The organism is Telluria sp. ZB4P36, assembly GCF_059685865.1.
Genome location: NZ_JCASIE010000008.1, coordinates 57243 through 114913, shown reverse-complemented (window position 1 = coordinate 114913; position 57671 = coordinate 57243). Strand labels below are relative to the sequence as shown.

General features: G+C 65.7%; 48 protein-coding genes (2 of these 48 cut by a window edge). 28 read left to right on the top strand and 20 right to left on the bottom strand.

Going from position 1 to position 57671, the window contains the following annotated elements; translation table 11 throughout:
- From bioF to AC56LK_RS12960, 7 genes are all read right to left on the bottom strand, one after another.
- On the bottom strand, nucleotides 1-668 hold the 5' portion of the coding sequence (bioF, locus tag AC56LK_RS12990; protein WP_497184999.1) for an 8-amino-7-oxononanoate synthase. Its footprint begins 520 nt before the window's first position; only the first 668 of its 1188 coding nucleotides appear in the window; it begins with the start codon at nucleotides 666-668; its stop codon lies beyond the left edge, outside the window.
- A 5-nt stretch (nucleotides 669-673) separates the two neighbouring features.
- The gene (gene bioA, locus AC56LK_RS12985) at nucleotides 674-2014 is read right to left on the bottom strand and encodes an adenosylmethionine--8-amino-7-oxononanoate transaminase (RefSeq protein ID WP_497184920.1); all 1341 of its coding nucleotides are present in this window, start codon (nucleotides 2012-2014) and stop codon (nucleotides 674-676) included.
- A gap of 25 nt (nucleotides 2015-2039) precedes the next feature.
- Entirely contained in the window at nucleotides 2040-2825 is a 786-nt protein-coding gene (locus AC56LK_RS12980; protein ID WP_497184919.1) for an enoyl-CoA hydratase/isomerase family protein, read from the bottom strand.
- Between the two features lie 12 nt (nucleotides 2826-2837).
- A complete protein-coding gene (locus AC56LK_RS12975; protein ID WP_497184918.1) occupies nucleotides 2838-4445 on the bottom strand; it encodes a carboxyl transferase domain-containing protein in 1608 nt (535 codons plus the stop codon).
- A gap of 32 nt (nucleotides 4446-4477) precedes the next feature.
- Nucleotides 4478-4918, bottom strand: a complete 441-nt coding sequence (locus AC56LK_RS12970; RefSeq protein ID WP_497184917.1) for a YchJ family protein — start codon at nucleotides 4916-4918, stop codon at nucleotides 4478-4480.
- A 307-nt stretch (nucleotides 4919-5225) separates the two neighbouring features.
- Nucleotides 5226-6494 carry a D-amino acid dehydrogenase gene (locus tag AC56LK_RS12965; protein ID WP_497184916.1) on the bottom strand — a complete coding sequence of 423 codons (1269 nt, stop codon included), beginning with the start codon at nucleotides 6492-6494 and terminating at the stop codon, nucleotides 5226-5228.
- Nucleotides 6495-6603: 109 nt separating this feature from the next.
- Entirely contained in the window at nucleotides 6604-7947 is a 1344-nt protein-coding gene (locus AC56LK_RS12960) for a serine hydrolase domain-containing protein (RefSeq protein WP_497184915.1), read from the bottom strand.
- Between the two features lie 213 nt (nucleotides 7948-8160).
- Between AC56LK_RS12960 and AC56LK_RS12955 the strand changes: the two genes are divergently transcribed.
- The 10 genes from AC56LK_RS12955 (at nucleotide 8161) to AC56LK_RS12910 (ending at nucleotide 18409) form a co-directional block, all read left to right on the top strand.
- A complete protein-coding gene (locus AC56LK_RS12955; protein ID WP_497184914.1) occupies nucleotides 8161-8901 on the top strand; it encodes a GntR family transcriptional regulator in 741 nt (246 codons plus the stop codon).
- A gap of 98 nt (nucleotides 8902-8999) precedes the next feature.
- A complete protein-coding gene (gene murQ / locus AC56LK_RS12950) occupies nucleotides 9000-9878 on the top strand; it encodes an N-acetylmuramic acid 6-phosphate etherase (protein ID WP_497184913.1) in 879 nt (292 codons plus the stop codon).
- A gap of 52 nt (nucleotides 9879-9930) precedes the next feature.
- Nucleotides 9931-11211 (top strand): MFS transporter, encoded by a 1281-nt coding sequence (locus AC56LK_RS12945; RefSeq protein ID WP_497184912.1) that lies wholly within the window; start codon nucleotides 9931-9933, stop codon nucleotides 11209-11211.
- 5 nt (nucleotides 11212-11216) lie between these two features.
- Complete coding sequence (locus AC56LK_RS12940) at nucleotides 11217-12359, top strand: acyltransferase family protein (protein WP_497184911.1); 1143 nt, start codon at nucleotides 11217-11219, stop codon at nucleotides 12357-12359.
- Nucleotides 12360-12417: 58 nt separating this feature from the next.
- A complete protein-coding gene (locus AC56LK_RS12935; protein WP_497184998.1) occupies nucleotides 12418-13971 on the top strand; it encodes a glycoside hydrolase family 10-like protein in 1554 nt (517 codons plus the stop codon).
- Nucleotides 13971-14903, top strand: coding sequence for an N-acetylglucosamine kinase (locus AC56LK_RS12930; RefSeq protein ID WP_497184910.1), 933 nt, complete (start codon nucleotides 13971-13973; stop codon nucleotides 14901-14903). Before AC56LK_RS12935 ends, AC56LK_RS12930 begins: the two co-directional genes overlap by 1 nt.
- A gap of 18 nt (nucleotides 14904-14921) precedes the next feature.
- On the top strand, nucleotides 14922-15866 hold the full coding sequence (locus AC56LK_RS12925; RefSeq protein WP_497184909.1) for a peptidoglycan recognition protein family protein: 945 nt from the start codon (nucleotides 14922-14924) through the stop codon (nucleotides 15864-15866).
- A gap of 82 nt (nucleotides 15867-15948) precedes the next feature.
- Nucleotides 15949-16854 (top strand): LysR family transcriptional regulator, encoded by a 906-nt coding sequence (locus AC56LK_RS12920; RefSeq protein WP_436103748.1) that lies wholly within the window; start codon nucleotides 15949-15951, stop codon nucleotides 16852-16854.
- A complete protein-coding gene (locus AC56LK_RS12915) occupies nucleotides 16851-17462 on the top strand; it encodes a M15 family metallopeptidase (protein ID WP_497184908.1) in 612 nt (203 codons plus the stop codon). Before AC56LK_RS12920 ends, AC56LK_RS12915 begins: the two co-directional genes overlap by 4 nt.
- 8 nt (nucleotides 17463-17470) lie before the next feature.
- A complete protein-coding gene (locus AC56LK_RS12910; protein ID WP_497184907.1) occupies nucleotides 17471-18409 on the top strand; it encodes a polysaccharide deacetylase family protein in 939 nt (312 codons plus the stop codon).
- 10 nt (nucleotides 18410-18419) lie between these two features.
- Here AC56LK_RS12910 and dacB read toward each other — a convergent pair whose 3' ends face one another.
- The gene (dacB, locus tag AC56LK_RS12905) at nucleotides 18420-19916 is read right to left on the bottom strand and encodes a D-alanyl-D-alanine carboxypeptidase/D-alanyl-D-alanine endopeptidase (protein ID WP_497184906.1); all 1497 of its coding nucleotides are present in this window, start codon (nucleotides 19914-19916) and stop codon (nucleotides 18420-18422) included.
- A 10-nt stretch (nucleotides 19917-19926) separates the two neighbouring features.
- Complete coding sequence (locus tag AC56LK_RS12900; RefSeq protein ID WP_497184905.1) at nucleotides 19927-21165, bottom strand: nucleoside recognition domain-containing protein; 1239 nt, start codon at nucleotides 21163-21165, stop codon at nucleotides 19927-19929.
- A gap of 178 nt (nucleotides 21166-21343) precedes the next feature.
- Between AC56LK_RS12900 and AC56LK_RS12895 the strand changes: the two genes are divergently transcribed.
- From AC56LK_RS12895 to AC56LK_RS12880, 4 genes are all read left to right on the top strand, one after another.
- Nucleotides 21344-22879, top strand: coding sequence for a serine hydrolase domain-containing protein (locus tag AC56LK_RS12895; RefSeq protein ID WP_497184904.1), 1536 nt, complete (start codon nucleotides 21344-21346; stop codon nucleotides 22877-22879).
- A 4-nt stretch (nucleotides 22880-22883) separates the two neighbouring features.
- Nucleotides 22884-24629, top strand: a complete 1746-nt coding sequence (locus tag AC56LK_RS12890; RefSeq protein WP_497184903.1) for an ABC transporter substrate-binding protein — start codon at nucleotides 22884-22886, stop codon at nucleotides 24627-24629.
- Between the two features lie 186 nt (nucleotides 24630-24815).
- The gene (locus AC56LK_RS12885) at nucleotides 24816-27665 is read left to right on the top strand and encodes a TonB-dependent receptor domain-containing protein (RefSeq protein WP_497184902.1); all 2850 of its coding nucleotides are present in this window, start codon (nucleotides 24816-24818) and stop codon (nucleotides 27663-27665) included.
- An 83-nt stretch (nucleotides 27666-27748) separates the two neighbouring features.
- The gene (locus tag AC56LK_RS12880) at nucleotides 27749-28792 is read left to right on the top strand and encodes a S66 peptidase family protein (protein WP_497184901.1); all 1044 of its coding nucleotides are present in this window, start codon (nucleotides 27749-27751) and stop codon (nucleotides 28790-28792) included.
- 7 nt (nucleotides 28793-28799) lie between these two features.
- Here AC56LK_RS12880 and AC56LK_RS12875 read toward each other — a convergent pair whose 3' ends face one another.
- The 7 genes from AC56LK_RS12875 to AC56LK_RS12845 form a co-directional block, all read right to left on the bottom strand.
- Entirely contained in the window at nucleotides 28800-29330 is a 531-nt protein-coding gene (locus AC56LK_RS12875; RefSeq protein WP_497184900.1) for a GNAT family N-acetyltransferase, read from the bottom strand.
- Complete coding sequence (locus AC56LK_RS12870; protein WP_497184899.1) at nucleotides 29327-30454, bottom strand: acyl-CoA dehydrogenase family protein; 1128 nt, start codon at nucleotides 30452-30454, stop codon at nucleotides 29327-29329. The genes AC56LK_RS12875 and AC56LK_RS12870 overlap by 4 nt, the downstream gene beginning before the upstream one ends.
- A 30-nt stretch (nucleotides 30455-30484) precedes the next feature.
- On the bottom strand, nucleotides 30485-31153 hold the full coding sequence (locus tag AC56LK_RS12865; protein WP_497184898.1) for an SDR family oxidoreductase: 669 nt from the start codon (nucleotides 31151-31153) through the stop codon (nucleotides 30485-30487).
- Nucleotides 31154-31181: 28 nt separating this feature from the next.
- A complete protein-coding gene (locus AC56LK_RS12860; protein ID WP_497184897.1) occupies nucleotides 31182-32381 on the bottom strand; it encodes an acetyl-CoA C-acyltransferase in 1200 nt (399 codons plus the stop codon).
- The gene (gene aceK, locus AC56LK_RS12855; RefSeq protein WP_497184896.1) at nucleotides 32374-34176 is read right to left on the bottom strand and encodes a bifunctional isocitrate dehydrogenase kinase/phosphatase; all 1803 of its coding nucleotides are present in this window, start codon (nucleotides 34174-34176) and stop codon (nucleotides 32374-32376) included. Before aceK ends, AC56LK_RS12860 begins: the two co-directional genes overlap by 8 nt.
- A 79-nt stretch (nucleotides 34177-34255) precedes the next feature.
- Nucleotides 34256-35440 (bottom strand): isovaleryl-CoA dehydrogenase, encoded by a 1185-nt coding sequence (locus AC56LK_RS12850; RefSeq protein ID WP_497184895.1) that lies wholly within the window; start codon nucleotides 35438-35440, stop codon nucleotides 34256-34258.
- A gap of 123 nt (nucleotides 35441-35563) precedes the next feature.
- On the bottom strand, nucleotides 35564-35965 hold the full coding sequence (locus AC56LK_RS12845; protein ID WP_497184894.1) for a MerR family transcriptional regulator: 402 nt from the start codon (nucleotides 35963-35965) through the stop codon (nucleotides 35564-35566).
- Nucleotides 35966-36105: 140 nt separating this feature from the next.
- Between AC56LK_RS12845 and AC56LK_RS12840 the strand changes: the two genes are divergently transcribed.
- From AC56LK_RS12840 to AC56LK_RS12830, 3 genes are all read left to right on the top strand, one after another.
- A complete protein-coding gene (locus AC56LK_RS12840; RefSeq protein ID WP_497184893.1) occupies nucleotides 36106-37158 on the top strand; it encodes an MBL fold metallo-hydrolase in 1053 nt (350 codons plus the stop codon).
- Between the two features lie 269 nt (nucleotides 37159-37427).
- A complete protein-coding gene (locus AC56LK_RS12835; RefSeq protein ID WP_497184892.1) occupies nucleotides 37428-37847 on the top strand; it encodes a hypothetical protein in 420 nt (139 codons plus the stop codon).
- A 118-nt stretch (nucleotides 37848-37965) separates the two neighbouring features.
- Nucleotides 37966-38139, top strand: a complete 174-nt coding sequence (locus tag AC56LK_RS12830; protein ID WP_497184891.1) for a hypothetical protein — start codon at nucleotides 37966-37968, stop codon at nucleotides 38137-38139.
- Nucleotides 38140-38169: 30 nt separating this feature from the next.
- Here AC56LK_RS12830 and AC56LK_RS12825 read toward each other — a convergent pair whose 3' ends face one another.
- Nucleotides 38170-38763 (bottom strand): UbiX family flavin prenyltransferase, encoded by a 594-nt coding sequence (locus AC56LK_RS12825; protein ID WP_497184890.1) that lies wholly within the window; start codon nucleotides 38761-38763, stop codon nucleotides 38170-38172.
- A gap of 2 nt (nucleotides 38764-38765) precedes the next feature.
- Nucleotides 38766-39080, bottom strand: a complete 315-nt coding sequence (gene grxD, locus AC56LK_RS12820) for a Grx4 family monothiol glutaredoxin (protein ID WP_497184889.1) — start codon at nucleotides 39078-39080, stop codon at nucleotides 38766-38768.
- 147 nt (nucleotides 39081-39227) lie between these two features.
- Between grxD and AC56LK_RS12815 the strand changes: the two genes are divergently transcribed.
- Nucleotides 39228-39539: a hypothetical protein gene (locus AC56LK_RS12815; protein ID WP_497184888.1), complete on the top strand. Its 312-nt coding sequence runs from the start codon at nucleotides 39228-39230 to the stop codon at nucleotides 39537-39539.
- A 59-nt stretch (nucleotides 39540-39598) separates the two neighbouring features.
- Nucleotides 39599-39886 carry a hypothetical protein gene (locus tag AC56LK_RS12810; protein WP_497184887.1) on the top strand — a complete coding sequence of 96 codons (288 nt, stop codon included), beginning with the start codon at nucleotides 39599-39601 and terminating at the stop codon, nucleotides 39884-39886.
- A 7-nt stretch (nucleotides 39887-39893) separates the two neighbouring features.
- On the opposite strand, the gene AC56LK_RS12805 is transcribed toward AC56LK_RS12810, so the two are convergent.
- The gene (locus tag AC56LK_RS12805) at nucleotides 39894-42245 is read right to left on the bottom strand and encodes a Tex family protein (RefSeq protein WP_497184997.1); all 2352 of its coding nucleotides are present in this window, start codon (nucleotides 42243-42245) and stop codon (nucleotides 39894-39896) included.
- Between the two features lie 255 nt (nucleotides 42246-42500).
- On the opposite strand from AC56LK_RS12805, the gene AC56LK_RS12800 reads away from it, so the two are divergent.
- Entirely contained in the window at nucleotides 42501-45626 is a 3126-nt protein-coding gene (locus AC56LK_RS12800) for a DEAD/DEAH box helicase (protein ID WP_497184886.1), read from the top strand.
- A gap of 70 nt (nucleotides 45627-45696) precedes the next feature.
- Here AC56LK_RS12800 and AC56LK_RS12795 read toward each other — a convergent pair whose 3' ends face one another.
- Nucleotides 45697-45945, bottom strand: coding sequence for a DUF3297 family protein (locus AC56LK_RS12795; protein ID WP_027866436.1), 249 nt, complete (start codon nucleotides 45943-45945; stop codon nucleotides 45697-45699).
- A 158-nt stretch (nucleotides 45946-46103) separates the two neighbouring features.
- Between AC56LK_RS12795 and AC56LK_RS12790 the strand changes: the two genes are divergently transcribed.
- The 8 genes from AC56LK_RS12790 to mlaD form a co-directional block, all read left to right on the top strand.
- The gene (locus AC56LK_RS12790; RefSeq protein ID WP_497184885.1) at nucleotides 46104-47255 is read left to right on the top strand and encodes a PAS domain-containing sensor histidine kinase; all 1152 of its coding nucleotides are present in this window, start codon (nucleotides 46104-46106) and stop codon (nucleotides 47253-47255) included.
- Between the two features lie 12 nt (nucleotides 47256-47267).
- Nucleotides 47268-47948 (top strand): response regulator transcription factor, encoded by a 681-nt coding sequence (locus AC56LK_RS12785; protein ID WP_436103775.1) that lies wholly within the window; start codon nucleotides 47268-47270, stop codon nucleotides 47946-47948.
- A 311-nt stretch (nucleotides 47949-48259) separates the two neighbouring features.
- Nucleotides 48260-48970, top strand: a complete 711-nt coding sequence (locus tag AC56LK_RS12780; RefSeq protein ID WP_497184884.1) for a transposase — start codon at nucleotides 48260-48262, stop codon at nucleotides 48968-48970.
- 323 nt (nucleotides 48971-49293) lie between these two features.
- Complete coding sequence (locus AC56LK_RS12775) at nucleotides 49294-54021, top strand: glutamate synthase-related protein (RefSeq protein WP_497184883.1); 4728 nt, start codon at nucleotides 49294-49296, stop codon at nucleotides 54019-54021.
- A 20-nt stretch (nucleotides 54022-54041) separates the two neighbouring features.
- Nucleotides 54042-55505, top strand: coding sequence for a glutamate synthase subunit beta (locus tag AC56LK_RS12770; RefSeq protein WP_497184882.1), 1464 nt, complete (start codon nucleotides 54042-54044; stop codon nucleotides 55503-55505).
- Nucleotides 55506-55953: 448 nt separating this feature from the next.
- Nucleotides 55954-56757, top strand: a complete 804-nt coding sequence (locus tag AC56LK_RS12765; RefSeq protein ID WP_436103779.1) for an ABC transporter ATP-binding protein — start codon at nucleotides 55954-55956, stop codon at nucleotides 56755-56757.
- The gene (gene mlaE, locus AC56LK_RS12760) at nucleotides 56754-57536 is read left to right on the top strand and encodes a lipid asymmetry maintenance ABC transporter permease subunit MlaE (RefSeq protein WP_497184881.1); all 783 of its coding nucleotides are present in this window, start codon (nucleotides 56754-56756) and stop codon (nucleotides 57534-57536) included. The genes AC56LK_RS12765 and mlaE overlap by 4 nt, the downstream gene beginning before the upstream one ends.
- A gap of 31 nt (nucleotides 57537-57567) precedes the next feature.
- Nucleotides 57568-57671: the beginning of an outer membrane lipid asymmetry maintenance protein MlaD gene (gene mlaD / locus AC56LK_RS12755; RefSeq protein WP_497184880.1), read on the top strand. It continues 370 nt past the right edge of the window; only the first 104 of its 474 coding nucleotides appear in the window; its start codon is at nucleotides 57568-57570; its stop codon lies beyond the right edge, outside the window.

The following is a 57671-nucleotide window of genomic DNA, read 5'->3' as shown; positions in this document are numbered from 1 at the left end:
CCGCGGCCGGTGTCGCCCAGCACGCCGAAGCCGTGGGCGTCGTCCACCACCAGCCAGGCGCCGTGGCGCTCACACAGTTCAAGAAGTTGCGGCAGGGGGGCGAGGTTGCCGTCCATGCTGAAGACGCTGTCGGTCACGACGATGTTCGTGCCGGCGGTGCTGGCCCGCAGCAGCAGCTCCAGCGTCTCGGCGTCGCCGTGCGGGTAGACCGTCACGCCGGCCTTGGCCAGGCGCGCGCCGTCGATCAGGGACGCATGGTTCAGCGCTTCCGAGAAGATCATCGCATCGGCATCGGCGCCCAGCGCGGTCAGCACCGCGAGGTTGGCCATGTAGCCGGTGCACAGGTACAAGGCACGCGCCTGCTCGATGTACGGGGACAGCCACTCGCCGAAGCGTTCTTCCAGCAGCGCATGCGCGCGGCTGTGGCCACTGACCAGGTGCGAGGCGCCGCTGCCGGCGCCGTAGCGCGCCGCGCCTTCCTGCAGGGCGGCGATGACGGCCGGGTGCGAGGCCAGGCCGAGGTAGTCGTTGCTGCAGAAGGCCAGCATCGGACGGCCATCCACCACCTGGCGCGGTGCGCAGGGGCTGTCGGCCACGCGCAGGCGGCGCGTCAGGCTTTGCGCCGCGATGGCGTCGAGCTTGCGGTCGATTCCCTTGATCAGGTCCATGGTATTCACGCCGAGATCACCGATTCGAAGACCTTCTGCGTGCGCGCGGCGATGCCGGCGACCTCCTCGTCGTCCAGCACGTAGGGCGGCATCAGGTAGACCGTGCGGCCGATCGGGCGCAGCAGCAGTTCGTTCTCCACCGCGGTGGTGAAGAAGCGGCGTGCGAAGGTCGAGGCGCGCTTGGGGTCCGGTTCCACCGCGTCGAACGCGAAGATCATGCCGCGCTGGCGGAAATGGGTGCTGCGCTCGTGCTCGGCCAGCGGGGCCAGCGCGATGGTCAGCTTGGTGGCCAGCTCGCGGTTGCGGTTCAGGACGTCGTCTTCCTCGAAGATGGCGAGCGTGGCCAGCGCCGCGCGGCAGGCCAGCGGGTTGCCGGTGTAGGAGTGCGAGTGCAGGAAACCGCGCGTAATGTCTTCGCTGTAGAAGGCCTGGTAGATGGCGTCGCTGCTGAGCACCAATGAGAGCGGCAGGTAGCCGCCGCTGATGCCTTTCGACAGGCACAGGAAGTCCGGCCAGATCGCAGCTTGTTCGCAGGCGAAGAAGGTGCCGGTGCGGCCGCAGCCGACCGCGATCTCGTCGGCGATCAGGTGCACGTGGTGCTGGTCGCACAGCTTGCGCAGCAGTTCCAGGTAGAGCGGATCGTACATCGCCATGCCGGTGGCGCACTGCACCAGCGGCTCGACGATGATGGCCGCGATCTTGTCGCCGCGTTCCTCGAACAGGGTGCGCACGTCCTGGATGGCACGGCGCGCGACATCCTGGGTCGATTCGCCTTCCCTGGCCGTGCGCGCATCCGGCGCCGGCACCACGTGGGAGGCGCGCAGCAGCGGGCCGTAGGCATCCTTGAACAGCGGGACGTCGGTGACGGCAAGCGCGCCGATGGTCTCGCCGTGGTAGCTGCCTTGCAGGCAAACGAATTCCTGCTTGCCCGGGTAGCCGGCATTGCGCCAAGCATGGAAGCTCATCTTCATCGCGATCTCGACCGCCGAGGCGCCGTCCGAGGCGTAGAAGGCGTGGCCCAGGTTGTGGCCGGTGAGGGCGGCGAGCTTTTCCGACAGCTCGATCACCGGCTCGTGGGTAAAGCCGGCCAGCATCGCATGTTCCAGCTTGTCCAGCTGGTCCTTCAGCGCCGCATTGATGCGCGGGTTCGCGTGGCCGAACAGATTGACCCACCAGGAGCTGATGCCGTCCAGGTAGCGCCGGCCCTCATGGTCATACAACCAGGGACCCTTGCCATGGCTGACCGCGATCAGCGGCACCTCTTCGTGGTGCTGCATCTGGGTGCACGGGTGCCACACGCTGCGCAGGCTGCGTGCGATCCAGTCGGAAGAGGTCTGCTGCTTCACAATCAATCAATCCAATCCAATTCTGTTAATTCAGCCAGGTCGGCTTGCGCTTCTCGAGGAAGGACGCCACGCCTTCGCGGCCCTCCAGCGAGGCGCGGATTTCGGCAATGCGGTTCGCGGTGTCCGCCAGCAGTGCGTCATCGACCTGCTTGCCCACCACGTCGCGCACCAGCTTCTTGGCTTCGCGCACGGCATTCGGGCTGTTCGTCACCAGCGATTTCACGATGCCGGCCACGGTGGCATCCAGCGCCTCGGCGGCGACCACTTCATGCGCGAACCCGATCCGGCGTGCCTCGTTCGCGTCGAAGCGCTCGGCGGTGAGGAAGTAGCGGCGCGAGGCTTGTTCGCCCATGGCCTTGATGACATAGGGCGAGATGGTAGCCGGAATCAGGCCCAGCTTCACCTCGGACAGGCAGAAATGCGCCACCTCGCTGGCGACCACGATGTCGCAGGCCGCTACCAGGCCCATGCCGCCGGCGTAGCAGTCGCCCTGCACCTTGGCGACGGTGGGCTTCGGGCACAGGTAGATGGTGCGCAGCATGTCGGCCAGGCGTGCCGCATCCTGCTGGTTCTCGCTGTGCGAGTAACCGGCCATCTTCTTCATCCAGTTCAGGTCCGCGCCGGCGCAGAAGGCCGGGCCGTTCGCGGCCAGCACGATGGCGCGCACGCCCTCGTGGCGGCCCAGTTCGTCGAAGGCCAGCGCCAGCTCGGCGATGGCGTGCTCGTTGAAGGCATTGCGCAGGTCGGGGCGGTTCAGGGTGACGGCGGCCACCTTGTCGTCGATCGAGACGGTGAGGGTTTGATAGTCCATGTCGTCTCCTCCTTACATCCGGAACACGCCGAACTTCGTGTCCTCGACCGGCGCGTTGAGCGCAGCCGACAGACCGAGGCCCAGCACGGTGCGGGTGTCGGCCGGATCGATGACGCCGTCGTCCCACAGCCGCGCGCTGGCGTAGTAGGGGTGGCCCTGGTGCTCGTACTGTTCCTTGATCGGCTGCTTGAAGGCGGCTTCTTCCTCCGGCGACCACTGGCCGCCCTTGCCCTCGATGCCGTCGCGCTTGACCGTGGCCAGCACGGATGCCGCCTGGTCGCCGCCCATCACGGAGATGCGCGCGTTCGGCCACATCCACAGGAAGCGCGGAGAAAACGCGCGGCCGCACATGCCGTAGTTGCCGGCGCCGAAGGAACCGCCGATGATGACGGTGAACTTCGGCACCGAGGCGGTGGCGACCGCGGTCACCATCTTGGCGCCGTTGCGGGCGATGCCTTCGTTTTCGTACTTGCGGCCGACCATGAAGCCGGTGATGTTCTGCAGGAAGACCAGCGGGATCTTGCGCTGGCAGCACAGCTCGATGAAGTGGGCGCCCTTCAGCGCCGACTCCGAGAACAGGATGCCGTTGTTGGCGATGATGCCGACCTTCATGCCGTAGATATGGGCGAAGCCGCACACCAGGGTGGTGCCGTAGCGCGCCTTGAACTCGTCGAATTCGCTGCCGTCGACCACGCGCGCGATCACCTCGCGCACGTCGAAGGGCTTGCGGGTATCGGCCGGGATCACGCCGTACAGCTCTTCCGGAGAATATTTCGGCTCCGCGCTCTCGCGCAGCGCGCCCTGCACCGGCTTGACGCGGTTCAGGTTCGACACGATGGTGCGCGCCAGCGACAGCGCGTGCAGGTCGTTCTGGGCCAGGTGGTCGGCCACGCCCGACAGGCGGGTGTGGACGTCGCCGCCGCCCAGGTCCTCGGCCGTGACCACTTCGCCGGTCGCCGCTTTTACTAAGGGCGGGCCGCCCAGGAAGATGGTGCCCTGCTCCTTGACGATGATCGATTCGTCGCTCATCGCCGGCACGTAGGCGCCGCCGGCGGTGCAGGAACCCATCACTACCGCGATCTGCGGGATGCCTTTCGCGGACAGGTTGGCCTGGTTATAGAAGATGCGGCCGAAGTGGTCGCGGTCCGGGAACACGTCGTCCTGGTTCGGCAGGTTGGCGCCGCCCGAGTCGACCAGGTAGATGCAGGGCAGGTGGTTCTGCTCGGCGATCTCCTGGGCGCGCAGGTGTTTTTTCACCGTCATCGGGTAATAGGTGCCGCCCTTGACGGTGGCATCGTTACAGACGATCACGACTTCCTGGCCGGCCACGCGGCCGATGCCGGTGATGATGCCGGCGGCCGGGGCTGCGCCCTCATACATGTCGTAGGCGGCCAGTTGGGAGAACTCGAGGAAGGGCGTGCCCGGGTCGAGCAGCATCTGTACGCGGTCGCGCGGCAGCAGTTTGCCGCGTGCGACGTGCTTGGCGCTCGCGGCCTCGCCGCCGCCTTGCGCCATTTGCGCGACTTTTGCACGCAAATCGTCGACGATGGCCTGCATGGCCGCGGCGTTGGCCTTGAAGTCTTCACCGCGCGGGTTGAGTTTGCTCTCGATCTGGGGCATTGCTGTCCTCTGTTGTCTCTGCTGTCTTTTGTCTATTTGGGGAAACTTCCGTCCAGGTAGTACCAGCGCGGCGCCCCTGTGTCCGGGTCGGGCTCGCGCAGGAAGCGGCTCACTTCGTGCAGCCGGTGCGCCCGTCCGCCCACCTTGAAGCGGGCGACGAATTCGACGGTGTCGCTGTCTGGATCGTCCGGTGAATTTACTTTACGTTGACGTAAACGTAAAGCAGATTTTATCTCAAGGCCGAGCCAGCGGATGGGTTCTTTCTCATCAATGATGGACTCTGCCGGGCGGGTGGTGGGATGCCAAGTTGCAAGCAGATAGGGCTCATTCTTGAGCGCATACGCGGTGTAGCGCGAACGCATCAGGGCCTCGGCCGTGGGCGGCAGCGCTTCGCCGGCAATGAAAGGGCCACAGCAGGCGGCCAGCGACGACCCGCCGCAGGGACAGGCTTCGAAGGTGGTCTTTTTGGACATGGCCGCCATTATCCGCGAATTTGTCCGCAGCCATGGTTTGTACAAGCGTATTTATCTGAAGCTCAGGGCAGTGTGCTGACCCAGTACAGTTAGCAGTACTATCGAGATCTAACCATATCTAACAATGTATAAGCTCTATGTCTTATACTTTATTAGAAATATCTATATAGGCGTGTTATGGATCCTGTTAGAAACCCTTTTGCCTCTGGCGCAGGTAGTCAACCTCCAGAACTTGCAAAATGATTACTTGATCCGCAATTTGGCCAGCCTGGGCTGAGTGTGCGCCGACAGGCACACCGGTATGGCTCTAGCTGCGTAAGGTCAATCCATCCAGCGAGAAGGGCGGCGCCTCGCCCCGCATCGCCCCGGCCAGCAGGCTGGCGCTGCCGCAGGCGAAAGTGAAGCCGAGCGGACCGTGGCCGACGTTCAGCCACAGGTTGCCGTAGGGCGTGGCGCCGATGATCGGGGCGCTGCTCGGGGTGGCGGGGCGCAGGCCGGCCCAGACCGAGAGCTTCGAATAGTCGGCCGCGCGCGGCATGGTTTCCTTCACCTGGCGGGTCAGGCCCTCGACGCGTGTCGGATTGTGGCTCAGGTCTTCGCCCACCATGTCGACCATGGCCGCCACCCGCAGCTTGTTGCCGATGCGGGCGTACAGCACCTTGCGCTCGAAGTCGGTGACGCTGATTTCCGGCGCGACGTCGTCGGCGCGGATCGGCGCGGTCAGGCTGTAGCCCTTGAGTGGGTAGAGCGGCAGGGTGATGCCGACCGTGCTGGAGAGGTTGCGGCTCTGGATGCCGGCCGCCAGCACGTAGCTGTCGGCCTGGATGGTGCCGGTGTCGGTTTCGACACCGGTGATGCGGCCTTTATCAGACAGCAGGCGGCGCGCCTCGCCATGGACGAAACCCTCGAAGCGCGGGTGGGCGCGCAGGCGCGCGGCCAGCGCCAGGCAGAAGGCGTGGCAGTCGGCCACCGCTTCGCCGCTGTTATAGATGCCGCCGGCCAGCAGCGGCTCGGCCGCGGCCAGCGAGGGTTCGCGCGCCGCGCATTCCGCCGCCGACCAGATCTCGCCGGCGCCGGCCTTGCCGGCCGCCTTCTCGAACACGTCGCGCGAGCGGTAGACCACCAGCTTGCCGGCGTCGCGCCATTCGAATTCGTCGAGCGGCACCGTGACTTCGAGCTGCTTCATGCCCTGGCGCGACAATTCGCCCAGTTCGAGCAGCTTGGCCGTGGTCTTGCGGTTGACGTCGGCGCGGCAGTGCGCCAGGAAGCTGGCCAGCCAGCGGTACTGGCGCAGGTCGGCTTCGGGGCGGAAGTGCAGCGGACCGTTGTCCTGGAACATCCATTGCAGGGCCTTCAGCGGCACGCCTTCGTCGGCCAGCGGCGACACGTAGCGGTAGCTGAGCTGCCCGCCATTGCCGTAGCTGGACCCGCTGCCGACTTCCGGCGCGCGTTCCAGCAGGCTGACGCGGTAGCCGGCTTCCGCCAGCCACCATGCCGAGGTCAGGCCGACCACGCCGCCACCGATGACGAGGACTTGTTCCCGCGCTTGACGCGGTTGAACTACTTGCTGCTGCATCCTGCACTCTTCTTGTTGAACTTGGTCGCTGAGCTTAGGCGCTGGGCCGGACGAGGGCCAATGAAAGTCGCGCCAAGCGCCATAACCGGGGTATATGCACACATTGACATCATGTTGCCGCCCGTTGGCCGAGGATGGCCTGGCGATGGAGGGCCGTGAGGATGCGTTCCTCGTAGCGCGCCATGGCCGAATAGCGTCCCCCCTGCTGCTCCGGGTCGGCCGAACTGCCACCGGTCAGCATCACCATGCCGTTGCCGCGCGCGAGGTCGGCGGCGAAGACCGAACGCAGGCCATAGGCTTCGCCCAGGTGGCCGACCCCTTCGAAGCCGCCGCCCTCGACCAGCCCCATGCCGGAACGGTCGGGGAAGTGCTGGTTGCCGAGTCCCCAGGCCTGGTACAGCCCGTTCAGCGTGTCGCCGTTCCGGCCGTCGTTGCTCCACTGGCGCGTGAACATGCGCTCGAGCGTGGCGCGCTGGAACAGGCGGGTGTTGCCATGGACGCCGCCGTGCATCAGCATGCGCATCACGACGCCCATGGACGGTGCCGAGATGCGCAGGCCGCCGGTCGGGCTGAAGGGAGTGGCATTGCTGCCCGGGGCCGCAGTGGCCGTCCCCACCGGCAGGACCGGCGGCTTGGCGCTGTAGTCGTCCACCTGGGGAATCCAGGGTCCGGCCGCGTTCCAGATCTCGGTGTCGACCGTGCGCTTGCGGTACAGGGTGGCGAGATTGCCGAGTGCCGCGGGCGCCAGGCCCGCCGGGCTGTAGCCGGCCTGGATGTCGAGCGGCTGGAACAGCAGGCGCTCCATCAGCAGGTCGAAACGCTCCCCGGCGATGCGCTCCATGATGGTGCCGATCACGCCCCAGGCCAGGTTACAGTAGGTGAAGTAGTCGCCCGGACCGGCACGGTCCGACCACATCTTGCCTTCGCCATGGAGCGCGCCGCCGGGCACCAGCACGTCCTTCAGCGACACCGGCAGCTGCCAGGAATAGCCGGCATCGTCGCGCAGCGACGAGGTGTGGGTCAGCAGGTGGCGCAGCGTGACCGGGCGCTGCGGAAAATGCGGATTGCGCACGCCGTAGCCGAGGTAGGCCGAGACGTCGGCGTCGAGATCGGCGCGGCCCGCTTCCACCAGGCGCATCAGGCCCAGCGTCGTCATCATCTTGGAAATCGAGGCGATGCGGTACAGCGTGTCCGGCGTGGCAGGGAGGTCGGGGCTGCCGATGAAGCGGCGCCCGAAGGCCTGCTGGTACACCGGCTGTCCGGCGCGGATCGCCAGCACCGACAGGCTGGCCAGCTGCATGCCCGGGTCGTTCGCGATGGCGGCCAGTTCGGCGTCGAGCGCCTGGCGCAGGCCGGCGGGAAGGGCGGCCGCGGAAGACGGCGGGGCCGCAAACAGGGGCTCGACCGCGCCCAGCAGGGCCACGCCCAGCAAGCTTCGCCTGCGCTCGTTCATTCCGGTCTCCTTTATTTGTCTCTGGACGAGCATACGGAGTGACAGGAAGGATTGCCAAATGAATAGCCGTCGCCTTGGCATAACCCTTTTATATTGGTATCAAGTGGTATGCTCATAAGCCAGGCGAATGCATATACAAAGCTTTTTCATGGACCGCACTGTGCCGGGGACGAAGCTTGCCATTACACTTTATACAAGCCCCCGATGACGCCGATGACGACAAGCAGCCCAACTTTCCAGGTCGACCTGACCGACAACTCGCCGCTGTACATGCAGCTGGCGCGCAAGCTCGCGCAAGACGTGCGCGACGGCCGCTACCAAGCCGACCAGGCCCTGCCCTCCGAACGCACGCTGTCCGAGCAGCTCGACGTCTCGCGCGTCACCGCGCGCAAGGCGATCGACCAACTGGTGGACCAGGGCCTGGTGGTGCGCCGGCGCGGCTCCGGTAATTACATCGCGCCGCGCATCGAGCAGCCGCTGTCCGACCTGTCGAGCTTTTCCGAGCAGCTCCAGCAGCGCGGCTATACGCCCAGCAGCCACTGGCTGCGCCGCGAAGTCATGCTGGCCGACGCCGACGAACAGCTGTCGCTGGGCCTGTCGCCGCATACCCGCGTGGCGCGCCTCGAGCGCCTGCGCCTCGCCGACGGGGTGGTGATGGCCTATGAAGTCAGCGTGATTCCGGCCACCGTGCTGCCGCGTCCCGACAACGTGGGTGGCTCGCTGTATGCCCACCTGGCCAAGACCGGGCACATGCCGGTGCGCGCACTGCAGCACCTGCGCGCGATGAACGCCTCCGCCGAACTGGCGGCGCGCCTCGACGTGCCGGAAGGCCGCGCGGTCCTGTTCATCACGCGGATCGGCTACCTGGAATCGGGCGAGCCGGTGGAGCTGACGCATTCTTATTGCCTGAGTGACCACTACGACTTCGTTGCTGAATTGCGCCGTCCAGCATAACTTTTCGGCATGATGAAGGGCGCAGCTTTCATGGGCCACCTGGCCTAATTGGTATTACACTGGTTTTATCGATCACTCCGCATCTAGAAGACACGGCAATGCTGAAAACCGAAACCCCGGCCCAGGACCACGCGACCCTCGACCAATACCCGACCACGGAACTGGTACACGTATTCGTCGACGACCAGGTCAAGGCCGTCGACGCGGTCCGCGCCGCCGCACCGCAGATCGCCGCCGCGATCACCGCGGCCCTGCCGCGCATGGAAGCGGGCGGCCGCCTGGTCTACGTCGGCGCCGGCACTTCCGGCCGCCTGGGGGTGCTGGACAGCGTCGAGCTGAACCCGACCTTCTCGTGGCCGCACGGCCGCGCGGTGGCGCTGCTGGCCGGCGGCGCCGAGGCGATGTTCGTCGCGGTCGAAGGCGCCGAGGACGATCATGACCAGGGCGCCGCCGACCTGAAGAGCGTGAACGTGGGGCCGGACGACGTGGTGCTGCTGCTGGCCGCGTCGGGTTTCACCCCGTATGTACTGGGTGCGCTGCGCCATGCGCGCACGGTGGGCGCGCTGACCATCGGTTTTTCCAACAACGCCGATGCTCCCGTCGCCAGCGAAGCCGAGATCGGCATTACCCTCGACACCGGGCCGGAAGCGATTTCCGGCTCCACCCGCCTGAAGGCCGGCACCTCGCAGAAGATCGCGCTGAACACCTTCTCCAGCGGACTGATGGTGCGTTTGAACAAGGTTTACGGCAACCTGATGGTAGACTTCCGCGCTACCAATGCCAAGCTGGTGCGACGCGCCATCCGGCTGACCAGTTTCGCCACCGGCGCCGACGAAGCGGCCGCACAGGCAGTGCTGGAACAGTGCGGCTTCCACGTCAAGACGGCGATCGTGGCCCTGATCAAACAAACCAGCGTCGAGCAGGCGCAAGCCCTGTTGGAAGCAGCGCGCGGCAGCGTGCGCGACGCCATCGCGTAATTCCAGCCCGGCGCACGCGGTGTGCGCCCCGCCTGCCGACCACGAGAGACCTATGCAGACTTCGCTCGCCAAGAATTCGTCGTCCACCAGCCCGTGGTCCTGGATCCCTTCCCTGTATTTTGCGCAGGCCATCCCCTACGTGGTGGTGATGAGCCTGTCCGTCATCATGTACAAGGACATGGGCGTGTCGAATTCCGACATCGCCTTCTATACCAGCCTGCTGTACCTGCCCTGGGTGATCAAGCCCCTGTGGTCGCCGGTGGTCGACATGTTCGGCACCAAGCGCCGCTGGACGGTGCTTTTGCAGCTGGCCGTCGCGGCCTCGCTGGTGGCGGTCGGGCTGTCCCTGCAGCTGCCCAACTTTTTTGTGGCCAGTCTCGCCGTGATGTGGCTGATGGCCTTCAGTTCCGCCACCCATGACATCTCGGCCGACGGCTTCTACATGCTCGGCCTGCGCCAGCAGCAGCAGGCGGCTTTCGTGGGCGTGCGCTCCACCTTCTACCGCCTGGCCACCTTGTCGGTGCAGGGGCCGCTGGTGGTGCTGGCCGGCTACCTGGCCACCCGTCTGGGCAGCGTCAACCAGGCCTGGGCCATCGTGTTCTTCGTGCTGGCCGGCCTGTTCTTCCTGGCCTTCCTGTGGCACGGGATGATCCTGCCCAAGCCGGACAGCGACCACGCGGTGCGGGGCAGCAGCAATCCGCTGCGCGACTTTTTCACCACCTTCGTGCTGTTCTTCCGCAAGCGCGACATCTGGCTGATCCTCGGCTTCATCCTGACTTTCCGCCTGGGCGAGGCCCAGCTCCTGAAGCTGGTCGCGCCCTTCCTGAAAGACCCGCTGGCCGTGGGCGGCCTGGGCCTCACCACCGAGCAGTACGGCATCGCCTACGGCACCATCGGCATCGCGTTCCTGACCATGGGTGGCCTGGCCGGCGGCTACCTGATCTCGCGCCTGGGCCTGAAGCGCTGCCTGTGGGTGATGGTGTTCGCGATCCACCTGCCGGACCTGGTCTTCGTCTACCTGTCGCAAACCCAGCCGACCAGCTTCGCCGTGGTATGCGCCGCGCTGGCGATCGAGCAGTTCGGCTACGGCTTCGGCTTCACCGCGATGATGCTGTACATGATCATGGTCTGCGAAGGCGAGCACAAGACCGCCCATTATGCGATCTGCACCGGCTTCATGGCCCTCGGCATGATGGTGCCGGGCATGTGGAGCGGCGACCTGCAGGAATACCTCGGCTACAAGAACTTCTTCGTCTGGGCCTGTCTGTCGACCATCCCGGCCTTCATCATGGCGGCCCTCGTGAAGATCGATCCGGAATTCGGGAAAAAATAACAGCAATGCGCGATGCACCCGTGCGCCTGACCTCGCTCGACGCCTTCCGTGGCTTCACCATTGCGGCAATGGTGCTCGTGAATAATCCGGGCGACTGGGGCAATCTGCATGCGCAGCTGGCCCACGCCAAGTGGCACGGCTGGACCTTCACCGACTGCATCTTCCCCTTCTTCCTGTTCATCGGCGGCGTCGCCATGAGCCTGTCGCTCGGACGCCTGGCCGCTGCCGGCGCCGACAAACCGCGCCTGCTGCTGAAGCTGGCCAAACGCGCTGCGCTGATCTTCCTGATCGGTTTCCTGCTGAACCTGATCCCGCGTTTCGACCTCGAGACCGTGCGCATTCCGGGCGTCCTCCAGCGCATCGCCCTGTGCACGCTGCTGGCCGCGCCGGTGGTCGTCTACCTCGGCTGGCGCGCGCAGCTGGCGGTGACCGCCGCGCTGCTGGCGCTGTACGCGGTGCTGATGCTGTGGGTGCCGGTGCCCGGCATCGGCGCCGGCGTGCTGGAACCGGGCCAGGACTTCGGCGCCTACGTCGACCGCATGGTCCTGGACGGCCACATGTGGGTGCAATCCAAGACCTGGGACCCGGAAGGCATGGTGAGCACCATCCCGGCCCTGTGCAGCCAGCTGTTCGGCGTGCTGGCCGGGCGCCTGCTGGCGGCGCAGCTGCCGCGCATCGAGCAGACTGCATGGATGCTGTTCGCCGGCCTGGTGTTCCTGGCGCTGGGGTCGAGCCTGGATGCAGTGCTCATGCCGATCAATAAAAGCCTGTGGACGGTGTCCTACTGCCTGTGGATGACCGGCTGGGCGCTGCTGGCCTTCGGCGTGTTCTACTGGCTGCTCGACGCCAATCCCCACGCTATCGTGCGCGAGCGCGCCGCCGCCTGGGCCCAGCCATTCGTCATCTACGGCATGAACGCCCTGTTCATCTTCGCGTTCTCAGGTTTCATCGCCAAGATGCTCGGTTTTATCAAGCTGGCGCGGCCCGACGGAAGCCAGCTTTCGCTCGGCCGCACGCTGTACGCGCCGATCAAGGCGCTGCCGCTGGGCGCCGCCAATACGTCGCTGTTATATGCCATCCTCTTCAACGCCTGCATGTTCGCGATCGCTTACGGCATGTGGCGCAAGCGGTGGTTCGTCAAAGTCTAAGAACAAAGGAGCGGACTTGAAGCCTGACCTGAATAAACGCGCGTTCACGCTGGGAGCCATGGGCGGTGCGCTGGCGCTGGCCGGATTCCTCGGTGCCTGCACCACCCAGCCGACCGCGCCCGGCGCGGCCGACATGCCGCCGCCGGCGCCGCGCGAATTCCGCGCCGCCTGGGTCTCGACCGTCGCCAACATCGACTGGCCGAGCAAGCCGGGCCTGCCGAGCGGGCAGCAGCAGGCGGAGGCCATCGCCATCCTCGACCGCGCGGTCAGCCTCAAGCTGAACGCGATCGTGCTGCAGGTGCGTCCGGCGGCCGATGCGATCTATCCCTCGCCGATCGAGCCCTGGACCGAATACCTGACCGGCGCCCAGGGCAAGCCGCCCTCGCCGATGTACGACCCGCTCGCGTTCTGGATCAAGGAAGCGCATGCGCGCGGCCTCGAGCTGCACGCCTGGTTCAATCCCTACCGCGCGCGCCACGACAACGCGCGTTCGCCGAGCGCGCCCAACCACATCACCAACACCATCCCGTCCGCCGTCAAGCGCTACGGGAAGTTCATGTGGATGGACCCGGGCGAAGAAGCCGCGTCGAAGCAGACCATGGATGTGATCCTCGACGTGGTGCGCCGCTACGACATCGATGGCGTGCACATCGACGATTATTTCTATCCCTACCCGATCGCGGCGCCGGAAGTCGCGGGCAATGCCCAGGCGCTCGACGGCAACGGCAAACCGGCGGCCAAGGAGCTCGACTTCCCCGACGGCCCGGCCTGGGAGCGCTACCTGGCGGGCGGCGGCAAGCTCGATCGCCCGTCCTGGCGGCGCGACAACGTCAACCGCCTGATCGAAGCCATGTACAAGGGCATCCACAATGAAAAGAGCTGGGTACGCTTCGGCATCAGCCCCTTCGGCATGGGCCGTCCGGACCGCCGTCCGCCCGGCATCTCGGGCTTCTCGCAGTACGACAAGCTGTATGCGGACGCCGAACTGTGGCTGGAAAAGGGCTGGCTCGACTACTTCGTGCCGCAGCTGTACTGGCCGATCGCCCAGACCGCCCAGTCCTACCCGGTGCTGCTCGACTACTGGATTTCGCAGAACCCGCAGGGCCGCCACATGTGGCCGGGCCTGTTCACCAGCCGCATCGGCGCCGCGCCGCCCACCCTGAACTACGAGCCGCAGGAAGTGCTGGACCAGATCGCGCTGACGCGCCAGCGCCCGCTGGCGACCGGCCACGTCCACTTCAGCATGGTGGCCTTGAGCCAGAACCGCAAGGGCATCAGCGACCAGCTGCGCGCCACCACCTACCGGGGCGATGCCCTGGTGCCGGCCACTCCCTGGCTGCCGAGCCCGGGCCCCGGCACGCCGCAGGTCTCGGCCGCGCGCGGCAAGAACGGCGTCGCGCTCAAGCTCAAGGCCGGCAAGGCGACCACGCTGTACGCGATTTGGGCGCGCCACGGCGGCGAGTGGCGCTTCTCGGTGGCGCCGGCCGCGCGCGCGGACTGGACAGTGCCGGACGACGCCAAACTCGGCGCCGCCGACCTGGTGGTGGTGAGCGCAGTGGACCGCCTCGGCAAGGAAGGCGCGCGCGTGCAGGCATGGCGCAAGCCGTCATAATGTTGAACATGCACGAACTGGAGCAAGACAAGCTGGGCCTCGGCATCGATGCCGGCGGCACCCAAACCCGCTGGGCCCTGGCGGCGCCCGGCGGCCGCATCGTGGCCGAAGGCACGGCGGGCGGCCTGTCGGCCCTGCAGATGGGCAGCGCCGAGGGACGCGAAGCCGTGCAGGCGACCTTCGCTGCGATCGCCGGCGCGGTGCTGGCCCATGGCCGCCCGGTGGCGGTACGCGCCGGCCTGACCGGTTTTGGCGGCGACGGCGGTCCCCTGCAACTCTGCCTGGGCGAGCTGCTCGGCCTCGACCCGCAGGCGGTCGTGCTGAGCAACGACATCGAAATCGCCTACCTCGCCAGCTTCAGGCCGGGCGAGGGTTATCTCGTGTATGCCGGCACCGGCTCGATCGGCGCCTTCATCGATGAGCACCATGGTTTCCACCGCGCGGGCGGCCGCGGCGTGGTGCTGGACGACGGCGGCGGCGGTTTCTGGATCGCCCGCGAAGCGCTGCGCCACATCTGGCGCATCGAGGACGAGTGTCCCGGCGCCTGGGAAGCCTCGCCGATGGCGCACGCCGTGTTCCAGCACGTGGGCGGCTCGGACTGGTCGTTCTCGCGCCAGTTCATCTATGGCCGCGAACGCGGCGAAGTCGGCAAGCTGGCGATCGCGGTCGCCGCGACCGCCGAACGCGATCCGGCCGCCGCTGCTATCCTGCGCGAAGCCGGCCGCGAACTGGCCCGGCTGGCGCAGGCGCTGGTCAGCCGATTCGGCCCGCGCCCGGTGGCCCTGGCCGGCCGCGCCGCCGAGCTGCACCCGCTGATCGTCGAGACCATGCGCGCGGCGCTGCCGCCGGAAACCACGCTCAGCCAGACCGGAGTACGCGCTCACTATGCGGCCGCACGGCTGGCCGCCGAGCCGCAGCACACGACCCTTTAACCCAGACCGAACACACCGATGAAAAACCTGATCGTTCCCGTCATCCTCGCCCTCCTGGCAGGCTGCACCACCGCGCCGATCGGCCCCAAGATCGACACCACCTACACTGCCAAGGGCCAGGCCAGCCGCGCGCGCTTCCTGGTGCTGCACTACACGGTGTCCGATACGCCGGCCTCGATCAAGATCCTGACCGAGCAGCAGGTGAGCTCCCACTACCTGGTCACCGATGGCGCCCAGCCGGTGATCTACCGCCTAGTCGACGAGAACCGTGCCGCCTACCATGCCGGCAACTCGAGCTGGAAGAACTACACCCAGCTCAACAACAGCTCGATCGGGATCGAGATCGTGAACGCCGGCTGGACCGCCACGCCCGACGGCGGCCGCATGTTCTACCCCTTCCCGCAAGCCCAGGTGGATGTCCTGGTGCCGCTGGTGAAGGACATCGTCCAGCGCCACGGCATTGCTCCCGAGAACGTCCTCGGCCACAGCGACATCGCGCCGCAGCGCAAGCAGGACCCGGGACCGCTGTTCCCGTGGGCGCGCCTGGCACAGGAAGGCCTGGTGCTGTGGCCGGACGCGAACCGGGTCGCCCTGGTGCGTCCGGCCTTCGACGCGGTCCTGCCCGACATCTTCTGGTTCCAGCGCAAGCTGGCCACCCACGGCTACGCGATCCAGCAGACCGGGGTGCTCGACCCGCAGACCCGCACCGTGCTGCAGGCCTTCCAGATGAAATACCGCCCTGCCGACTTCGCCGGCAACCCGGATGCGGAGACCGCGACCCTGCTCGAGGTGCTGACCACGCCGGCGAATGCGCCGCTGCCCGTGATTCCGCCGCCGGTGACGACCTCGCCGCCGGCAACCACCTTGCCGCTGCCGCCTGCGACCGAGCCGGCCCCGGTGGTCCCGGAGACGGCGCCCGCCCCGGCCGCGCCCGCCAGCCCAGCCGTTGTGAACACGCCGTGACCCATCGCCGCAGCCGGGTTTTCCCTGTATCCTTCGGAAAATCCGCGCCGTGCGCGCGGAGCCCCTATTGAAGGATTGAGCGATGCGCCTGCGCCATATCGAAGTTTTCCACGCCATCATGCAGGTCGGTACCATCAGTGGTGCCGCCCAGGTTCTCCACATCTCGCAGCCGGCGGTGACGAAGGTCCTGCAGCACGCCGAACTGCAGCTGGGCATGCCGCTGTTCGAGCGCGTGCGCGGCAAGCTGTATCCGAAGCCCGAGGCGCACCGCCTGTTCGCCGAGACCGAGAAGCTGAACCGCGACCTGCAGGGCATCCGCCGCCTTGCCGCCAGCCTGAAGGGCCGCGCGGTGGAGACCGTGCGCCTGGTGTCGACGCCGACCATCGCGATCAGCGTGCTGCCGCAGGCGATGACGGTGTGGCGCCGCGACTTCCCGCAGGCGCGCTGCGAGCTGGCGACCCAGCACACCAGCGAGATCGTGAACGCGCTGCGCCTGGGCGAAGCCGACCTGGCGCTGTCGCTGCAGGACCCGCGCCACCCCGGCATCGTGGCCGAGCCCATCGCGCACGGCAACCTGACCGTGATGGCGCCCGCCGGCACCTGGAGCGAGGAAGAGCGCGCCAAACCCTTCACGGCCGAAGGCCTGACCGGTGAGCTGATCGGCCTGAACGACGGCGACCCGCTGGGCGAGATCGTGGTGGCGGCCTGCGAGGCCCAGGGCGTGCAGCCGGTCTACCACACCGTGGTGCAGACCTACCAGATCGCGCGTTCGCTGGTGGAAGCCGGCGCCGGCGTGGCCGTGCTCGATCCCTTCACCGCAGCCTCGGCCGACCCGGCCAAGGTGCAGTGCCGCACCTGGTCGCCGGCGATGCCGGTGCACCTGTATTTGCTGAGCGCCAGCCATTCTCCCTTGTCGCACGGGGCGCGGGAGCTGGCCAACTGTATCGGCGCGACCGCGCGCGCCTGTCTGGAAAAAGCCTGTTCATGAGCCTGACCGTCGCCAGCGAGGAGATCGCCGGCAGCCCCGAATTCCGCCATCTCGGCAGCATTGCCGGCATCGCTGTCGACCTGCGCTACGCGACCCCGAACAACTTTGTCGGACGCGACCTGTATTCGCCCTTCGACTGCGCCTGGCTGCACCGCGACGCCGCCGCAGCCCTGGAACAGGTCGTGGCCTGGCTGAAGGAACGCCGTCCCGGCTATACCCCACTGGTGCTCGACGCCCTGCGCCCGCAGCGCGTGCAACAGCAGCTGTGGGACGCCCTCGACGGCACCGGCCTGCAGATGTACCTGGCCAACCCGGCGCGCGGCTCGATCCATTCCTACGGCATGGCGCTCGACATCACCCTGCTGGACGAGACCGGGCGCGAGCTCGACATGGGCACCGGTTTCGACGACATGACCAATCTGTCGCATCCGGCGCTGGAAGAGGGCTTCCTGCTGGCCGGCCAGCTCACCGAAGCCCAGGTGGCCAACCGCCGCCTGCTGCGCGAGGCCATGCTGGAAGCCGGCTTCTTCGGCATCAACACCGAATGGTGGCATTTCGACTGCGGCGACCGCGAACTGGTGCGCGCCACTTACCGCCGCGTGCTCTGACTGGGCCGATGACGCCATCATTTCCCCTGCGCTGGCTGCACGGCGCCCTCGCCGCCGCCTGTGTCATGCTGGCCCCGCAACTGCAGGCGCAATCGGTGGCCCTGAGCTTCGACGACGGCCCCACCCTCGCCGCGACCCCGCGGCTGTCGCCGCAAGCCCGCAACGAAGCGATGCTGGCGGCGCTGGCAAAGCATAAAGTGAATGCCGCGCTGTTCGTCACGGCCGCCAACGGCGCCGTCAAGCCCGAAGGGCTGGCGCTGGCGCGTGCCTGGGGCGAGCAGGGCCACGTGGTGGCGAACCACACCATGACCCACCCCGACCTGAACAAGGCCACGACCACCCTGGCGCAGTACCAGCGGGAAGTGCTCGACTGCGACCGCATCGTATCGGCGCTGCCCGGCTACCAGAAATGGTTCCGCTTCACCTACCTGCGCGAAGGGAATACGCCGGAAAAGAGCGAGGGCATGCGCGCTTTCCTGCGTGAACAGGGCTACCGCAATGCCTACGTCACGCTCGACACCAGCGACTGGCGACTGAACGACAAACTGGTCGAGGTGCTGGAGAAGAATCCGAAGGCGGACCTCGAACCGATCCGCCGGGCCTACCTGTCCCACATCCGCCAGCGCGCGCTGGCCTACCGCGCCCTGTCGCAGCGGCTGCAGGGCCGGGATATCCCGCAGATGATGCTGATGCACCATAACCTGATCAATGCGCTGTGGCTGGACGACGTGATCCGCCAGTTCAAGGACATGGGCTGGACCATCGTCACGCCGGCCGAGGCCTTCGCCGACCCGGTTTACCAGCTCGAACCGCAGCGCAAGGTGCCGGGCCAGAGCCTGTTGATCTCGATGGGACGCAGCCTGGGCTTGACGACGCAGGACATCGGCCTGCGCCTGATGGATGATGGGGACGCCGAGATCGAGGCGCTCCGGCAGCAGGGACTATGAGCGCTGCCGCTTACGGCGCCACAGGCGCCGCCGCCTGCTGCTGAACCGCGCCCGAGCGCGCGACCCAGTCCACCAGCGCATCCAGTACCGCGCGTCCGCGCCCGTTGCCCGCCTGCTCGCTGTTCACGATCGCGACAAACACGTTCTGCACCCCGTTCGCATCCGGCACATAGCCGGCCAGCGCCACCACGTTGCGCAGCGTGCCGGTCTTCAGGCGCGCACGTCCCGCCGCCGGCGTGCCCTGCAGGCGGCGCCGCAGGGTGCCGTCGATGCCGGCGATCGGCATGCTGGCCTGGAACTCCGGCGCCCAGTTGCTGCGCAGGCCGGCCTGCAGCAGATAGGCCATCTGCTGCGCCGTGATGCGCTCCGTGCGCGACAGGCCGGAGCCGTTCTCGATCACGAAGCCGGTATCGTCGATGCGCTGGCCGCGCATCCATTCGCGTACCGCGGCATCCGAACGCGCAAAGGTGGTCTCGCCGTTCGGCGGCAGCGCGAAACTGCCGGCCGCCGGATCCGGCTGCAGGCTGCCCAGGCTCAGGAACAGGGTGCGTGCCAGCAGGTTGTCCGAGGGCTTGTTGGTGTCGCGCACCAGCTCCGGCAGCATGCGCGAGGTGTGCTCGGCCAGCAGGGTCGAGTCGGGCGGCGCCGTGCCTGCCACGGTCTTGCCGCTGAATGTGCCGCCCAGTTCCTTCCACTTCTGGCGGAACAGGCGGTCGAGGTAGTCGTCGCGGTCCAGCACGTTGATGCTGTAGCTGCGGGCGCACTCCTTGGGGAAGGCACCGTGCAGGACCACCTTGATGCGGCCATCCTTCTGGCGCACCGCTTCCGGCTGCTTCCAGCCGTCTTCCCACTTCGCGCAGTCGGCGTCGACCAGGGTCATGTCGGAGCCGATGCTGACGCGTTCCAGCGCCGGCTGCATTTCCAGCTTCAGGCGCTTGCCGGTCGAGCGCATGTCGATCTGCAGCATGTTCTTGTTGACCAGCAGCGCGTCGGGGATCACGTTGTAATACGCCTCGGGCGACTCGTCGAACGGCGGCAGGCCGGCGTCGAGGCGGGCCGGCTCCCACAGGCTGCGGTCCAGCACCAGGTCGCCCTCGATGCGGCGGATGCCCTGGTAGCGCAGGGCACGCAGCATGTTCTCCAGGTGCTCACCGGAGAAGTCGGCGTCGGCGCCGCCTTTCAGGATCAGGTTGCCGCGCAGGACGCCCTTCTCGATGCTGCCCGTGGTGCGCAGCTCGGTGCGGCCGCGGAAGGCGGGACCGAGGCGTTCCAGGCTGATCATGGTCGTCACCAGCTTCATGGTCGAGGCCGGCTGCATCGGCCGGTCGGCCTGGTGCGACAGCACCGCGCTGTCGCCCTTGAGCACCAGCACGGCGAGGGCGTCTTCCGGCAAGCCCTGCTGGGCCAGCACCTGCGCCACCGGCGCCGGCAGCTGGGCGTGGGCGCTGCCGAAGACAGCGACGAGAACAGTGGCAAGGGCGAAGGTCGGGCAAAAACGGCGGAACATGAACAACTCCTTAACCGAAGAACAGGTAGGCGACGAAGATGGCGGCGATGATGCCGATCAGGTCGGCCAGCAGGCCGTAGCTGACCGCATAGCGGGTCTTGCGGATGCCGACCGAACCGAAGTAGAGCGCGATGATGTAGAAGGTGGTGTCCGACGCGCCCTGCAGGACGCTGGCCAGGCGGCCCACGAAGGAATCCACGCCATAGGTCTTGATCGCATCGATCATCATGGCGCGCGCGCCGCTGCCGGACAGGGACTTCATCAGCGCCGTCGGCAGTGCGCCGACGAAGTCGGTCTGCAGGCCGAGGGCGTTGAAGACCCAGGCGAAGCCGCTCACGATCAGTCCCAGCACGCCCGAATTGCGCACCACGCTGATCGCGACGATCATGCCGACCAGGTAGGGGATGATCTTGATCGAGGTCTCGACCCCGGCCTTGGCCCCCTCGATGAAGGTCTCGAACACGTTTACGCCCTTGCGCAGGGCGGCCGTCATGAAGGCGGCGATCACCGAGAACAGGATCAGGTTGGCGACCACGCTGGATACCAGCTGGATCTGCGATTTATCGAGAAAATACGTAAAGCTGAATACCATGGCGGCGATCAGGCCGGCGGTGCCGCCAATCCATGCGAACACCACCGGGTGCAGCAGGTTGATGCGCTGGCGCAGGCCGACCAGGATGATGCTGGCAATCGTCGCGGTATAGGTCGCGATCAGGGTCGGAATGAAAATGTCGGCCGGATTGGCCGCGCCCAGCACCGCACGCTGGGCCATCACGGCCAGCGGAATGATGGTCAGGCCCGATGTCTGGATCACCAGGAACATCAGCTGGGCGTCGGTCGCTTCGTCCTTCTGCGGATTCAGCGATTGCAGGCTTTCCATCGCCTTCAGGCCAAACGGGGTGGCGGCATTGTCCAGGCCCAGCATGTTGGCCGAGAAGTTCATCACCATGTGGCCATTGGCCGGATGGTCGCGCGGTACGCCGGGGAAGATGCGCGCGAAGAAAGGCGCAATGACGTGGGCGAAGCGCTGGATGAGGCCGGCCTTTTCGCCGACGTTCATGATGCCGAGCCAGAAGGTCATGACGCCGGCCAGCGGCAGGGCGATGTCCATCACCGCCATCTTGGCCGAGTCGAAAGTACCGTCGATGATGCGCTTGAAGATCTCGGTGTCGCCCATGAACAGCCACTGCGCCAGCGCCGCGATGAAGCCCACGAGGAAGAAACCGGTCCAGATGTAATTGAGTGCCATGTGATTGCTGCCGCTGAGGTCTTGCGATTGTGCAGCGGAGAGTATAGGCCGAGAGCAAGCTGCGCAGATGAAAGAATGCGTTTGAGCCATATTGAAAAGTTATGAGTCCGTTTTTTGTTTGCTCGATGGCATCAGAATCAGGGCATAATCTTTTCTCCAAACTACAGAAGAGACCAGCATGCATCGTCCATTTCGCCCCAGCCTGTGCAGCCTCGTTTTCGTCCTCGGCAGCGTCGCCGCCGTGCATGCCTACGCGCAGGCGCCAGCCTCGAGCCGTGGTGAACGCGTGGCTGCGCTGCTGCCGGAAATAGACAAGATGTATACGGACCTGGCCGGCAAGGAGCACCTGCCGGGCCTGGTCTATGGTGTGGTCCTCGACGGCAAGCTGGTGCATGCCCGCGCGCTCGGCCTGGCCGACGTCGAGCGCCAGATCCCTGCGACCAGCTCAAGCGAATTCCGCATCGCCTCGATGACCAAGAGCTTTGTGGCGATGGCGGCGCTGAAGCTGCGTGACGATGGCAAGCTGAGGCTCGATGATCCGGCCGCCAACTACCTGCCCGAGCTGCGCCGCGTCCAGCTCCCGACCACCGACTCGCCGGCGCTGACGATTCGCCAGCTGATGACCATGACCACCGGCCTGCCGGAGGACAATCCCTGGGGCGACCGCCAGATGGCCGTTTCCAACGCCAGGCTCGAGCAGCTGGTCGGGGCCGGGCTGTCGTTTTCCAATGCACCCGGGCATACTTTCGAGTACAGCAACCTCGGTTACATCCTCCTGGGCAAGGTGGTGAGCAAGGTCTCGGGCATGCGCTTCCAGGACTACGTCACGCGCGAGATCCTGCGGCCACTGGGGATGAACAACACGCGCTGGGAATATACGCAAGCCGCGCCGGGCAAGCTCGCGCTGGGCTACCGCTGGGACCGCGACCACTGGGAGCTTGAGCCGATCCTGTCCGATGGCGACGGCGCCGCGATGGGCGGGCTGATCACGACCATGGATGACTTTGCGCGATACGTCGCCTTCCACCTGGACGCCTGGCCGGCGCGCAACGATCCGGAGCGCGGACCGCTGCGCCGTGCCTCGGTGCGCGAGATGAAGTTGCCGCACGCGTTTGCCGGCCTGGGCGCCAAGGCGACCCTGACCGACGGCAAGACGCCGAATCCCAACGTCAGTTTCTACGGCTACGGCCTGGTCTGGTCGCGCGACAGCCGCCAGGTGGTGACCGCGGGCCATTCGGGCGGGCTGCCCGGCTTCGGCAGCCAGTACCGTTTCGCACCGGACCATGGCGTGGGGGTCTTCGCCTTCACCAACCTGCGCTACGGGCCGGTCTACGGGCCGACGGCCAAGGCCCTGGCCATGCTGGTCGAGCGTGCCGACCTGGGCCCGCGCGCCATTCCCGTCTCGCCGATCCTGGCGACCCGCCATACGCAGGTGGCACAGCTGCTGCAGTCGTGGGACGCGTCGCTGGGAAGCGCGATCGCGGCCGACAACTTCTTCCTCGACCGCTCGCGCGAAGACTGGATCGCGCACGCGCGCGAAAAGCTCGATCCGATCGGGAAGATCACCTCGGTCGGCCCGATCAAGGCCGAAAACGGCTTGCGCGGCAGCTTCTCCCTGCATGGCGAGCGCGGCACGGTGAACGTCGCCTTCACGCTCACCCCCGAACGCGAGCCCAAGGTCCAGGAAATCACCCTCACGCCAGTGAAGCAATAGCACCATGAGACTCCGCCTGAGCGCCGCCGCCCTCCTGTTTCCCCTGCTGTGCGCCGGCAGCGCGGGCGCGCAAGCGCCGACCGGGGCGCCTGCGCAGGAAAAAGTCCTGCGCATGTTCCTGTCCACCAGCGAGACCGGCCTGGACCCGGCCGTGGCCTCCGACAACGCCACCCTGTCGCTGCTGGAAAACCTGTTCGATCCGCTGCTGCGCTACGACTACCTGGCGCGCCCGGCCAGGCTGCGCCCGAATACCGCCACCGCCATGCCCGAGGTGAGCGCGGACGGCCTGAGCTATACCTTCCGCATCCGCCCCGGCATCCATTTCACGCCCGACCCGGCTTTCAAAGGGGTGAAGCGCGAGATGACGGCCCAGGACTACGTCTACAGCATCAAGCGCCTGACCGACCCGGCAAGCAAGTCGCCCTGGGCCGCCATGTTCGAGGGGGTGGCCGAGCTGCGCGCCCTCGACCGCCATACCTTGCGCATCCGCCTGAAGGCGCCGGACAAGAACTTCCTGTTCTACCTGGCGATACCCGCGTCAGGCGCGGTGGCGCGCGAAGTGATCGAGGCCTATCCGGGCCAGGCCGGCAACCACCCGGTCGGCACCGGCCCCTTCATGGTGGGCGAGTGGAAGCGCAGCGACCGCATCGTCTTGCTGGCCAACCCGTATTCGACCGCCGTGTTCCACGCCACGCCGGGCGACGATCCTGAAGACAAGGCCATCGCCGCGGCCTTGGCGGGCAAGCGCCTGCCGCGCGTGGACCGAATCGAGGTGCGCATCGCCGAGGAATTCCAGGGTCGCATGCTGGGCTTCCTGAACGCCGAGTACGACTACCTCGAGCAGATCCCTGAGTCGATGACCGACATGGTGGTGCGCGACGGCCAGCTCAAGCCGGAGCTGGCGGCGCGCGGCATCGTGCTGTCGCGCTTCCCGGTGCTGCAGACCTACTACATGTGGATGAACATGAACGACCCGGTGGTCGGCGGCTACGGCAAGGACAAGGTGGCGCTGCGGCGCGCGATCTCGCTGGCCTATGACAATGCCGAGGACATCGCCCTGTTGAAGAAGGGCTTTGCGATCAAGGCCGAATCGCCGTTGCCGCCCAATGTGCTGGGCTACGACCCGGACTACCGCAGCCCGGTGCCCTACGACCCGGCGCTGGCGAATGCGCTGCTGGACCGCTACGGCTATACCCGGCGCGATCCGGACGGGTTCCGGCGCACCCCCGACAACCGGCCGCTGACCTTGACCATGCACAGCGAAGCCACGGTCGGCGGCCGGCTGCGCGACGAGTTGTGGCGCAAGTGCCTGAATGCGATCGGCCTGCGCGTGAGCTTCAAGTCGGACAAGAAGACCGAGATCATCAAGGCCTCGCGCCTGGGCACGGTGCAGATGTTCGAAAGTAACTGGATCGCCGATTTCCCCGACGGCGACAATTTCTACCTGCTGCTGTACGGCCCGAACGCCGGCCGCGCCAATTATTCGCGCTTCAACCTGCCGGCCTATAACGAACGCTACGAACAGGCACGGCAGCTGAGCGACGGACCGGCGCGCCAGAAGCTGTATTTCGAGATGAACCAGCTGATCCACGCCTATAACCCCTGGGTGCCGCTGACCCATGTTTTGTCGGGCGATCTGCGCCATCCGTGGTTGAAAAACTACAAACGTCATCCGGTTGAATTTACGAGCTGGCGCTATCTGGATGTCGATGTTGCGCAAAGAGCACGCTCCGGCAGAGTGGGGCGCTAGTTTCCGTGAGTTTTTCCTAAATAAAACATTCCTGTTAGTTATACTGGCCGCCGGATATTTCATTGGATAGCCCTAGACAGGGCGCTTACTCTGAAATCGAAAAATAACGTAATGCAAAGACATTGCGACATCGAAAAGCCGGCCTGGAAGCCCGCGGCCGCCAAGGGAAAACGTTAGGAGAAACGCGTGAAGTTAAAGAAGCTCGCCCATTTTATCGCCCTGATGGGAGCGGTCAGCCCGGCCATCGCACAGAACGTGCAGATTTCCGGCCCTGTCCAGCGTGTCGAAATTACCGGCAGTAGCATCAAGCGCATCGCCAAGGAAGGCGCGCTGCCGGTCGAGATCATCACCGCCAGGCAGCTGGAAGACCAGGGTATCGTCACCGCCGAGCAGCTGATCGCGACGCTGAACGTCAACGGCAACGGCTCGGACAACCTGGCTTCGAACGCCGACGTCACCTCGGGCGCACAGCGCGGCAACAACGGCGCTTCGTCGGCCAACCTGCGCGGCCAGGGCGCGGATTCGACCCTGGTGCTGCTGAACGGCCGCCGCGTGGCGACCCACGGCATGAAGGGCTCGGCGGTCGACCTGAACTCGATCCCGATGGCGGCGGTGGATCGCGTCGAGGTGCTGAAGGACGGCGCTTCCGCAATCTACGGCACCGACGCGATCGGCGGCGTGATCAACTTCATCCTGAAAAAGGACTACAAGGGCCTGGAAGCCCAGGCCTTCGTCGACGTCACCGAGGCGGGCGGCAGCGAGATCGGCCGCGCGTCCCTCACCGGCGGCTGGGGCGACCTGCAGAAAGACGGCTGGAACGTGCTGGCCACCGTCGCGCACAGCCAGAACAAGGCCCTGCGCGGCGACCAGCGCGACTTCGTCAACACCTTCCAGCCGGACCGCGGCGTGTCGGTGGACACGCGCGGTACGCCGAGCGGCAACGTGTTCGCCACCACCGTCGGCCCGTCGCTGCTGTCGCGCACCGGCACCGGCCCGACCATCCCGGGCGGCGGCACCACCACCTATAACGGCATCAGCATCCTCGACCTGCCGGGCGGCGCCGGCTGCACCAGCATCGACGGCATGGGCCCGTACGACGAGAAGCTGTGGAACAGCGCCGGCGCCGCCTACGGCTGCGCCTGGGACACCGGCCGCGCGGCCGTGCTGCAGCAGCCGGTCAAGAGCAGCAATGCGCTGGCGCGCGCCACCTTCCAGTCGGGCGACCACCAGTTCTTCATCGAAGGCGTGGGCTCGAACGTCGAAGTGGCCAAGCGCTTCTCGCCGAACCAGATCTCGCCGGGCACCACGACCTTCCCGGCCAGCTCCTTCTATCCGCGCACCGGCGCGGCCTATGACACCGTGTACAACGCGCTGGTCAAGGTGTTCCCGAGCATCGCCGCCAACTACGGCCTGCCGATCGCCTACCGCTGGCGCTGCATGGAGTGCGGCAACCGTGAGATCGTGACCGAATCGAAGGCCGCGCGCCTGCTGATCGGCGCCGACGGCCCGGTCAACCTGTTCGGCCGCAGCTTCGACTACCGCGTCGGCGCTTCGCGCGCCTTCAGCGAGTCGGAGTCGCTGCTGGGCACCGGCTACAACTACACCGTCGCCCTGGCCAACGCCCTGGGCAGCGGCAAGATCAACCCCTTCCTGCTGCCGGGCCAGACCCAGTCGCAGGAAGCGCTCGACCTGATCAAGAGCACCTCGGCCGCCGGCGTCACCCTGTACGGCGGCAAGACCATCCTGACCCAGGTCGACGGCGCCCTGTCGGGCGAGCTGTTCAACCTGCCGGCCGGCGCCGTGATGGGCGCGCTCGGTTTCGACCTGCGCCGCGAAGAGTACAAGTTCAACGGCGACAAGCGTGCCTCGGCCGCCCGTCCGGCGATCCTGAACGCACCCTTCGACGACCCGAATGCGCTGGACGGCGTGCACCGCGACATCAAGGCGATCTACGCCGAACTGCTGGTGCCGGTCACCAAGGACCTGGAAGTGACGCTGGCCGTCCGCCGCGACCACTACAGCGGCATCGGCAGCACCACCAATCCGAAGGTCTCGTTCCGTTACCAGCCGATCCCGCAGCTGCTGTTCCGCGGTTCGTACAACGAAGGCTTCCGCGCCCCGTCGTTCAACCAGCTGTTCAACGGCATCACCGAGTCGCCGTACGCCGGCAAGGACCTGGTCGACCCGGCCAAGTGCCCGACCGGCCTGGTCGACGCGACCAAGCCTGGCTGCGAATCGATCACCCCGAACATCTTCACCGGCGGCAAGAGCGACCTGGGTCCGGAAACCGCGAAGCAGGGCACCGTCGGCGTCGTGATCGAGCCGTTCAACTGGTTCTCGGCCAACGCCGACCTGTGGGAGATCCGCAAGCAGAACACCATCGATTCGTTCAGCACCGCGACCATGGTGGCGAACTACAACCTGTTCTCGGAGCGTTTCATCCGCGACGCGGCGGGCAACGTCGCCTTCATCGACCAGCGCTGGGTCAACGCCGGCGAGCGCACCACCCGCGGCCTCGAGCTGGGCGCCCGCTTCAACGGCAAGTTCAGCACCGGTTCGCAGTGGACCCTGGGCATTGACGGTTCGCGCCTGCTCGAGAAGAAGTCGCGCGCCACCACCAATGCCGAATTCGGCAAGAGCGAAGTGGGCCGCTTCACCTTCACCGGCGACCTGGGCCTGAAGTGGAAGCACAGCGCCTACGCGACCTACAAGTACGGCAACTGGAGCACCATGCTGCAGAACATCTACCGTGCCGGCTACAATGACCAGGTGCTGCCGGGCGTGGCCAACGGCCTGGTGAAGCCGTCGAACTACAACCCGAAAGTGGACGCCTACTCGGTCTTCCACCTGACGACGACCTACACCGGCATCAAGAACGTGACGCTGACCGCGGGTATCAAGAACCTGCTGGACGAAGATCCACCGTTCGCGATCACCTACGACAGCAACACCGGTGCCGGCAGCTCGTGGGAACCGCGCGTGGCCGACCCGCGTGGCCGTTCGTTCACCCTGCGGGCGACCTACAAGTTCTTCTAAGTTGATCGCTTCAGGCGGCCCGCTGTCGACGGAGGCTTCGGCCTCCGCGGCGCGGGCCGTTTTCATTGGATAGCCAGCTCCGCATGACGCTCAGTCGACGCGGCTTCGGCACCCTTGCCGCCGCCGCTATTTCCACTCCCGGCCTTGCCGCCGCCGCACCCGCGCGCGCCGCCAGGCGCCTCATCAAACCCCCGCGCCTGCGTCCCGGCGACCTGGTCGGCCTGATCGCCCCCGGCGGCTACGCCAGCGACAGCACGATCGAAAAATCCGTGCGCAACATCGAAGCACTGGGCCTGCGCGTAAAAGTGGGTACTTACCTGCATGCCGTGCACGGCAACTACGCCGGCTCGGTCCAGCAGCGCCTGGCCGATTTGCACGCCATGTTCGGCGACCCGGAAGTGAAGATGATCTGGCCGGTGCGCGGCGGCTCCGGCTGCATCTCGCTGCTGTCCGGCCTGGACTACGCCCTCATTCGCCGCAACCCGAAGATCCTGCTCGGCTACTCCGACATCACGGCGCTGCACCTGGCCATCCACAACAAGACCGGCCTGGTGAGCTTCCATGGCCCGGTGGCCTCGTCCACGCTGGCCGATTACCCGCGCGAGCACATGTTGGCGGTGCTGTGCGATCCGCGCGCCACGTACACGATCCCGATGGCGCCGGAGAACGTCCTGAAGGCGCAAACCCAGCCGCATTTCGGCATCCGCACCCTGACCTCGGGCGTGGCCAGCGGCCCGCTCCTGGGCGGCAACCTGTCGATCGTGGCGGCGCTGTGCGGCACGCCCTATGCGGCCGATTTTCGCGGCGCCCTGCTGTTCCTGGAAGAGGTGGACGAGGCGCCCTACCGCCTGGACCGCTGGATGACCCAGCTCGATCTTGCATTCGGCTTCGCCAGTGCGGCCGGCGTCATGGTCGGCGTCTGCGAGGACTGCGCACCCGAGGAGGGCAAGCGTTCGCTGACCCTCGACCAGGCTTTCGACCAGCACCTCAAGCCCTTGACCGTCCCGGCGGTGACCGGGTATTCGATCGGCCATATCCGCCACCAGTTCACGGTGCCGATCGGGGTGCGCGCCACGCTCGATACCGCGGCGCGGACCGTTACCCTGCTCGAACCGGCCGTTTCCTGAAGCAGGCCTACAGCCTGATGCTCATCGACACTTCGCCGACCGATGCGCCACCGATGCGGTAGCGGTCGGGTACTTCGCTGGTGACGTGGAAACCCATACGCGCATACAGCGCACGGGCCTTGTGGTTCTGGGCCAGCACCTCGAGGTCGACCCATTCGAACGGCGGGGTGGCGCGGGCCCAGGCCAGCGCGGTCTGCACCAGCCGGGTACCCAGTCCTGCACTGCGCAGGTCGCGGCGCACGCCCATGCCGAGCAGGACGCGGTGCGGCGCCGTCGCCTCGCGGCCACGCAGGTCGATGTGGCCGGCGATGGCGCCGGCTTCATCCAGCGCGATCCAGACGTGGCGCCAGCCCGGCTGGCCTACCGGCGTCGCCATGCCGGCCGCGAAGCGCTCGCGCATGGCGGCCGGCACGCCGTCCGTGGTCGGCGCCATCGGCTGGAACAGCAAGCCGTCGCGGCCGTTCTCCGCCAGCTGTTCGCCCAGGTAGGCGAACAGCGCCGGCAGGTCGTCCGAGGCCGCAGGGCGGATGCCGATCACAGCGCGCGCGCGATCAGGATCTTCTGGATGTCGCTGGTGCCTTCGTAGATCTGGCACACGCGCACGTCGCGGTAGATGCGCTCGACCGGGAAGTCGGCCACGTAGCCGTAGCCGCCGAACACCTGCATGGCGCTGGACACCACGCGCTCGGCCATCTCGGAGGCGAACAGCTTGGCCATCGCGGCTTCCTTCAGGCAGGGCAGGCCCGCGTCCTTCATGGATGCCGCGTGCAGGATCAGCTGGCGCGCGGCCTCGATCTGCATCGCCATCTCGGCCAGGCGGAACTGCACCGCCTGGTGCTCGAAGATCGGCTTGCCGAAGCTCTCGCGGTCCTTTGCATAGGCCAGCGCCGCCTCGTAGGCCGCGCGCGCCATGCCGACCGACTGCGAGGCGATGCCGATGCGGCCGCCCTCGAGGCCCGACAGGGCGATCTTGTAGCCCATGCCTTCCTCGCCGATCAGGTTGGCGGCCGGCACGCGGCAGTTGTCGAACACGATCTGCGCCGTGTCCGAGGAGTGCTGGCCCATCTTCTCTTCAATGCCGGCGACGATGTAGCCGGGGGTGTCGGTCGGCACCCAGAAGGCGCTGATGCCCTTCTTTCCGGCCGCCTTGTTGGTGACCGCCATGACGATGGCGACGTCGCCGTACTTGCCGCTGGTGATGAACTGCTTGCTGCCGTTGATGACGTAGTCGTCACCGTCGCGGACGGCCGTGGTGCGCAGCGCCGAGGCGTCGCTGCCGGTGTGCGGTTCGGTGAGGGCGAAAGCGCCCAGCATCTCGCCCTGGGCCAGCGGGCGCAGGAAGCGTTCCTTCTGCTCCTCGTTCGCATACATCATGGCGATCGAGCACACCGGGCAGTTGTTGACCGAGATGATGGTCGAGGTGCCGCCGTCGCCGGCCGCGATCTCTTCCAGCACCAGCGCCAGCGACACGTAGTCGAGGCCCGCGCCGCCGTACTGCTCCGGCACCGCGACGCCGAAGGCGCCCAAGCCGGCCAGTTCCTTCAGTTCTTCCTTGGGGAAGTAACGTTCGCGGTCCCAGCGTGCGGCGTTGGGGGCCAGGCGCTCCTGCGCATAGCTGCGCAGGGCGTCGCGGATCATCTGGTGTTCTTCGCTCAGAATCATGGTGTCTCGTTATTTGTTATGCGTTGTGGTTTACCACGGGATCGGCGTGCCGTCGCGGTCGAGGAAGGCGCCGTTGCTGGACTTGTCCAGCTGCGCCAGGGTGGCGCGCAGCTCGCGCACGCTCTGTTCGGGCGTGAGGGTGGCGCCGGCGCCGCCCATGTCGGTCTGGACCCAGCCCGGGTGGAAGGACACGCAGGTCGCTCCCTGCGCGCCGTAGGTGATGGCGGCATCGGCCAGCACCGAGTTGAGCGCGGCCTTGCTGGCGCGGTACAGCGTGGCTTCGGTCGCGTTGCGTGCGCCGATCGAGCCCATCTTGGAAGACAGCACGGCCAGCTTGCCGCCCCGGGTCGCCACCAGCGGGCCGATGATCGGGAGCAGGCGCATCGCCGCCAGCACGTTGGTGTGCATGACGGTATCGAACTCCGGGCCGGTCGGGAAGCCAGAGCCCGACGGGCCATAGACGCCCGCCACCAGCCAGGCCACGTCGACCTGTTCATCGTCGAGCCGCCAGCCCAGCGCGGCGATCGAATCGGCGCTGGTGACGTCGAGCTGGTGGGCGGTCGCGCCCATCCCGGTCAGCTCGTCGCAGTCTTCCTGCTTGCGGGCGGTGGCGATCACGCGCCAGCCGTCTTCGCGGTACTGGCGCACCATTTCGTGGCCGATGCCGCGCGAGGCGCCGAGGATCAGTACAGTGGGCATGGCAGGCTCCCTTATCTACATGTTGTGGTTACACCAGCTCGATCGCCATCGCGGTCGCTTCGCCGCCGCCGATGCACAGCGAGGCCACGCCGCGCTTGCCGCCGGTGCGCTTCAGTGCGCCCAGCAGGGTGACGATGATGCGCGCGCCCGAGGCGCCGATCGGGTGGCCCAGGGCGCAGGCGCCGCCGTGGATGTTAACCTTGCTGTGCGGGATGTCGAGCTCGCGCATGGCGGCCATCGGCACCGCGGCGAAGGCTTCGTTGATCTCGAACAGGTCGACGTCGCCCGCAGTCCAGCCGGTTTTCTTGAACAGCTTCTGCATCGCGCCGATCGGGGCGGTGGTGAACAGGTTCGGTTCCTGCGCATGGGTGGCGTGGCCGAGGACGCGGGCGATCGGCGTCAGGCCCAGTTCCCTGGCCTTCGATTCGCGCATCATGACCAGGGCGGCGGCGCCGTCATTGATCGACGAGGACGAGGCGGCGGTCACGGTGCCGTCCTTCTTGAATGCCGGCTTGAGCGACGGGATCTTGTCGACCTTGGCCTTCATCGGGCCTTCGTCCTTTTCGACCAGCAGTTCGCCGGTGCGGGTGGCCACCGAGACCGGCGCCACTTCCCAGTTGAACCAGCCTTCGTTGTTGGCGGCCTGGGCGCGCTTGACCGATTCGATCGCGAAGTTGTCCTGTTCTTCGCGGGTGAACTGGTAAGTGGCCACGCACTCTTCGGCGAAGGTGCCCATCGAGCGGCCTTCGCCGGTCTTCTCGTTGCGCGAGTAGGCGTCTTCCAGGCCGTCGAGCATCATGTGGTCGAACATCGGCGCATGGCCGATGCGGTAGCCGCCGCGCGCCTTCGGGATCAGGTAGGGGGCGTTGGTCATCGATTCCATGCCGCCCGCGACGACCACGTCGGCGCTGCCGGCCACCAGCTGGTCATGGGCGAAGATCGCGGCCTGCATGGCCGAACCGCACATCTTGGACAGGGTCACGGCGCCGGTCGACAGCGGCAGGCCGGCCTTGATCAGGGCCTGGCGCGCCGGGGCCTGGCCCTGGCCGGCCATCAGGCAGTTACCGAAGTAGACGTGCTCGACGCTGTTGGCGTCGACGCCGGCGCGCTCCACCGCGGCCTTGATCGCCACCGCGCCGAGGTCGCTCGCCGACTTCGACGAAAAATCGCCCTGGAAGGCGCCCATCGGGGTACGGGCGGCGCCGACGATAACGACTGGATCATTCATTGTGTAGGTTCTCCAAAATGGGTGGGGTTGTCCGGTTGCAGAATCGGATCTGCTGGGGGTAAGGGAACACGTCCTCGATGACGCCTTCCAGGATGCGGTCCTTGTGGGATTGCCAATACGCGCGGGTCAGGAGCTCCGCGTGGTGCTTCATAAAGTAGTGCCGGATGTTCGGATTTCCAAGAAGGAAACGGCCAAATTGTTCCGGGAAGACGTCGTGCCTGCCGATCGGGTACCAGGGTTCCGAAGCCATCTCGTCCTCTTCGTTGCGCGCTTCCGGAATGTCGCGGAAGTTGCAGTCGCTGAGGTAGTCGATTTCGTCGTAATCGTAGAACACGACGCGGCCATGGCGGGTGACGCCGAAATTCTTGTACAGCATATCGCCGGGGAAGATATTCGCGGCGACCAGGTCCTTGATCGCATTGCCGTATTCGCGCACGCCATGCTCGATGCGCTCCTCGTCGCCCGCCGCCTGGGCCTCGGACAGGTAGATATTCAGCGGCACCATGCGGCGTTCGATGTAGAGGTGGCGCACGATGATGCGCTCGCCTTCGATCTCGACCAGCGAAGGCGCGTGCTGCCGCAGTTCGGCCAGAAGCTCTTCGGAGAAGCGCGCCAGCGGGAAGGCGACGTCGGAATACTCGAGGGTGTCGGCCATGCGCCCGACCCGGTCGTGGTGCTTCACCAGCAGGTATTTTTCCTTGACCTGGGCGCGCGTGGTGTCCTTCGGCGGCGGATAGAAGTCCTTGATTACCTTGAACACGTAGGGGAAGGACGGTAGCTCGAACACCAGCATCACCAGGCCGCGGATGCCGGGCGCGATGCGGAACAGGTCGGAACTGTGCTTCAGGTGCTGCAGGAAGTCGCGGTAGAACAGGGTCTTGCCCTGCTTCTGCAGGCCCAGCACCGTGTAGATCTCGCTGCGCGGCTTGCGCGGCATCAGGCTGCGCAAAAAACCCACGTAGGCCGAAGGCACTTCCATGTCCACCAAAAAGTAGGCGCGCGTGAAGCTGAACAGCAGGGTGATGTGGTAGACGTCGGTCAGCACCGTGTCCAGCACCAGCTGGCCCTGGCGGTCATGCAGCACCGGGATCACGAAGGGATAGTCGCGCGGGCCGTTGATGGCACGGCCCACGATGTAGGCGGCCTTGTTGCGGAAGAAGGGGCTCGAGAGCACCTGCAGCTGCAGGTTCGGTTCCGCGCTCGCCAGGCCGAAGGCCTCGCTCAGGCGCCCCTCGACGCTGGCGACATCGCGGTCGAGGTCGGCGAAGGGCAGGTCGAACTGGAAGTTGGTGACCACCCGGCGCAGGGCCATGCGCAGGCCGTCCGCCGCGGGGTAATACACGCGGTAGGTCGGCAGCGGCTCCTCGGTCTCGATGTACTCGGTGGAGATCACCGGGCGCACGAAGATGTAGTCGTTATGGTAGTAGCTGCGGTGCAGGATGATGCAGCTGACCGAGTTGAAGAAGGTTTCGGCCAGTTCCGGCTGCTTGTGGCCGGACAGCAGGCCGATGTAATGCAGCTTGGTTTCGCGCCAGACCGGGTCGAGGAGTTCTTCGGGCGCGTAGTCGTCCTGGAGGGCGTGGACGCATTCCTGCACGCGCTGGTCGTAGTAATCGATGCGCTCGCGCGCGGCTTGCTGGGCGGTGGCCCAGTCGGCGGTCTCGAAATAGCGCCGGGCCTGCTGGCTGGCCTGGCGGAACAGGCGGTAATGCTTGTCGAAGCCGTCCAGGATGGTGCGCGCGATGTCGAATGCGATCTGGGAAGACAGCAGTTTGGGGAACGCTTGCTGGGTCATCGTTCGTCTCGCGCGCAGTCCAGGTGAGTGGACATTCTAGTGCAAGGCGGGGCGGACGCTCGCCGCCCGCCCCACGCTCTTACATCGTCTCGCCGAACAGCTCGCGGCCGATCAGCATGCGGCGGATCTCGCTGGTGCCGGCGCCGATCTCGTACAGCTTGGCGTCGCGCCACAGGCGGCCGACCGGGTACTCGTTGATGTAGCCGTTGCCGCCCAGGGTCTGGATCGCTTCGCCGGCCATCCAGGTCGCCTTCTCGGCGCTGTACAGGATGGCGCCGGCGGCGTCCTTGCGCAGGGCGCGCACCTGTTCCGGCGCGGTCGCGCGGTCGCAGGCCTGGCCCACGGCGTAGACGTAGGCGCGGCAAGCCATCATGGTCGAGTACATGTCGGCGATCTTGCCCTGCATGAGCTGGAATTCGCCGATCGCCTGGCCGAACTGCTTGCGCTCGTGGATGTAAGGCACCACCGAATCCATGCAGGCCGACATGATGCCCAGCGGACCGCCCGACAGCACGGTGCGCTCGAAGTCCAGGCCCGACATCAGGACGTTGACGCCCTTGCCGACGCCGCCCAGCACGTTCTCGACCGGCACTTCGCAGTCCTGGAACACCAGTTCGCCGGTGTGCGAGCCGCGCATGCCCAGCTTGTCGAGCTTCTGGGCGATCGAGAAGCCTTTGAAACCCTTCTCGATCAGGAAGGCGGTCATGCCGCGCGGACCGGCTTCGAGGTCGGTCTTGGCGTACACCACCAGGGTGTCGGCATCCGGACCGTTGGTGATCCACATCTTGGTGCCGTTCAGGACGTAGCGGTCGCCCTTCAGCTCGGCCTTCAGCTTCATGCTGACGACGTCGGAACCGGCGTTCGGCTCGGACATGGCCAGCGCGCCCACGTGCTCGCCCGAGATCAGCTTCGGCAGGTACTTGCGCTTCTGCTCTTCGCTGCCGTTGCGCTTGATCTGGTTGACGCACAGGTTCGAGTGGGCGCCGTAGGACAGGCCGACCGAGGCCGAGGCGCGCGAGATTTCTTCCATGGCGACGATGTGCGCCAGGTAGCCCATGTTGGCGCCGCCGTATTCCTCGCCGACGGTGATGCCCAGCAGGCCGAGTTCGCCCATCTTCTTCCACAGGTCCATCGGGAACTGGTCGCTACGGTCGATCTCCGCGGCGCGCGGTGCGATTTCGGCTGCCGCGAACTGTTGTACGGCTTCGCGCAGCGCGGCGATGTCTTCGCCATGGTCAAAGGTCAGGCCTGGGAGATGCAGCATGTCGTCCTCACGGTGAACGGTGGTGGTTGGGCAGAATCAAGGGTGAATCATACTCGCCTCTTACGTTAACGTAAACGTCAACTAAAGGGCATGAAAAAGCCGGGTAGCATGCCCGGCACCTATTCAGGCGGCGTCCTGGCGCGCGCTGTTTTCCGCCAGCAGGCGGCGGCATTCTTCCTCATGGGCGGAAATTTCTTCCAGTGCCATCTCGATGTCGGCACGCTGTTGTTCCAGGGTCACGCGCTGGTGGGCCAGCACCCCGAGGAAGCGGTCGATCTGGGCGACGGTGTCGCGCGGCGACTCGTACATGTCGATGATGCTCTTGATTTCCGACAGAGTCAGGCCGAGGCGCTTGCCGCGCAGGGTCAGTTTCAGGCGGGTGCGGTCGCGCGGCGTGTAGACGCGGTTGCGTCCGCCCACGCCTTCGCGCTTGGGACTGAGCAAGCCCTGGTCTTCATAGAAGCGGATCGCGCGGGCGGTGATGTCGAATTCGCGGGCCAGTTCGGCGATGGTGTAAGTGACCATGGTGCTATGAGGTAAAGAAAAGCCTGGGCAAGGGAAGCAAAACCCGGAATCGCTTACAATCGATGTCGGCGCATTTCCGTTTACGTTAACGTTAATGGTATTGTAGCGCGCCAGCTTGTCGACGAACACGAAAGTTTTCCATGAATCCGCTCGAAGCCCAGCTCCACTATCCCCTTGGCGACACCATCCCGGCGCCGGGCATGGTCCAGGAACTGGCGCCGGGCCTGGCCTGGATCCGCATGCCGCTGCCCTTCGCGCTCGACCACATCAATCTGTGGCTGCTGCGCGACGAGCAGGAGGGACGGGCCGGCTGGAGCGTGGTCGACTGCGGCGCCGGTACCGACGCCACCCGCGCCGCCTGGGAACAGGTGCTGGCCGGCGGCCTGCAAGGCGCGCCGCTGCTGCGCGTGTTCGCCACCCATTGCCATCCCGACCACGTCGGCCTGTCCGGCTGGCTCGCCAGCCGCTTCGATGCGCCTTTCGTGACGACGGCCGGCGAGTTCGCCTTCGCCCGCATGATGGCGGCGGCGCTGCCGGGCGTCGATGGCCCCTCGGCCCTGCCTCACTTCGAGCGTCATGGCTTGGTGGATCCGGCCATGCTGGAACAGATGCGCAGCCGCCGCAATTACTATCCCTCGCTGGTGCCGGCCGTGCCGGAAGCCTATACCCGCCTGCAGGACGGCGACCTGGTCGAGGCCGGCGGCAGGCAGTGGCGTGTGATCACCGGTTTCGGCCACTCGCCCGAGCACGCTTCCCTGTATTGCGAGGAACTGAATGTGCTGATTTCCGGCGACATGGTCTTGCCGCGCATCTCGACCAACGTGTCCGTCTTCGCTGTCGAGCCGGAAGGCAACCCGCTCGCGCTGTATTTGCAGTCGCTGAAAAAGTTCACAAACTTGCCTGAAGACACACTTGTCCTGCCCTCACATGGCAAGCCTTTCCGAGGCTTGCATACCCGGATTGCCCAACTGCATGATCACCATGCGGCGCGTCTGGCCGAAGTGCTTGCGGCCTGCACCGAGCCCCGCTCCGCAGTCGATATCGTGCCCCTGATGTTCCGCCGCCAGCTCGACGCCCACCAGCTCAGTTTCGCTCTGGGGGAGGCCTTGGCCCACCTGCACAAATTGTGGCGGGACGGGATGCTTCGCCGCACCAGGCACAGCGACGGCATCATCCGCTTCCAGCTGGCCTGAGTCGGCTTTCCCCGCAGGCTGGGGCTTACCAGCCATGCATATTTGTTGCGCGCAATCGTGCGGCAATGTCATACTTTTTCCATTAGGATATATTTGCATTCCCCAAATGGGGAATTGAGGTAATATTTCCGATCCGATTAAACCTGCAAATTCTATTAAATAATCACATCTTTGTTACTTATTAAGGGTATGATTGTCCGTTGAGGCTTCTCAGCAATAGAAAGCCGGCCGCCCCAGTTCGGCCAACTGCACCTAACGTAAGCAATGCAATGAATTCAACCAATGAACGGGAGAGCTTCAGTGAGCGCCTGCAGCAGGCGCTGAAGAACGCCCACTACTCGCCCGATAGCCCGACCCGCCTCGCCAGGGAATTCAACATCCGTTTCGAAGGCCGCCCGATCACCGTGCACGCCGCTCGCAAATGGCTGGTGGGCGAAGCCATCCCGACCCAGGAAAAGTTGCGCATGATCGCCCAGTGGCTGGGCGTGCCGGCCGACTGGCTGCGCTTCGGCGGCGCGGAACATGCTGCCGCCGGCGCCGAGACGAACGGCGGCAGCGCCCGCTTCGAGTCTGCCGACGTCAAGCTGATTGCGGATTTGCAACGACTGGACGAACACCATCGCCAGCTCGCACGCGAGTTCATCCGGATGCTCGTCCGAATGAATCATCAGAAGACCGAGCAAAAATAGTTTCGCAACTGCACTTTTCGTGACTCCCGGAACGCACAAACGGCCCGGGGTAGGTCATAATCACCTTCGTGGCGAGCGGATCCGCCGCCACAGGGTCACGTCAAGGAGCAGCCGCCGTATGCGAAACAATTACGCCAACACCGCCCAGCTCAAGGAACTGATGACCGCACCGCCGATGACGGCGGCGCGCCATGCCGAGGTAATGCGACAACGCAATGCCAAGCGGCGGATGATTGAGGAAGCACGCGAGGCAAAGAAGGCCGACGAGCCTTTCGACGGCGACAAGCGCTGAACCAGCCAGGCTTTGGCCTGGCTCGGCAGTTCAGTCGTCCTGCGCGCCTTTCATGCCGCCCCAGCGCGGGGCCTGGGCGTTGTCGAGCCCGAGGAGGTCGACCGCCCGGTCGACCGTATGCTCGACCATCTCTTCGATGGTCGCCGGCCGGTGGTAGAAGCTCGGCAAGGGCGGAAACACGATCCCACCCATTTCCGTCACGGCAGTCATATTGCGCAGGTGCGCCAGGTTGAACGGCGTCTCGCGCACCATCAGCACCAGCCTGCGCCTTTCCTTCAGCATCACGTCCGCGGCGCGCGTGACGAGGTTGTCCGACAGTCCATGCGCGACGGCGGCCAGGGTCTTCATCGAACAGGGTGCGATCACCATGCCGTCGGTCTGGAACGAACCGCTGGCGATCGAGGCGCCGATGTCGCGGTTGCGGTGGACGACGTCGGCCAGTGCTTCGGCGTCGCGCCGCTGCAGGCCGAGTTCCTGGTGCAGGGTGAGGGAGGCGGCGTCGGAAATGACCAGGTGGGTCTCGACGCCGGGAGCCGCGTGCAGCCGCCGCAGCAACTGCACGCCATACACCGCGCCAGTCGCGCCTGTGATGGCGACAATAATCCGGCGCAGGCGGGCCGTCATGCTCAGCCGTTGTTCAGCAGGGCCTGCAGTTCGCCCGATTCATACATCTCGTTCATGATGTCGGAGCCGCCAACGAATTCGCCGCGCACGTAGAGCTGCGGGATGGTCGGCCAGTTCGAGTAGTCCTTGATGCCCTGGCGGACTTCCGCGTCCTCGAGCACGTTGACGGTGGCGATGTTGTCGACGCCGCAGGCTTTCAGGATCTGGATGGCGCGGCCCGAGAAGCCGCATTGCGGGAACTGGGCGGTGCCCTTCATGAACAGCACGACCGGGGTATTGGTCACGGTCTCTTTGATCCAGGTTTGAACGTCGCTCATGTGTGTGCCTTCAGTGGGAATGGATAAGATGCCGACATTTTATAAGAATTCGGCAGGGCGGGCATTGGCGGGCTTGTGACAATCGGCGGATTTTTGCCGAAAAATCCTCGCTATGATGGATTGCATGCTACTCGAACGGGAGTCACCATGACCGCCAACCGGGGCTTTGCCTCCATGCCGTCGCCGCTGTTGTGGATCATGACGGCGTTTTTCTTCATTCCGGGCCTGTACGACGTGCTGACCGGGACGCTCCAGGAGCCGCTGGAAGACCGCATGCTCGACATTGCCGAACTGCTCACCGGCGTCTTCCTGCTGTACTGCGCCGTGCAGGCTTACCGCGACCGGCGCAGCGCGATCGCGTCGCGCCGCACGACCATGGTCGGCTACGCCTGCTTCGGCCTGTTCGGCCTGTGCTTCATCGTGAAAGTGGGTGCGACCGCGCTGCGTATCTTCCCCTGACCGAAGGCGGCTGACTGCGGTATGATCGCGCGGATTTCTACCACTCCCAGGTCCCAGCCATGCAACAGCCACCCCGCCGCGGTCCGAACGCCGGCACCAATTTCCTGATCGCCGCCCTGCTCGGCATTCCCGGCATGATCAACCTCGTCGGCGGCATCATGCGCGGCGGGCTGGGCGAAATCATCTGCGGCCTCGCGGCGCTCGGCTACGCCCTGTTGCTGGTGCGCGACGCCCAGTCCATCCGCAAGACCGGCCGCCCGGCCATGCCGCAATCGCGCATGCTCCTGACCGGCTTCGGCTTCCTGAGCGTGTACATGGCCGGCCTCTACCTCAAGCACGCGGGCTGACGCCCGCTTATTTCTTCAGCTTGGCGAAGGCCGCCGCCATCGCGCCGCCGGCGTCCTGGACGGGGCGTTCCTGGCGCTGGTGCTGAGCGACACGCTTGCGGTCGTCGCGGTCGCCGCGCTGCTGCGGCTGCGCACCCGGCTGCGGCGCACTGTCCGACAGGCGCATGCTCAGCGCGATGCGCTTGCGCTTGGGGTCCACTTCCAGCACCTTGACCTTCACCACCTGGCCGGCCTTGACCACCGTGTGCGGATCCTTCACGAAGCTGGTCGACAGCGCCGAGATGTGCACCAGTCCATCCTGGTGCACGCCGATGTCGACGAAGGCGCCGAAGGCCGCGACGTTGGTGACCACGCCTTCCAGGATCATGTCCGGGCGCAGGTCCGAGATGGCTTCCACGCCTTCCTTGAAGGTCGCGGTGGTGAACTCCGGCCGCGGATCGCGGCCCGGCTTTTCGAGTTCCTTCAGGATGTCGGTCACGGTCGGCACGCCGAATTTTTCATCGGCATACTTGGCCGGGTTCAGCGACTTGATGAGGGAGCTGTCGCCGATCACCGCCTTCATGTCGCGCTTGATGTCGGCCAGGATGCGCTGCACCACCGGGTAGGATTCCGGGTGGACCGCCGAGGCGTCGAGCGGGTTCTCGCCGTTCATCACGCGCAGGAAGCCGGCCGCCTGCTCGAAGGTCTTGTCGCCCAGGCGCGGCACGGCCTTGAGCGCGGCGCGTGAGCTGAAGGCGCCCTTCATGTCGCGGTAGGACACGATGCTCTGCGCCACGCTGCTCGACAGGCCGGAGACGCGCGCCAGCAGCGGCGCCGAGGCGGTATTCACGTCCACGCCCACCGCGTTCACGCAGTCCTCGACCACCGCGTCGAGCGAGCGCGCCAGCTGGGTCTGCGACACGTCGTGCTGGTACTGGCCGACGCCGATCGACTTGGGGTCGATCTTGACCAGTTCCGCCAGCGGGTCCTGCAGGCGGCGGGCGATCGACACCGCGCCGCGCAGCGAGACGTCCAGTTCCGGCAGTTCGCGCGACGCGAATTCCGAGGCCGAGTAAACCGAGGCGCCGGCTTCCGACACGACGATCTTGGTCAGCGTGAGTTCCGGACGCTGCCTGATCAGGTCCTGGGCCAGCTTGTCGGTCTCGCGCGAGGCGGTGCCGTTGCCGATCGAGACAAGAGACACATTGTGCTTGGCTGCCAGCTGGCCCAGCACGTGCAGGGCGCCGTCCCAGTCGTTGCGCGGCTGGTGCGGGTAGACCGTGGCGGTATCGACCACCTTGCCGGTGGCGTCCACGACCGCCACCTTGACGCCGGTGCGCAGGCCCGGGTCCAGGCCCATGGTGGCGCGCGGACCGGCCGGCGCGGCCAGCAGCAGCGCCTTCAGGTTGCGGGCGAAGACCTGGATGGCGTCGAGTTCGGCCTTCTCGCGCAGCGCGCCCATCAGCTCGGTCTCGATGTACATGAAGCTCTTCACGCGCCAGGTCCAGCGCGCGGTGTCGAGCAGCCACTTGTCGGCCGGGCGGCCGGCACTCTTGATGCCGAAGGCGGCGCAGATGCGGCTTTCGCAGGGGTTGTGCGGGGCGTCCCACTTCGGCTTTTCCGGTTCCGAGTCGAGGCGCAGGCTGACGTCCAGCACGCCCTCGCGGCGGCCGCGCATCAGCGCCAGCGCGCGGTGCGAGGGGATCGTCGACAGGGTCTCCGAATAGTCGAAGTAGTCGGCGAACTTCTCGCCCGCCTCTTCCTGGCCGGCCACGACTTTTGATTCGACCACGCCGTGCTCCTGCACGTATTCGCGCAGCGACTGCAGCAGGCCCGCGTCTTCGGCGAAGCGCTCCATCAGGATCTGGCGCGCGCCGTCCAGGGCCGCCTTCAGGTCGGGCACGCCCGGGTTGGCGCCGCCGTCGGCATTGGTGAAGGCCTCGCGCAGGTAGCCGGCGGCCAGCTCGTCCGGATTCAGCGAGGGGTCGCCCAGCAGCGCCTCGGCCAGCGGCGCCAGGCCCGCTTCGATCGCGATCTGCGCCTTGGTGCGTCGCTTCTGCTTGTAGGGCAGGTAGAGGTCTTCGAGGCGGGTCTTGTCCTCGGCATGCGCGATCGCCTCGAGCAGCTCGGGCGTCATCTTGTTCTGCTCCGTGATCGACGCGATGATCGATGCGCGGCGGTCTTCGAGCTCGCGCAGGTAGCGCAGGCGCTCTTCCAGAAGCCGCAGTTGTATGTCGTCGAGTCCGCCGGTGGCTTCCTTGCGGTAGCGCGCGATGAAGGGCACGGTGGCGCCTTCGTCGAGCAGGGCGACGGCGGCGGCTACCTGGGCCGGTTTGGCGGACAGTTCGAGGGCGAGGCGTTGTTCGATGGATGGCAGCATTGGTGCGGTGGTCATGCGCATACGCGCGTGGATCTGAAAGGTCAAGCAAACAATGATACGCAATCGCGACGGATACGCCAGTCTTGACAGCGCCACCCGATCATGCGAGAACAGTCGACTGCACGTTGAATTCATTGTGCACGGACTTGCTGCGGACAAGTTTTGTCCGCTACGTGCGATTCCGAACAAAACGGAAGCGCCCGTATGAAGGATAATGTTCTTTATTGTCGTTTTTAATACAGACACACGAGACCCATGCACACAGTCGATGATCATCGCGAGAACGCCAGCGACGCACCCGCGGTTGCACCCGCAGTCGCCCGCGCTCCCGCACGCGCTCCCGCCCTGCCTGCGCCGGTGGTGAGCTGGCTGCAAAGGGTCGAAGCGGCGGCGCATCCGCAGCCCAAACTGACCGACGAGGTCGCCGATCCGAAGGCCGTGCAGTACAAGTTCGTCTACGTGATGGCGCCCACCAGCGGCGGCCGCCACGTCGCGATCTGCCTGTGCAAGGCGCGCCTGCGCCCGAACGGCGACGTCGCCGCCGCCAGCCCGGTGAGCGAAGTGTTCTCGCTGCTGTCGGCGCCACCCGCCTACCTCGAAGGCGACGACGTCGACCTGGTGCGTTTCTTCATCGCCATGCGCAGCGGCTCGACCCAGGGCACCAGCGCCACCGAACCGAAAGGCAAGGTCGGCGCGATCCTGCTGCACATGCTGCTCGAACAGGGCAAGCTTCTGTGGGCGAACTCGTGGTCCGACATGGCCAATGGCCTGGTCTATCCGCTGCAGGCCGGCCCGACCCGCCTGGCCAGCCTGGCCTGGCGCGACGAAGGCCGCGTGGCCAAGCTCGGATGGTCGGTGGAACCGGCCAAGGGCGCGACCCACAGCGCGGCCGACCAGATCGACTACATGCTGCCGACCGACCCGCCGTGGTACATCGACAACCTGTCGATCGGCCCGCTCGAGCTGAACCGCGGCGGCATCGAGATCTCGCTGGCCGAACTGCAAGCCCTGGTGGCCCAGGCCCCGGCCCTCACCGGCACCGACAAGAAGCGCGTCTCGCAGCTGCTGCTGGCCCATGGCCTGCAGTCCCTGATGCCGCTGCCGCAGCCGCTGACCCAGCGCCTGCGCAACGACGTCAAACCGATTCCCCACCTGCTGCTCGATTCGGTGCAGCTGGCCGACGGCGGCACGCCGCGCTGGCAGGACTTCGCCGTGCTGGCCTATGACTACGACGGCCAGCGCGTGTCCTTCGATCCGGCGCAGCGCGTGGTGCGCCAGATCGGCGACGTCACCGAGATCATCGAGCGCGACCCCAAGGCCGAAGCCGCGGCGCTCAACACACTCAACGAGATCGGCTTCCGCAAGCCCGTCACCGCGCCGTTCAACGCGATGGCCGGCGCGCTGGGGCTCGACAGCCAGGCGCACTGGCTGCGCTTCGCCGAGAACGACCTCGATGCGCTGTCCGACGCCGGCTGGCACGTGCAGAAGTCGGCCAAGTACCGCTACGACGTGGTGCCGGTCGAAGACTGGTATGCCGACATCGACGAACCCGAGGAAGCCGGCAATGCCTGGTTCGAGCTGGAACTGGGCATCGTGGTGGGGCGCAAGCGCGTGCCGCTGCTGCCGGTGCTGGTGCAGCTGATCCGCAGTGCGCCCGCCGACTTCGACCCGGCCGTGCTGGCCGCGCATGCCGAAGCCGACCAGATGCTGGCGACCCTGCCCGACGGCCTGCGCGTGGCGCTGCCCTGGGGCCGCCTGAAGCCCATCCTGGCCACCCTCGGCGAGCTGTACTTCAACGACAAGATCAAGGCCCGCATGCGCCTGTCGACGCTGGACGCGGCGCGCCTGGAGGACCTGGCGCGCGGCCTCGAGCTGCGCTGGACCGGCGGCGAGCGCCTGCGCGAGACCGGCCGCAAGCTGAGCCAGTTCGGCTCGGTCAAGAAGGTCGAGCCGCCTGCCGGTTTGCAGGCCACCCTGCGCGACTACCAGCTCGACGGCCTGTCGTGGATGCAGTTCCTGCGCGAGTACGACCTCGGCGGCATCCTGGCCGACGACATGGGCCTGGGTAAAACCGTCCAGACGATCGCGCACATCCTCACCGAGAAGGAAGCGGGCCGCCTGACCAGCCCGGCCCTGGTGATCGCGCCGACCAGCCTGATGACCAACTGGTTCGACGAAGCCGCGCGCTTCGCCCCGAGCCTGAAGGTGCTGCTCTTGCAGGGCAAGGAGCGCATGGACCTGTTCGACCAGATCGACAGCGCCGACATCGTCCTGACCACCTATGCGCTGCTGCCGCGCGACGAAGAGAAGCTGCGCGAGCACCACTATCACCTGGTGATCCTGGACGAGTCGCACTACATCAAGAACACCCGCTCCAAGGCGGCGCAGACGGCCGGCTCGCTGAATGCGCGCCACCGCCTGTGCCTGTCCGGTACGCCGCTCGAGAACCACCTGGGCGAGCTGTGGTCGCAGTTCCACTTCCTGCTGCCCGGCCTGCTGGGCGACGAGAAGACCTTCAACAGCCAGTTCCGCCACCCGATCGAACGCCAGGACGATGCGGTGCGCCGCATCTTGCTGAGCCGCCGCATCAAGCCTTTCCTGCTGCGCCGGACCAAGGACCACGTGGCCAAGGAACTGCCGGAGAAGACCGAGATGGTGCGCCGCATCGAACTGTCCGGCCCGCAGCGCGACCTGTACGAGACCGTGCGCCTGGCGATGGACAAGAAGGTGCGCGACGAGATCGACCGCAAGGGCGTGGCGCGCAGCCAGATCGTCATCCTGGAAGCACTGCTCAAGCTGCGCCAGGTCTGCTGCGACCCGCGCCTGGTGAAGGCCATGCCGGGCAAGAAGAACACGGCGGCGGTGTCGGCCAAGCTGACCGACCTGATGCAGATGGTCGAAGACCTGCTGGGCGAGGGCCGCAAGATCCTCGTGTTCTCGCAGTTCACCAGCATGCTGGCCCTTATCGAGGAAGAGCTCGACGCGCGCGGCATCCGCTACGCCCTGCTGACGGGCGAAACGCGCGACCGCTCGGCCCAGGTGGCCGCCTTCCAGCAGGGCGCGGTGCCGATCTTCCTGATCAGCCTGAAGGCCGGCGGCGTCGGCCTGAATCTCACCGCGGCCGACACCGTGATCCACTATGACCCATGGTGGAACCCGGCGGCCGAAAACCAGGCGACCGACCGCGCCTGGCGCATCGGGCAAGACAAGCCGGTGTTCGTGTACAAGCTGATCGCCAAGGGTACGCTGGAAGAAAAGATCCAGCTGCTGCAGCAGAAGAAGTCGGAGCTGGCGGCGTCGATCCTGTCCGAAGGCGAATCGCAGAAAATGGCGCTGACGCAGGAAGACCTGCAGGCGATCTTCGCGCCGCTGGAAGACTGATTCCCAAGGCGCGAATAAAAAAGGCGGCTGGTGTTCACCAGCCGCCTCTCGTTTTCAGGCAAATACGGACTTACTTGTAAAACGCTTCGACCTTGCCCTTCAGCTTGATCAGCATCGGCTTGCCCTTGCGGTCGAGCGTGCGGCCGGCGGCGACCTTGATCCAGCCTTCGCTCATGCAATACTCTTCCACGTCGTGGCGGTCCTTGTCGTTGAAGCGGATGCCGATCTCGCGCTGGAAGACGTCGCGGTTATGAAAAGGGCTGCTCGGGTCGATCGAGAGCCGGTCCGGGAGTGGGGGGAGGGTAGCGGTATCGTTCATAGACGCGAATTATCCACCAAAACCTTGGGAATGGCGCACTTTTCACGATACGAAGCGCCGCTGGAAGGCTCGCCGCACCCGCTTCTATACAAACCGGCAAGAGCAACGATATACTGCCCAACGATCTCCATTGTCCCATCGATAACAGAAAGTGCCCGATGACCCGTAGCACGGCTGCCGTCCCACCTGCTCCGGCCAGTCCGGAGTCAGGCATTGACAGTATCGATGTCCATTTCCGCACCATCGCCGAACTCGCCGGCGACATCGCCCTCAGCATCGACCTGCCCGGCCTCGGCCTGCGTTACCTGAGCCCGGCCTTCTTTGCATTGCTGGGCCACGATGCCGCTGCGCTGCAGGCGGCGATCGCCGGCAGCGGCCCCCGTGAAGCGCTGGGGGCCCTCGGCATGCACCTGGCGGCAGGCAGCGAGGGTGAGCCCGGCGCCCGCCGCGTGCAGGAAGTCGAGGTGCGCAACGCCGACGGCCATCCGGTCGGGCTGCAGGTGATCACGACGGTGCTGCGCAACGCGGACGGCAGCAGCTCGCTGGTGGGGCTGCTGCGCGACCTGTCGGCGCAGCGCGCCCTCCTGGCCGAGCAGCGCCGCTTCGCGAGCATGCTGAACCACGAATTCCGCACGCCGCTGGCGACCATCGACGGCGCCATCCAGCGGCTGGAAGCGACCTCCCAGGGCGCCGACGAAGCCCTGCGCCAGCGCTACCGCAAGATCGCGGTCGCGACCGACCGCCTGATCGCCATGCTCGACGAATACCTGTCGCCGGACCGCATGGCCGCGATCGGCAAGGTGCGCCAGCCGAACACGATCGCCGCGCGCGCCTTGCTCGAGGAGGGCATGAAACAGCTGCGCGAAGCGGGACGCGAGGCGCTGGTCGAGGCGGATGAACTGACGCTGGGACTGCGTGGCGAGCCCGAAGGATTGCGGTTGGCGCTGAAGGTCCTGGTCGACAATGCCCTGTTGTTCTCGCCGGCCGGCAGCCCGGTGGCGCTGGGCGCACGCCGCAGCGGCAACGGGATCGAGTTCACGGTGCGCGACCAGGGCGGAGGCGTGCCGGCGCAGGACGCCACCCACATTTTCGACAAGGGCTACCGCGGCGGCAATGCCGCCGGTTTGCCGGGCAGCGGCCTCGGTTTGTACCTGGCGCGTTCGATCGTCGACGTCCATGGCGGCCTGCTGCGACTCGCGAACACGAGGGGCGGCGCAGAATTTAAGCTCTGGCTACCCGCCATGGATATTAGCGGGCAACAACAACTTGCCTCATCCTCTCCCAACAGTGATAATCGGAACGATTATTAACATGGCTTATCCATGACGCAGATACTGATTGTTGAAGACAATGGCGAATACGCAGACGACATGGCCGAGTTCCTGAGGGAGCTCGACCACGAGGTCACGATCGCCAAGACCGCGAGCGAGATGTGGGCGGCGCTAACGCGCACGCCGGCGGCGGTCGTCGTTCTCGACCTCGGCCTGCCGGACGAAGACGGTTTCAACGTCATTCCGCGGATGCGCCAGCTGTATCCCGAGATCGGCCTGCTGGTGCTGACGGGCCGCGTCGCCTTCGACCACCGCATCCTTGGCTTGCGCCTGGGGGCCGACCACTACCTGACCAAGCCGATCAAGTTCCCCGAACTGGCGGCGCACATCGAAGCGCTGGACCGCCGCGTGCGTCCGGCCGACCCGGCGCCGGCGCCGAGCAAGTGGACCCTGCGCGTGAGCGCACGCCAGCTCGAGCTGGGCGGCAAGGTGATCGACCTGACCGAAAAGGAGTGCAATTTCCTGCACCTCCTGACCATCAACACCCGCCCGGTGCCGCGCCAGGTGATCGTGGCCGGCATGGGCGGCGAAGACCCGGACGCCAGCCGCCGGGTCGACATGCTGGTCTACCGCCTGCGCAAGAAAGCCCGCTCCGGCCTCGGCCAGGACCTGCCCCTGCGCAGCGCCTACGGCGAAGGCTACAGCCTGTCCGCCGGCTTCACCCTCGCCTGACCACCCCCTATTGGGGTCAGAGTAGAATTATTGCCCTATTGGGGTCAGAGTAGAATTATTGAGCAATTGCCCAGGTTCGGCCCATTTCCAATGAGGGTCAGAGTCGAATTGTTGGGCAAGTGCTTCTAAGATAATTGGGGTCAGTGTCGAATTATTAAGCAATTGCTCGCGTCAGACGGCGCAGACGGGTATCAAGGATGGGAAAACGCTAATTGGGGACAGAGTCCGCGATATTTTCAGCTTCCTTGAGATTAATTAGGGACAGAGTAAAGTTTCTAGGCTAGAATCCTTGCTCGACTTTTGAGCACGCCATGGCACGCCTTCCCCGACTCATCATCCCGAACCAGCCGTACCACGTTATCCAGCGTGGCAACAACCGCCAGCCCATCTTCCGCGAAGAGATCGACTACCAACGCTTCCTCGCCTGGCTGAAGGAAGCGGCACGCTTCTACGAAGTGGCGATCCATGCGTACGTGCTGATGCCCAACCACATACACCTGCTCGCGACGCCAGCCGACAATACCGGGCTGGCGCTGATGATGCAGAAGGTCGGGCGCTTCTACGTCCCCTGGTTCAATCACAAGTACGAGCGCAGCGGCGGCCTGTTCGAAGGACGTTTCCGTACTTCGCTGATCGATACCGAGCACTATTTCCTGGCCTGCAGCCGCTACATCGAGCTCAATCCGGTGCGCGCCGGCCTGACGACGGGGCCGCTCGACTATCCCTGGTCGAGCTATGCCCACCATGCCGGCGTGCGTGCCGATGGCCTCGTCACCGACCATCTGCTATACTGGGGCCTGGGCAACACGCCTTTCCAGCGCGAAGCGGCCTATACCGAACTGGTCATGCAGGGCATTCCCCAGGACGAGGTCGACTTCCTGACGACCTCGGTATTGAAGAACCAGCCTCTGGGTTCGGACGCATTCAAGGCAGAACTGGAGCGCAAAACCAGACGCCAGATCCTGCCGGCCAAGCGCGGACGGCCATTCAGGGAGCCGATTCCGCCGCTTCAGCAAGCGTAAGCAATCAGCAATCGATCAACGGCACGATTATTCGTGCCGTTTTTTTATTCACAACCTGTAACAGCACGGCAAACACGCCACTTTGTGAACTCCTGGGTCGATCCCGATCTGTGAAGCAGCACCATTCTCATCCATAAAAATCAAGGGCTTATCGATGGATAACGCGAGGTTGACCAGCCTCGATCGACTCTGTCCCCAATTAATCGCAAGTTCAAGAAGTTGTCAAACAATTCGACTCTGACCCTATTTATTCCTGTTGCCCATTCTGCTGCATTGCACTATTCTCGATTTTCGACCCCCGAAAAAGTTGTGGAGATTGCCTCATGATTGCCCAAGGTTTGTACGATCCCGCCAATGAACACGATGCCTGCGGCGTCGGTTTCATCGCCCATATCAAGGGCAACAAGAGCCACTCGATCATCGAGCAGGGCCTGCAGATCCTGAAGAACCTCGACCACCGCGGCGCGGTCGGCGCCGATGCCCTGATGGGCGACGGCGCCGGTATCCTGATCCAGATCCCGGACCAGTACTTCCGCGACGAGATGGCCAAGCAGGGCGTGGAACTGCCGCCGCCCGGCGAATACGGCGTCGGCATGGTGTTCCTGCCGAAGGAGCACGCCTCGCGCATCGCCTGCGAACAGGAAATCGAACGCGCCGTGCGCATCGAAGGCCAGGTCGTGCTCGGCTGGCGCAACGTGCCGGTCGACGAGACCATGCCGATGTCGCCCTTCGTGAAAGCCAAAGAGCCGGTGATCCGCCAGATCTTCATCGGCCGCGGCCCGGACATCATGGTCACCGATGCGCTCGAGCGTAAGCTCTACGTGATCCGCAAATCCTCCGGCCACGCGATCCAGGCCCTGAAGCTCCTGCACGGCAAGGAGTTCTTCGTGCCCTCGATGTCGGCCCGCACCATCGTCTACAAGGGCCTGCTGCTGGCCGACCAGGTCGGCGTCTACTACAAGGACCTGCAGGACCCGCGCTGCATCTCCGCCTTGAGCCTGGTGCACCAGCGCTTCTCGACCAACACCTTCCCGGAATGGCCGCTGGCCCACCCTTACCGCCTGATCGCGCACAACGGCGAGATCAACACCGTCAAGGGCAACTTCAACTGGACCCGCGCCCGCGAAGGCATGCTGAAATCTGCCGTGCTGGGCGAAGACCTGGGCAAGCTGTTCCCGCTGATCTATGAAGGCCAGTCCGACACCGCCTGCTTCGACAACGCGCTCGAACTGCTGGTGATGGCCGGCTATCCCGTAGCCCAGGCGATGATGATGATGATCCCGGAAGCCTGGGAGAACCACACCTCGATGGACGACAACCGCCGCGCCTTCTACGAATACCACGCCGCGATGATGGAACCATGGGACGGCCCGGCCGCCATGGCCTTCACCGACGGCCGCCACATCGGCGGCACCCTGGACCGCAACGGCCTGCGTCCGGCGCGCTACGTCATCACCGAGGACGACCTGGTGGTGATGGCTTCCGAATCCGGCGTGCTGCCGATCCCGGAATCGCGCATCGTCAAGAAATGGCGCCTCCAGCCGGGCAAGATGTTCCTGATCGACCTCGAAGCCGGCCGCATCATCGACGACAAGGAACTGAAGGACACCTACTCGAACGCCAAGCCATATAAAGCCTGGATCAAGTCGGTGCGCATCAAGCTCAACGAAATCAAGCTGTCGGAATCGCAGCTGGCCCAGCACCGCGTGAAAGACCAGCCGGCGCAAGGCGAAAAGACCGCGGTCCCGCTGCTGGACCGCCAGCAGGCCTTCGGCTACACCCAGGAAGACCTGAAGTTCCTGATGGCGCCGATGGCGGTGCTCGGCGAAGAAGCCACCGGCTCGATGGGCAACGACTCGCCGCTGGCGGTCATGTCGAACAAACTCAAGCCGCTGTATAACTACTTCAAGCAGCTGTTCGCCCAGGTGACCAACCCGCCGATCGACCCGATCCGCGAAGCCATGGTGATGTCGCTGGTGTCCTTCATCGGACCGAAGCCGAACCTGCTGGACACGAACAACGTCAACCCGCCGATGCGTCTCGAAGTCTCGCAGCCTGTCCTCGGCTTCGACGACATGGCGCGCCTGCGCTCCATCAGCCTGCACACCGGCGGCAAGTTCAAGTCGTATGAGCTGAATATCTGCTATCCGGTGGCCTGGGGCAAGGAAGGCATCGAAGCCTCGCTGGCATCGCTGTGCGCGGAAGCCGTGGACGCGGTCAAGTCGGGCCACAACATCCTGATCGTCTCGGACCGCAACATGTCGTCCGAGCAGGTCGCGATTCCCGCGCTGCTCGCGACCTCGACCATCCACCAGCACCTGGTCGGCCGCGGCCTGCGCGCCTCCACCGGCCTGGTGGTCGAAACCGGCTCGGCGCGCGAGACCCACCACTTCGCCCTGTTGGCGGGCTACGGCGCGGAAGCCGTGCACCCCTACCTGGCCCTGGAAACCCTGGCCGACCTGGCGCACAACCTGCCGCACGAGATGGACGCCGACAAGGCGATCTACAACTACACCAAGGCGGTCGGCAAGGGCCTGATGAAGGTGATGTCCAAGATGGGCATCTCCACCTACATGTCCTATTGCGGCGCCCAGATCTTCGAAGCCGTGGGCCTGAACAAGTCGCTGGTCGACAAGTACTTCCGCGGCACCTCGTCGACCGTCGAAGGCATCGGCCTGTTCGAAGTGGCCGAGGAAGCGCTGCGCCTGCATGCACTGGCCTTCAGCAACGACCCGGTGCTGGCCAACGCGCTCGACACCGGCGGCGAATACGCCTTCCGCGTGCGCGGCGAAGACCACCTGTGGACCCCGGACGCGATCGCGAAACTGCAGCACTCGACCCGCGCCAACAACTTCAGCACCTATAAAGAGTACGCGCAGATCATCAACGACCAGAGCCGCCGCCACCTGACGCTGCGCGGCCTGTTCGAGTTCAAGATCGATCCGTCGAAAGCCATCCCGCTGGAAGAAGTCGAGCCGGCCAAGGAAATCGTCAAGCGCTTCGCGACTGGCGCCATGTCGCTCGGCTCGATCTCGACCGAGGCGCACGCCACGCTGGCCATCGCCATGAACCGCATCGGCGGCAAATCGAACACCGGCGAAGGCGGCGAAGACCCGCGCCGCTACATGGGCGAGTTCAAGGGCATCAAGATCGCCAAGGGCGAGACCCTGGCCTCGATCCTGGGCTCGGACCGCGTGGTGGCCGACATCCCGCTGGAAGAGGGCGACTCGCTGCGCTCGAAGATCAAGCAGGTGGCGTCGGGCCGCTTCGGCGTCTCCGCCGAGTACCTGGCATCGGCCGACCAGATCCAGATCAAGATGGCGCAGGGCGCCAAGCCGGGCGAAGGCGGCCAGCTGCCGGGCCACAAGGTGACCGAGTACATCGCCTCGCTGCGCGTGTCGGTGCCGGGCGTGGGTCTGATCTCGCCGCCGCCGCACCACGACATCTATTCGATCGAAGACCTGGCGCAACTGATCCACGACCTCAAGAACGCCAACCCGAGCGCCTCGATCTCGGTGAAGCTGGTCTCGGAAGTCGGCATCGGCACCGTCGCCGCGGGCGTCTCGAAGGCCAAGGCCGACCACGTGGTGGTTGCCGGCCATGACGGCGGCACCGGTGCCTCGCCGCTGTCCTCGGTCAAGCACGCCGGCACCCCGTGGGAGCTGGGCCTGGCCGAGACCCAGCAGACGCTGGTGCTGAACGGCCTGCGCAGCCGCATCCGCGTCCAGGCCGACGGCCAGATGCGTACCGGCCGTGACGTGGTCGTCGCTGCGATGCTGGGCGCCGACGAAATCGGCTTCGCCACCGCACCGCTGGTGGTCGAAGGCTGCATCATGATGCGCAAGTGCCACCTGAATACCTGCCCGGTCGGCGTGGCTACGCAAGACCCGGTCCTGCGCGCCAAGTTCCAGGGCAAGCCGGAACACGTGGTGAACTACTTCTTCTTCGTCGCCGAAGAAGCGCGCCAGCTGATGGCGCAGCTGGGCATCCGCAGCTACGACGAACTGATCGGCCGTACCGACCTGCTCGACAAGGCACGTGCGGTCCAGCACTGGAAGGCGCAGGGCCTGGACTTCTCGAACATCTTCTACCAGCCGAAGGTCGACTCGCCGCGCGCCCTGCTCCACACCGATGCCCAGGACCATGGCCTGGACAAGGCGCTGGACCACAAGCTGATCGCACAGGCCAAGGCCGCGCTGGAGAAGGGCGAGCGCGTGTCCTTCATCTCGCCGGTGAAGAACCTGAACCGCACCGTGGGCACCATGCTGTCGGGCGAAGTGGCCAAGCGCTACGGCCATGCCGGCCTGCCGGACGACACCATCCACATCCAGCTGCAGGGCACTGCCGGCCAGTCGGCCGCTGCCTTCCTGGCGGCGGGCATCACGATCGACCTGGTGGGTGAGGGCAACGACTACGTCGGCAAGGGCCTGTCGGGCGGCCGCATCATCGTGCGTCCGAACACCGAGTTCCGCGGCTGGGCGGTGGACAACATCATCGTCGGCAACACCGTGCTGTACGGCGCAATTTCCGGCGAAGCCTTCTTCAACGGCGTGGCCGGCGAGCGTTTCGCGGTGCGTAACTCGGGCGCCGTCGCGGTGGTCGAGGGCTGCGGCGACCACGGTTGCGAATACATGACCGGCGGCACCGTGGTGGTGCTGGGCGAGACCGGCCGCAACTTCGCGGCGGGCATGTCGGGCGGTGTCGCCTATGTGTACGACCCGAAGGGCGAGTTCGAAGGCAAGTGCAATACCACGATGGTGAACCTGGAGCCGGTGCTGACGACCAAGCAGCAGGGTCAGGCTGGCCCGGCCGGCTGGCACAGCCAGACCCGCAACGGCGAGCGCGAGTCGGACGAAACCATCCTGCGCCGCCTGATCGAACGCCACTTCAAGCACACCGGTTCGACCCGCGCGCGCAACCTGCTGGACGACTGGGCCAACAGCCGCGGCAAGTTCGTGAAGGTCTTCCCGACCGACTACAAGCGCGCGCTCGAGGAGATGCACAACTCGAGCATGGAAGAAGCGAACGACAAGATCGAGCTCGCAGCTTAAAAAGATAAGGAAAACACAACGTGGGCAAAATTACCGGCTTCATGGAATTCGAACGGCAGGAAGAGGGCCACCTCGAGCCGACCGATCGCGTCAAGAACTACAAGGAATTCGTGCTGACCCTGACCGACGGCCAGGCCAAGGTCCAGGGCGCACGCTGCATGGATTGCGGCATCCCCTTCTGTAACACGGGCTGCCCGGTCAACAACCAGATCCCGGACTGGAACGACCTGGTCTATCACGGCAACTACCGCTCGGCGGTCGAGAACCTTCACTCGACCAATAACTTCCCCGAGTTCACCGGCCGCATCTGCCCGGCGCCCTGCGAATCGGCCTGCACGCTCGGCATCAACGACGACCCGGTCGGCATCAAGTCGATCGAACGCAAGATCGCCGACGCCGGCTGGGAGCACGGCTGGATCGTGCCGCAGCCGCCCGCCGTCAAGACCGGCAAGACGGTCGCCGTGGTCGGCTCCGGCCCGGCCGGCCTGGCCGCCGCCCAGCAGCTGGCGCGCGCCGGCCACGACGTGACCGTGTTCGAGAAGAGCGACCGCATCGGCGGCCTGCTGCGCTACGGCATCCCCGACTTCAAGATGGAGAAGGACCTGATCGACCGCCGCGTGGAACAGATGAAGGCGGAAGGCGTGGTCTTCCGCACCAGTGTCCTGATCGGCAAGGACTTCCCGGCCACCGTCAGCAACATGGCGCGCGACACCATCTTCCCGGAAGACCTGGAAAAGGACTTCGACGCCGTGGTGCTGGCCGGCGGCGCCGAGCAGCCGCGCGACCTGCCGGTCCCCGGCCGTGAACTGAAGGGCGTGCACTTCGCGATGGACTTCCTGCCGCAGCAAAACCGGGTCAATGCCGGCGACAAGCTGAAGGACCAGATCAAGGCCACCGGCAAGCACGTGGTCGTGATCGGCGGCGGCGACACCGGTTCCGACTGCGTCGGCACCTCGAACCGCCACGGCGCCGCTTCGGTGACCCAGTTCGAACTGATGCCGATGCCGCCGGAGCAGGAAAACAAGCCGCTGGTCTGGCCCTACTGGCCGACTCGCCTGCGCACCTCGTCCTCGCACGAGGAAGGCTGCCAGCGCGACTGGGCGGTGGCGACCAAGCGCCTGGAAGGCAAGGGCGGCAAGGTGGACAAGCTGGTCGCCTGCCGCGTCGAATGGAAAGACGGCAAGATGGTCGAGGTGCCGGACTCCGAGTTCGAGATGAAGGCCGACCTGGTCTTCCTGGCCATGGGCTTCGTGTCGCCGGTGCAGAACGTGCTGGACGCCTTCGGGGTGCAGAAGGATGCGCGCGGCAATGCCCGCGCCGCGACCGAGGGCGAGCGTTCCTACCAGACCTCGAAGCCGAAGGTGTTCGCAGCCGGCGATATGCGCCGCGGCCAGTCGCTGGTGGTGTGGGCGATCCGCGAAGGGCGCCAGTGCGCCCGTTCGGTTGACGAATTCCTGATGGGCAGTTCGGTGCTGCCGCGCTGATTCCAGCGAACAAGAACCAAGGCGGCTAAGGCCGCCTTTTCTTTTTGGCGGCTCCAGAATACTGTGGACAGCGTCCAACAGCCCAGTGGTATTTACCGCTGACGGACGGACTTGTGTGCGTGCCCGCACGATGACCAACCGAGCAATGTTCGTAGGCTAAGCCTTATTGCAGTGCATCAGATGAAATAAAATACCATGCGGACAAAAAGATACATCCGCAAATGTATGGTAGGTTGCTCTGCAGTATTTATTGATATGATTCAATAAATACTATGTTGCGAGATATACATATCCCTTAAAAAACAGGGCCTTACAAGCGGTAATATCTGACCCATCGGTTATTTTTCTTGCATCAAGATCGCCACGAAGCGCCCCAAAATGGCCTGCCTCAAGCGGGGATGTAACTTTCTGCACTACAATAACGGATTACCTAAATACCAAACATGCTGTGTCCAACCTAGTCGAAATCCGCGATCTGCACTTTGCGTACGGAGAGCGTTCCATCCTGTCGAACCTCCGCATGGACTTTCCACGCGGCAAGCTCGTGGCCGTCATGGGCGGTTCGGGCTGTGGCAAGACCACGGTCCTGCGCCTGATCGGCGGCCAGATCCGCCCGCAGCGCGGCGAGGTGCGCGTGGGCGGCGAGGTCGTGCACCAGCTGAACACCGAGGGCCTGTACCGCCTGCGCCGCCGCATGGGCATGCTGTTCCAGTTCGGTGCGCTGTTCACCGATCTGTCGGTGTTCGACAACGTGGCCTTCCCGCTGCGCGAACACACCGACCTGCCGGAAGAGCTGATCCGCGACCTGGTCCTGATGAAGCTGAATGCCGTCGGACTGCGCAATGCGCACCGCCTGAAACCGGCCGAGATCTCGGGCGGCATGGCGCGCCGTGTCGCGGTTGCCCGCGCGGTCGCGCTCGACCCCGAACTGATCATGTACGACGAGCCCTTCGCCGGCCTCGACCCGATCTCGATGGGCGTCACCGCCAACCTGATCCGCAACCTGAACGACGCCCTCGGCTCGACCTCGATCCTGGTCTCGCACGATGTGCACGAGTGCTTCGCGATCGCCGACTACGTGTATTTCATGTCGGCGGGCAAGATCGTCGCCGAAGGCACGCCGGCCGACCTGCGCGTGTCGGAAGACCCGTACGTGAAGCAGTTCGTGAACGCCGCGCCGGACGGACCGGTGCCCTTCCACTACCCCGGCAAGTCGCTGGCCGACGACCTCGGCCTGGGAGTGCGCAAATGATCACGCGCCTCCTGGAAACCGTCGGCCGCACCGTGCGCGAAGCCATCGCCAGCGTCGGCTTCGCCACCCGTGCCTTCTTCAACCTGCTCGGCGTCTCGCCCGGCGCCTTCAAGCGCCCGGCCCTGATCTCGGAGCAGATCCACTTCATCGGCAACTATTCGCTGGTGATCATCATCGTGTCCGGCCTGTTCGTCGGCATGGTGCTCGGCCTGCAGGGTTATTACACGCTGAACCAGTACGGCGCCGAACAGGCGCTCGGCCAGGTCGTGGCCTTGGCCCTGGTGCGCGAGCTGGGCCCGGTGGTGACCGCGCTGCTGTTCGCGGGCCGCGCCGGCACCTCGCTCACCGCCCAGATCGGCCTCATGAAGGCCGGCGAGCAACTGTCCGCCATGGAAATGATGGCCATTAATCCGGTCCAGCGCGTGCTGGCGCCGCGCTTCTGGGGCGGCGTCATCGCGATGCCGATCCTGGCTGCCGTGTTCTCGGCCGTGGGCGTGTTCGGCGGCTACCTGGTCGGCGTGCAGCTGATCGGCGTGGACGAAGGCGCGTTCTGGTCGCAGATGCAGTCCGGCGTGGATGTGCGTGCTGACGTACTGAACGGTGTACTCAAAAGCTTTATCTTCGGTATCGCGGTCACGTTCACGGCGCTGTTCCAGGGTTACCAGACCAAGCCGACCCCCGAGGACGTATCGCGTGCCACCACGCGCACCGTCGTCATCGCGTCGCTGATGGTCTGGGGCCTGGACTTCATCATGACCGCCTTGATGTTCAATAAGTAATAAATTAAACAAGATTTACTAGGGTATTCGTATGCACCGCAAAACTATCGATGTCTGGGTTGGCCTGTTCGTCCTGCTGGGCGTGGCTTCGCTGCTGTTCCTGGCCCTGCAGGCGGGCAACATGAGCACGATTTC

Coding starts and splice junctions, on each gene's coding strand:
- grxD (WP_497184889.1), bottom strand. CDS start 39,080: ATGAGCGACGTTCAAACCTGGATCAAAGAGACCGTGACCAATACCCCG.
- AC56LK_RS12980 (WP_497184919.1), bottom strand. CDS start 2,825: ATGGACTATCAAACCCTCACCGTCTCGATCGACGACAAGGTGGCCGCC.
- AC56LK_RS12810 (WP_497184887.1), top strand. CDS start 39,599: ATGCAACAGCCACCCCGCCGCGGTCCGAACGCCGGCACCAATTTCCTG.
- AC56LK_RS12805 (WP_497184997.1), bottom strand. CDS start 42,245: ATGCTGCCATCCATCGAACAACGCCTCGCCCTCGAACTGTCCGCCAAA.
- AC56LK_RS12935 (WP_497184998.1), top strand. CDS start 12,418: ATGGGCGGTGCGCTGGCGCTGGCCGGATTCCTCGGTGCCTGCACCACC.
- aceK (WP_497184896.1), bottom strand. CDS start 34,176: ATGACCCAGCAAGCGTTCCCCAAACTGCTGTCTTCCCAGATCGCATTC.
- AC56LK_RS12975 (WP_497184918.1), bottom strand. CDS start 4,445: ATGCCCCAGATCGAGAGCAAACTCAACCCGCGCGGTGAAGACTTCAAG.
- AC56LK_RS12930 (WP_497184910.1), top strand. CDS start 13,971: ATGTTGAACATGCACGAACTGGAGCAAGACAAGCTGGGCCTCGGCATC.
- mlaE (WP_497184881.1), top strand. CDS start 56,754: ATGATCACGCGCCTCCTGGAAACCGTCGGCCGCACCGTGCGCGAAGCC.
- AC56LK_RS12830 (WP_497184891.1), top strand. CDS start 37,966: ATGCGAAACAATTACGCCAACACCGCCCAGCTCAAGGAACTGATGACC.
- dacB (WP_497184906.1), bottom strand. CDS start 19,916: ATGTTCCGCCGTTTTTGCCCGACCTTCGCCCTTGCCACTGTTCTCGTC.
- AC56LK_RS12965 (WP_497184916.1), bottom strand. CDS start 6,494: ATGCAGCAGCAAGTAGTTCAACCGCGTCAAGCGCGGGAACAAGTCCTC.
- AC56LK_RS12795 (WP_027866436.1), bottom strand. CDS start 45,945: ATGAACGATACCGCTACCCTCCCCCCACTCCCGGACCGGCTCTCGATC.
- AC56LK_RS12815 (WP_497184888.1), top strand. CDS start 39,228: ATGACCGCCAACCGGGGCTTTGCCTCCATGCCGTCGCCGCTGTTGTGG.
- AC56LK_RS12800 (WP_497184886.1), top strand. CDS start 42,501: ATGCACACAGTCGATGATCATCGCGAGAACGCCAGCGACGCACCCGCG.
- AC56LK_RS12900 (WP_497184905.1), bottom strand. CDS start 21,165: ATGGCACTCAATTACATCTGGACCGGTTTCTTCCTCGTGGGCTTCATC.
- AC56LK_RS12840 (WP_497184893.1), top strand. CDS start 36,106: ATGAATCCGCTCGAAGCCCAGCTCCACTATCCCCTTGGCGACACCATC.
- AC56LK_RS12915 (WP_497184908.1), top strand. CDS start 16,851: ATGAGCCTGACCGTCGCCAGCGAGGAGATCGCCGGCAGCCCCGAATTC.
- AC56LK_RS12850 (WP_497184895.1), bottom strand. CDS start 35,440: ATGCTGCATCTCCCAGGCCTGACCTTTGACCATGGCGAAGACATCGCC.
- AC56LK_RS12925 (WP_497184909.1), top strand. CDS start 14,922: ATGAAAAACCTGATCGTTCCCGTCATCCTCGCCCTCCTGGCAGGCTGC.
- AC56LK_RS12860 (WP_497184897.1), bottom strand. CDS start 32,381: ATGAATGATCCAGTCGTTATCGTCGGCGCCGCCCGTACCCCGATGGGC.
- AC56LK_RS12845 (WP_497184894.1), bottom strand. CDS start 35,965: ATGGTCACTTACACCATCGCCGAACTGGCCCGCGAATTCGACATCACC.
- AC56LK_RS12835 (WP_497184892.1), top strand. CDS start 37,428: ATGAATTCAACCAATGAACGGGAGAGCTTCAGTGAGCGCCTGCAGCAG.
- AC56LK_RS12890 (WP_497184903.1), top strand. CDS start 22,884: ATGAGACTCCGCCTGAGCGCCGCCGCCCTCCTGTTTCCCCTGCTGTGC.
- AC56LK_RS12895 (WP_497184904.1), top strand. CDS start 21,344: ATGCATCGTCCATTTCGCCCCAGCCTGTGCAGCCTCGTTTTCGTCCTC.
- murQ (WP_497184913.1), top strand. CDS start 9,000: ATGCTGAAAACCGAAACCCCGGCCCAGGACCACGCGACCCTCGACCAA.
- AC56LK_RS12910 (WP_497184907.1), top strand. CDS start 17,471: ATGACGCCATCATTTCCCCTGCGCTGGCTGCACGGCGCCCTCGCCGCC.
- AC56LK_RS12880 (WP_497184901.1), top strand. CDS start 27,749: ATGACGCTCAGTCGACGCGGCTTCGGCACCCTTGCCGCCGCCGCTATT.
- AC56LK_RS12775 (WP_497184883.1), top strand. CDS start 49,294: ATGATTGCCCAAGGTTTGTACGATCCCGCCAATGAACACGATGCCTGC.
- AC56LK_RS12940 (WP_497184911.1), top strand. CDS start 11,217: ATGCGCGATGCACCCGTGCGCCTGACCTCGCTCGACGCCTTCCGTGGC.
- AC56LK_RS12955 (WP_497184914.1), top strand. CDS start 8,161: ATGACGACAAGCAGCCCAACTTTCCAGGTCGACCTGACCGACAACTCG.
- AC56LK_RS12945 (WP_497184912.1), top strand. CDS start 9,931: ATGCAGACTTCGCTCGCCAAGAATTCGTCGTCCACCAGCCCGTGGTCC.
- AC56LK_RS12785 (WP_436103775.1), top strand. CDS start 47,268: ATGACGCAGATACTGATTGTTGAAGACAATGGCGAATACGCAGACGAC.
- AC56LK_RS12870 (WP_497184899.1), bottom strand. CDS start 30,454: ATGATTCTGAGCGAAGAACACCAGATGATCCGCGACGCCCTGCGCAGC.
- AC56LK_RS12920 (WP_436103748.1), top strand. CDS start 15,949: ATGCGCCTGCGCCATATCGAAGTTTTCCACGCCATCATGCAGGTCGGT.
- AC56LK_RS12865 (WP_497184898.1), bottom strand. CDS start 31,153: ATGCCCACTGTACTGATCCTCGGCGCCTCGCGCGGCATCGGCCACGAA.
- AC56LK_RS12790 (WP_497184885.1), top strand. CDS start 46,104: ATGACCCGTAGCACGGCTGCCGTCCCACCTGCTCCGGCCAGTCCGGAG.
- AC56LK_RS12825 (WP_497184890.1), bottom strand. CDS start 38,763: ATGACGGCCCGCCTGCGCCGGATTATTGTCGCCATCACAGGCGCGACT.
- AC56LK_RS12780 (WP_497184884.1), top strand. CDS start 48,260: ATGGCACGCCTTCCCCGACTCATCATCCCGAACCAGCCGTACCACGTT.
- AC56LK_RS12960 (WP_497184915.1), bottom strand. CDS start 7,947: ATGAACGAGCGCAGGCGAAGCTTGCTGGGCGTGGCCCTGCTGGGCGCG.
- AC56LK_RS12970 (WP_497184917.1), bottom strand. CDS start 4,918: ATGTCCAAAAAGACCACCTTCGAAGCCTGTCCCTGCGGCGGGTCGTCG.